Annotated in this window: 43 protein-coding genes (2 of these 43 only partly in view); 15 read left to right on the top strand and 28 right to left on the bottom strand. The window is 55.2% G+C overall.

Going from position 1 to position 57,671, the window contains the following annotated elements:
• Together CA264_RS11210 and treZ are read right to left on the bottom strand one after the other, a co-directional pair.
• Positions 1-2,338, bottom strand: partial view of a DUF3536 domain-containing protein gene (locus CA264_RS11210; RefSeq protein ID WP_025607190.1) — the 5' portion only. The gene continues 86 nt to the left of window position 1, outside the view; 2,338 of the gene's 2,424 nt are visible here — the first part of the coding sequence; its start codon is at positions 2,336-2,338; the stop codon falls past the left edge of the window.
• 5 nt (positions 2,339-2,343) lie between these two features.
• Entirely contained in the window at positions 2,344-4,194 is a 1,851-nt protein-coding gene (treZ, locus tag CA264_RS11205; protein ID WP_036776490.1) for a malto-oligosyltrehalose trehalohydrolase, read from the bottom strand.
• Positions 4,195-4,409: 215 nt separating this feature from the next.
• Between treZ and CA264_RS11200 the strand changes: the two genes are divergently transcribed.
• The 3 genes from CA264_RS11200 to glgB are packed head-to-tail and all read left to right on the top strand — an operon-like array spanning position 4,410 to position 12,111.
• Positions 4,410-6,431, top strand: a complete 2,022-nt coding sequence (locus CA264_RS11200) for an alpha-1,4-glucan--maltose-1-phosphate maltosyltransferase (RefSeq protein WP_025607186.1) — start codon at positions 4,410-4,412, stop codon at positions 6,429-6,431.
• Between the two features lie 24 nt (positions 6,432-6,455).
• On the top strand, positions 6,456-9,791 hold the full coding sequence (gene treS, locus CA264_RS11195; protein WP_025607184.1) for a maltose alpha-D-glucosyltransferase: 3,336 nt from the start codon (positions 6,456-6,458) through the stop codon (positions 9,789-9,791).
• Positions 9,784-12,111, top strand: coding sequence for a 1,4-alpha-glucan branching protein GlgB (glgB, locus tag CA264_RS11190; protein ID WP_071784588.1), 2,328 nt, complete (start codon positions 9,784-9,786; stop codon positions 12,109-12,111). Before treS ends, glgB begins: the two co-directional genes overlap by 8 nt.
• A 266-nt stretch (positions 12,112-12,377) precedes the next feature.
• Here the strand turns inward: glgB and CA264_RS11185 are convergent, their stop codons facing one another.
• Both CA264_RS11185 and CA264_RS11180 read right to left on the bottom strand, forming a co-directional pair.
• A complete protein-coding gene (locus tag CA264_RS11185; protein ID WP_025607181.1) occupies positions 12,378-12,977 on the bottom strand; it encodes a DUF2179 domain-containing protein in 600 nt (199 codons plus the stop codon).
• A 31-nt stretch (positions 12,978-13,008) separates the two neighbouring features.
• Positions 13,009-14,097 (bottom strand): mechanosensitive ion channel family protein, encoded by a 1,089-nt coding sequence (locus tag CA264_RS11180; protein WP_025607180.1) that lies wholly within the window; start codon positions 14,095-14,097, stop codon positions 13,009-13,011.
• A 257-nt stretch (positions 14,098-14,354) separates the two neighbouring features.
• Here CA264_RS11180 and CA264_RS11175 point away from each other — a divergent pair, with 257 nt between their 5' ends.
• Together CA264_RS11175 and CA264_RS11170 are read left to right on the top strand one after the other, a co-directional pair.
• The gene (locus tag CA264_RS11175) at positions 14,355-16,571 is read left to right on the top strand and encodes a bifunctional alpha,alpha-trehalose-phosphate synthase (UDP-forming)/trehalose-phosphatase (RefSeq protein WP_025607178.1); all 2,217 of its coding nucleotides are present in this window, start codon (positions 14,355-14,357) and stop codon (positions 16,569-16,571) included.
• A gap of 266 nt (positions 16,572-16,837) precedes the next feature.
• Positions 16,838-17,692 carry a universal stress protein gene (locus CA264_RS11170; protein WP_025607176.1) on the top strand — a complete coding sequence of 285 codons (855 nt, stop codon included), beginning with the start codon at positions 16,838-16,840 and terminating at the stop codon, positions 17,690-17,692.
• A 48-nt stretch (positions 17,693-17,740) separates the two neighbouring features.
• On the opposite strand, the gene CA264_RS11165 is transcribed toward CA264_RS11170, so the two are convergent.
• The 8 genes from CA264_RS11165 to CA264_RS11130 form a co-directional block, all read right to left on the bottom strand.
• The gene (locus tag CA264_RS11165) at positions 17,741-18,166 is read right to left on the bottom strand and encodes a hypothetical protein (RefSeq protein WP_025607174.1); all 426 of its coding nucleotides are present in this window, start codon (positions 18,164-18,166) and stop codon (positions 17,741-17,743) included.
• Between the two features lie 45 nt (positions 18,167-18,211).
• Complete coding sequence (locus CA264_RS11160; protein ID WP_025607172.1) at positions 18,212-19,048, bottom strand: thermonuclease family protein; 837 nt, start codon at positions 19,046-19,048, stop codon at positions 18,212-18,214.
• Between the two features lie 350 nt (positions 19,049-19,398).
• Positions 19,399-23,052 carry an SbcC/MukB-like Walker B domain-containing protein gene (locus CA264_RS11155; protein ID WP_025607170.1) on the bottom strand — a complete coding sequence of 1,218 codons (3,654 nt, stop codon included), beginning with the start codon at positions 23,050-23,052 and terminating at the stop codon, positions 19,399-19,401.
• 6 nt (positions 23,053-23,058) lie between these two features.
• Entirely contained in the window at positions 23,059-24,045 is a 987-nt protein-coding gene (locus CA264_RS11150) for a hypothetical protein (RefSeq protein ID WP_157593694.1), read from the bottom strand.
• Positions 24,046-24,100: 55 nt separating this feature from the next.
• Positions 24,101-25,330 (bottom strand): exonuclease SbcCD subunit D C-terminal domain-containing protein, encoded by a 1,230-nt coding sequence (locus tag CA264_RS11145; RefSeq protein WP_025607167.1) that lies wholly within the window; start codon positions 25,328-25,330, stop codon positions 24,101-24,103.
• Positions 25,331-25,478: 148 nt separating this feature from the next.
• The gene (locus CA264_RS11140) at positions 25,479-25,886 is read right to left on the bottom strand and encodes a rhodanese-like domain-containing protein (RefSeq protein WP_025607166.1); all 408 of its coding nucleotides are present in this window, start codon (positions 25,884-25,886) and stop codon (positions 25,479-25,481) included.
• A 111-nt stretch (positions 25,887-25,997) separates the two neighbouring features.
• Entirely contained in the window at positions 25,998-26,303 is a 306-nt protein-coding gene (locus tag CA264_RS11135) for an ArsR/SmtB family transcription factor (protein ID WP_025607164.1), read from the bottom strand.
• Positions 26,304-26,559: 256 nt separating this feature from the next.
• Positions 26,560-28,068, bottom strand: a complete 1,509-nt coding sequence (locus CA264_RS11130; protein ID WP_025607163.1) for a catalase — start codon at positions 28,066-28,068, stop codon at positions 26,560-26,562.
• 357 nt (positions 28,069-28,425) lie between these two features.
• Here CA264_RS11130 and CA264_RS11125 point away from each other — a divergent pair, with 357 nt between their 5' ends.
• On the top strand, positions 28,426-29,709 hold the full coding sequence (locus tag CA264_RS11125; protein ID WP_157593693.1) for a T9SS type A sorting domain-containing protein: 1,284 nt from the start codon (positions 28,426-28,428) through the stop codon (positions 29,707-29,709).
• Between the two features lie 171 nt (positions 29,710-29,880).
• Here CA264_RS11125 and CA264_RS11120 read toward each other — a convergent pair whose 3' ends face one another.
• The 4 genes from CA264_RS11120 to CA264_RS11105 form a co-directional block, all read right to left on the bottom strand.
• Entirely contained in the window at positions 29,881-30,207 is a 327-nt protein-coding gene (locus tag CA264_RS11120) for a HesB/IscA family protein (RefSeq protein WP_025607160.1), read from the bottom strand.
• Positions 30,208-30,218: 11 nt separating this feature from the next.
• Positions 30,219-30,626: a hypothetical protein gene (locus CA264_RS11115; protein ID WP_025607158.1), complete on the bottom strand. Its 408-nt coding sequence runs from the start codon at positions 30,624-30,626 to the stop codon at positions 30,219-30,221.
• A 14-nt stretch (positions 30,627-30,640) separates the two neighbouring features.
• Complete coding sequence (gene iscU, locus CA264_RS11110; protein WP_025607156.1) at positions 30,641-31,054, bottom strand: Fe-S cluster assembly scaffold IscU; 414 nt, start codon at positions 31,052-31,054, stop codon at positions 30,641-30,643.
• A gap of 119 nt (positions 31,055-31,173) precedes the next feature.
• Entirely contained in the window at positions 31,174-32,388 is a 1,215-nt protein-coding gene (locus CA264_RS11105; protein ID WP_025607155.1) for an IscS subfamily cysteine desulfurase, read from the bottom strand.
• 116 nt (positions 32,389-32,504) lie between these two features.
• Here CA264_RS11105 and mce point away from each other — a divergent pair, with 116 nt between their 5' ends.
• The 3 genes from mce to CA264_RS11090 all read left to right on the top strand — a co-directional run bounded on the left by mce (position 32,505) and on the right by CA264_RS11090 (position 35,177).
• Complete coding sequence (gene mce, locus CA264_RS11100; protein WP_025607154.1) at positions 32,505-32,906, top strand: methylmalonyl-CoA epimerase; 402 nt, start codon at positions 32,505-32,507, stop codon at positions 32,904-32,906.
• 96 nt (positions 32,907-33,002) lie between these two features.
• Positions 33,003-33,575 (top strand): L-threonylcarbamoyladenylate synthase, encoded by a 573-nt coding sequence (locus CA264_RS11095; RefSeq protein WP_025607153.1) that lies wholly within the window; start codon positions 33,003-33,005, stop codon positions 33,573-33,575.
• 168 nt (positions 33,576-33,743) lie between these two features.
• On the top strand, positions 33,744-35,177 hold the full coding sequence (locus CA264_RS11090) for a CCA tRNA nucleotidyltransferase (RefSeq protein WP_084196207.1): 1,434 nt from the start codon (positions 33,744-33,746) through the stop codon (positions 35,175-35,177).
• Between the two features lie 185 nt (positions 35,178-35,362).
• On the opposite strand, the gene CA264_RS11085 is transcribed toward CA264_RS11090, so the two are convergent.
• From CA264_RS11085 to CA264_RS11070, 4 genes are all read right to left on the bottom strand, one after another.
• Positions 35,363-36,391, bottom strand: coding sequence for a serine hydrolase domain-containing protein (locus tag CA264_RS11085; protein ID WP_084196206.1), 1,029 nt, complete (start codon positions 36,389-36,391; stop codon positions 35,363-35,365).
• Between the two features lie 128 nt (positions 36,392-36,519).
• Positions 36,520-37,425: a DUF5694 domain-containing protein gene (locus CA264_RS11080; protein ID WP_025607148.1), complete on the bottom strand. Its 906-nt coding sequence runs from the start codon at positions 37,423-37,425 to the stop codon at positions 36,520-36,522.
• Positions 37,426-37,534: 109 nt separating this feature from the next.
• Entirely contained in the window at positions 37,535-40,075 is a 2,541-nt protein-coding gene (locus CA264_RS11075; protein ID WP_025607146.1) for a PspC domain-containing protein, read from the bottom strand.
• 2 nt (positions 40,076-40,077) lie between these two features.
• Positions 40,078-40,416: a PadR family transcriptional regulator gene (locus tag CA264_RS11070; protein WP_025607144.1), complete on the bottom strand. Its 339-nt coding sequence runs from the start codon at positions 40,414-40,416 to the stop codon at positions 40,078-40,080.
• A gap of 282 nt (positions 40,417-40,698) precedes the next feature.
• Here CA264_RS11070 and CA264_RS11065 point away from each other — a divergent pair, with 282 nt between their 5' ends.
• Positions 40,699-41,796 (top strand): putative type IX sorting system protein PorV2, encoded by a 1,098-nt coding sequence (locus tag CA264_RS11065; RefSeq protein ID WP_051364418.1) that lies wholly within the window; start codon positions 40,699-40,701, stop codon positions 41,794-41,796.
• A 44-nt stretch (positions 41,797-41,840) separates the two neighbouring features.
• Positions 41,841-46,829, top strand: a complete 4,989-nt coding sequence (gene porU2, locus CA264_RS11060) for a putative type IX secretion system sortase PorU2 (protein WP_162912078.1) — start codon at positions 41,841-41,843, stop codon at positions 46,827-46,829.
• 65 nt (positions 46,830-46,894) lie between these two features.
• On the opposite strand, the gene CA264_RS11055 is transcribed toward porU2, so the two are convergent.
• The 3 genes from CA264_RS11055 to CA264_RS11045 are packed head-to-tail and all read right to left on the bottom strand — an operon-like array spanning position 46,895 to position 49,529.
• Positions 46,895-47,380 (bottom strand): dihydrofolate reductase, encoded by a 486-nt coding sequence (locus tag CA264_RS11055; RefSeq protein WP_025607140.1) that lies wholly within the window; start codon positions 47,378-47,380, stop codon positions 46,895-46,897.
• A gap of 5 nt (positions 47,381-47,385) precedes the next feature.
• Positions 47,386-48,315 (bottom strand): methionyl-tRNA formyltransferase, encoded by a 930-nt coding sequence (gene fmt, locus CA264_RS11050; protein WP_025607138.1) that lies wholly within the window; start codon positions 48,313-48,315, stop codon positions 47,386-47,388.
• Positions 48,316-48,317: 2 nt separating this feature from the next.
• Positions 48,318-49,529, bottom strand: a complete 1,212-nt coding sequence (locus tag CA264_RS11045) for an exo-beta-N-acetylmuramidase NamZ family protein (protein WP_025607137.1) — start codon at positions 49,527-49,529, stop codon at positions 48,318-48,320.
• Between the two features lie 65 nt (positions 49,530-49,594).
• On the opposite strand from CA264_RS11045, the gene CA264_RS11040 reads away from it, so the two are divergent.
• Entirely contained in the window at positions 49,595-50,803 is a 1,209-nt protein-coding gene (locus CA264_RS11040) for an ABC transporter permease (RefSeq protein WP_025607136.1), read from the top strand.
• A gap of 74 nt (positions 50,804-50,877) precedes the next feature.
• Here the strand turns inward: CA264_RS11040 and CA264_RS11035 are convergent, their stop codons facing one another.
• From CA264_RS11035 to CA264_RS11025, 3 genes are all read right to left on the bottom strand, one after another.
• Positions 50,878-51,723 carry a mechanosensitive ion channel family protein gene (locus CA264_RS11035; protein WP_119570441.1) on the bottom strand — a complete coding sequence of 282 codons (846 nt, stop codon included), beginning with the start codon at positions 51,721-51,723 and terminating at the stop codon, positions 50,878-50,880.
• Positions 51,724-51,799: 76 nt separating this feature from the next.
• The gene (locus CA264_RS11030) at positions 51,800-52,516 is read right to left on the bottom strand and encodes a peptidoglycan DD-metalloendopeptidase family protein (RefSeq protein WP_025607132.1); all 717 of its coding nucleotides are present in this window, start codon (positions 52,514-52,516) and stop codon (positions 51,800-51,802) included.
• 54 nt (positions 52,517-52,570) lie between these two features.
• Positions 52,571-53,140: an HNH endonuclease gene (locus tag CA264_RS11025; RefSeq protein ID WP_025607130.1), complete on the bottom strand. Its 570-nt coding sequence runs from the start codon at positions 53,138-53,140 to the stop codon at positions 52,571-52,573.
• Positions 53,141-53,406: 266 nt separating this feature from the next.
• Between CA264_RS11025 and CA264_RS11020 the strand changes: the two genes are divergently transcribed.
• From CA264_RS11020 to CA264_RS11010, 3 genes are all read left to right on the top strand, one after another.
• Positions 53,407-54,495 carry a ferredoxin--NADP reductase gene (locus CA264_RS11020; protein ID WP_025607129.1) on the top strand — a complete coding sequence of 363 codons (1,089 nt, stop codon included), beginning with the start codon at positions 53,407-53,409 and terminating at the stop codon, positions 54,493-54,495.
• A 116-nt stretch (positions 54,496-54,611) separates the two neighbouring features.
• Complete coding sequence (locus CA264_RS11015) at positions 54,612-56,345, top strand: M3 family oligoendopeptidase (protein WP_025607127.1); 1,734 nt, start codon at positions 54,612-54,614, stop codon at positions 56,343-56,345.
• Positions 56,346-56,513: 168 nt separating this feature from the next.
• On the top strand, positions 56,514-56,945 hold the full coding sequence (locus CA264_RS11010; RefSeq protein ID WP_025607126.1) for a copper resistance protein NlpE: 432 nt from the start codon (positions 56,514-56,516) through the stop codon (positions 56,943-56,945).
• A 116-nt stretch (positions 56,946-57,061) separates the two neighbouring features.
• On the opposite strand, the gene paaD is transcribed toward CA264_RS11010, so the two are convergent.
• Together paaD and paaC are read right to left on the bottom strand one after the other, a co-directional pair.
• Entirely contained in the window at positions 57,062-57,547 is a 486-nt protein-coding gene (paaD, locus tag CA264_RS11005; RefSeq protein WP_025607124.1) for a 1,2-phenylacetyl-CoA epoxidase subunit PaaD, read from the bottom strand.
• Between the two features lie 103 nt (positions 57,548-57,650).
• Positions 57,651-57,671, bottom strand: partial view of a 1,2-phenylacetyl-CoA epoxidase subunit PaaC gene (paaC, locus tag CA264_RS11000; RefSeq protein ID WP_025607122.1) — the 3' portion only. 735 nt of this gene lie beyond the right edge of the window; 21 of the gene's 756 nt are visible here — the last part of the coding sequence; the start codon falls outside the window, past its right edge; the stop codon is at positions 57,651-57,653.

Raw genomic sequence — 57,671 nt, 5'->3', positions numbered from 1 at the left:
TTTTCATGTCTGCGTAGCCATCCTGCTGCATCCGGAAGGCAATGTTCTGGGCCTGCCAGAAATCCGTCTCCAGTTGGGAGCCGTCAATTACGTTGAGCAGTTTTACGAGGCGGTCCATGGTGGCGGTGTCCTGCGGGTGCTCCTGTATCCGGCGCATCATCTGGTCTACGCGCTGTGTGAGGGCAAACTCCAGCTGGTCAAGGCTTAGCTTTACCTTCATCCGGTTTACTTCCTCCAGCAGCCTTCTTACTTCCTGCGGGTCGGGCTCCTCCGCCTCAAACTCGCGCAGCAGCCGGGTGTTCACCACGTAGTCGACGGTGGTTTGCAGGGGGCGCGGCATCTCCATGCCAATGGTTTTGATGGCGGCGATGAGGGAGTAGTTGTTGTCATACAGCTGCTGGAAATCGTTTTCCACGCCCTCCATGGTGTGCCCCAGCACCTGGTCCAGTATCTTTTTCTGATCGTCCTTAAACAAGTGCCAGAAAGAGTAGCTGTGCGACTCAAAGTGCTTGTCCAGCAGCATGATCACCTCGCTGACATAGCCCCGCTCAAAGGCTGTCTTCAGCTCTTCGCGCAGCTGCTCGTAGTCTTCGTAGCTCATGAACTCGCGCACCCCGCCAAACAGCTGGTGGTCGCCCAGGTGCAGCACGCCGTAGGTAACGGTAAGCTGCTCCCAGGTTACTTTGCTTTTAATGATGGCGCGGCCCACCGCCAGCCGTTGCCGCCCCGCCTGGGTGCAGTCGTACTCCTCCGAAACGGCGGTGAAGCTGTAGAGGTCAAGCTCCTCAGAAAAATCCTGGAACATGGACGACACGGCGTAGTGGGCCCCCACGCGCAGCAGGTCGATCATGGTGGGCTTCACCGACTGCTCATAAATCATGCTGGCGTCGCCGCGCTCCCTGAGGTTGCTCTTTGCCGCGCTAAGCAGTTTCAAGAACGCCGGCTCCAGGTCTTTGCCCCCAATATCGTGGGCCAGCTGCAGAGCGCGCGAAGCATAGAAAATATCCTGCACCGTCTCAATGCCGGACACCTCGTCGAAGAACCAGCCGCAGCTTGTGTAAATGAGCAGCGTGTGGTATTCCATCTCCATCAGTTTCAGGAAACGCACTTTTTCCGGCATACTCAGTTCCCGGGAGGTATGATCGCTGATAAAACGCTCCACGTTCTCCTCTGAGCGGTCCATCACCACCTGTATGTAGTCGTTGCGCGTTTGCCAGGGGTCTGCACCCAACTGCTGCATCTCCGCTTCGTAGAGCGGGGCCAGTTCGTCGCGCAGCCAGTCAAAGGCGTTCCGGATGGGCGTGCGCCAGGCCTGGTTCCAGTTGGGGTGGCCACCGGTGTTGCAGCCGCAGTCGCTGCGCCAGCGTTCCACGCCGTGAGCGCAGCTCCAGGAGCTCTCTTCGATGATGCGGGCCTCGTACTGAGGCGGGAATTTCTCTATAAACTCACCGTACACCGTGATCTGCGCCAGGTTCTCCTCCTCCAGGTGGTTGATGGCATACGACAGGGCCATTTCGCCGAAGCGGTGGTGGTGCCCATAGGTTTCGCCGTCGGTGGCGATGTTCATTACCTGCGGCTCCTTGCTGTGCTCGTCAAACACGCTGACCAGCCGGTGGGCGAAGTCCTCGCCGCGGTTTAGCAGCCGCTCAAAGGCGATGCCCTGCGACACCGGCCCATCGTAAAAGAAGAGTACGATCTGCCTGCCCGAGGGGAGCTGGCACAGGTACGGGCGGCGCGGGTTTATACGGGCGCCCTCGGCACTGGTCCACTCTTTGTCGCCTATCTTGCGGAAAGACCGGGCCTGATAAGGCGAGAGGATCGTGAACTTGATTCCGTGCTCCGCCAGCACCTCCAGTGTCGGCGTGTCGGCAGCGGTCTCGGCCAGCCACATGCCTTCCGGGGCACGGCCAAAGCGCTTGGTGAAATCGTAAATGCCCCAGATCACCTGCGTCTGCTTGTCGCGCTCGTTGGCCAGCGGCATAATAATATGGTTGTATACCTGGGCAATGGCCGATCCGTGGCCGGAAAAGCGCTTCTGGCTCTCCTTATCAGCCTCTAGAATTGCCTTGTACGTATCCGGGTCCTTGCGCTGCATCCACTCCAGCAGGGTAGGGCCAAAGTTAAAGCTGATATAGCCGTAGTTGTTGATAATGTCGACGATGTTGCCCTTTGCGTTCAGGATGCGGGAGGCGGAGTTGCGGGCGTAGCACTCCTCGGAAATGCGCTCGTTCCAGTCGTGGTAGGGCGATGCCGACTCCTGCAGCTCCACCTCGTTTAGCCAGGGGTTCTCACGCGGGGGCTGGTAAAAGTGACCGTGGATGCATACGTATTTGTTCATAGCTACTAGTGTGTCTGTTGTGCAAGTACGAGTACCGATTTTGGCGGAAGCGTTACATCAGCGCTCTGCTCCAGCGCCTCCGGTTGGTCAGTGCCAGGCCCTCCCCAGTCCGCTGCTGCGGAGTGCAGGAGGGGTTTCCAGTTGCCGGCAGCCTCGTCGGGCCGCAGCAGCCGGACGGTCTGGGCGGTGTCGCTGAGGTTAAACAGGCTGTAGCAGTACGGCTCCCGCGTGTGGTGCACCAGGTGCAGCACGGCACCGTTCTCGTCCATACGGGCCAACACTTTGTCCTTGTCCGGTTTGGCGAGGCAGGCGGTGCTTTTGCGTAGTTGCAGGAGGCGCTTGTAGTACTCGCGCAGCTTGTTCTGCTGTGACTCGGACGTGTAGCTGCGGGTAAGTTTGGAGCGCTCAAAGGTCTCTTCGCTCTGCGGGTCCGGGGCCTCGCCCTGCCAGGCGAAGGCACTGAACTCCTCGCGGCGGCCTTTGCGCACGGCTTCTATCAGGTCTTTGTCTCCGTGGCTTACGAAGTATAAAAACGGGTTCCGCTCCCCGTACTCTTCCCCCATAAACAGCATGGGCTGGTACGGCGAAAGTATAACCAAGGCAGCAATAACTTTCAGCGTCTCATAGTCCACCAGCTCCGAAAGGCGCTCGCCCAGCATGCGGTTGCCCACCTGGTCATGGTTTTGGGAGCAGACGACAAACTGCGCTGCCTGGTTGTGCGCTGTGCTGCTGCCAAAGGTGCGGTGGCGGTGCTCCGAGTACAGCCCATCGTAAACGAACGCCTTCTCCATAACCTTCGTCAGCTGGTCGGTTTTACCGAAGCCCACGTAGTAGCCGCTCTGCTCCCCCGTAAACAGGGCGTGGATAACATGGTGGAAGTCGTCGCTCCACTGCGCGTCCAGGCCGTAGCCGCCGCGGTCCATCGGGTTAATGAGGCGCACATCGTTCAGGTCACTCTCGGCGATCAGGATAAAGTCGCGGCCCAGCTGCTCCTCCAGCTCCTGCACATGCTCCTGCAGCTCCTGCAAAAAGTGCTTGGCGCTCATGTCGTAAATGGCGTGCACGGCATCCAGGCGCAGGGCGTCGATGTGGTACTCGCGCAGCCACATCAGTGCGTTTTGGAAAAAGAAGTTGCGCACCGCGTCGGCGTGGTTGTCGTCGAAGTTGAGGGCCGTGCCCCAGGGCGTTTTATACTTGTCGGTAAAGTAGGGGCCGAAGTCGTTGAGGTAGTTCCCCTCCGGGCCCATGTGGTTGTACACCACGTCCAGCACCACGGCCAGCCCCTGCGCATGGCAGGCGTTCACCAGCTTCTTCAGCCCTTCGGGGCCACCGTAGGAGTTTTGCGCGGCAAAAGGGAAAACGCCGTCGTAGCCCCAGTTGCGGCTGCCCGGGAACTGCGCCACCGGCATGATCTCGATAGCCGTGACCCCCAGCTCCTTCAGCTCCGGCAGGCGCTCAATCATACTTTCAAACGTGCCCTCTGGGGTGAAGGTGCCCACATGCAGCTCATAGATGATGTACTCGTGCAGGGGCAGGTTCTTCCACTTTTTGTCTGTCCAGGCAAAGGCGTGATGGTCTACTACGGCCGAGGGCTCGTGCACCCCGTCCGGCTGGAAGTGCGAGGCAGGGTCGGGGCGCTGCGTCTCGCCGTCCAGCACAAAGGTGTAGCGGGTGCCGGGCGTGGCAAATTCGCTCAGGGCAGTCCAGTAGCCCATGGCCTCGCGCTGGAGGGGTACCTGTATGGGTTCGGGTTTATGCAGCAGCACTTCCACCTTTTCGGCCTTGGGTGCCCAAACCGTGAAAACGGTGCCTTTGTCGGGGGTAAAATGCGCTCCTATTTCTCTAAGTATAGCCATAAAATGCGGTTTTTCACAGCACGTATTAACTGGTGTTTTGGCCATTAGGTTGTGCCTTTTTAAGGAGGTGAATGTTATTTGTGGCTGATTTTTTTGGATGCCTTAACGGCTGCAGGGGCGGTGCTGGCTACTTTTATTCCTGTCTACAGAATATAGAGCGAAACATATTTATCTCAGATAAGTACGTACAACGGTTAAAGTAGAACTAAATCTCAATGGAACAACTCGAAGGAACAAAGCGAATTGTTATAGAAAGTGTGCAGCCCGAAATCGACTGCGGCAGGTTCCCGGCCAAGCGCGTGGTGGGGGAGGAGCTGGTGGTGACCGCTGACGTGTTTGCCGACGGCCACGACGAAGTAAAGGCCCGGCTGCTGTACCGCCACTCCCGCAGGAGGAACTGGACGGCGGTGCCGATGGAGTTTGTGGGCAACGACCGCTGGCGGGGCACTTTTACCCCGGACGCCATGGGGCGCTACGAATACACCATTGAAGGCTGGGTAGACCATTTCTACACCTGGCAGAAGGGGCTGAAAAAGAAGTTCGAGGCGAACCAGGACGTAACGGTGGAACTGCAGATCGGGGCACAGCTCATGGAGGCAGCCGCCGAGAACGCCAAGCCCGGCCAGCAGAAACGCCTGCGCAAGTGGGCCGAACAGCTGCGCACCAGCCAGTCGCATGCCGAGGACGTGGGCTTTGCCACCGGCCAGGACGTCAGCGAGCTGATGGACGCCTGCTGCGAAAAGGAGAACGTTACCACCTACGATAAGGTGCTGCAGCTGGACGTGGAGCGCCAGAAGGCCCTGTTCAGCGCCTGGTACGAGTTCTTTCCGAGGTCTGCCGCGCAGGAGGCCGGCCGTCACGGCACGTTCCGGGACTGCGCACGCCTGCTGCCCCGCATCGCTGAGATGGGCTTCGACACGATCTACCTGCCGCCAATCCACCCGATTGGCCGCGCCTTCAGAAAAGGGAAAAACAATGCTGTAACCTCCGAGCCGGGTGAGCCGGGGTCCCCCTGGGCCATCGGTGCCGAAGAGGGGGGGCACGATGCCATCCTGCCGGAGCTGGGTACGCTTGAGGAGTTCCGTGATTTTGTGCACCAGGCGCGGGAGCATGGCCTGGAGATAGCGCTGGACTTCGCCATCCAATGCTCACCGGACCACCCTTACGTAAAGGAGCACCCGGAGTGGTTTAAATGGCGACCGGACGGCACCGTGCAGTATGCCGAGAACCCGCCTAAAAAGTACCAGGATGTGCTGCCCGTTAATTTCGAGACGGAAGACTGGCCGAACCTGTGGCGTGAGCTGAGGCGCGTGCTCCTGCACTGGATAGACCAGGGCGTGTTTGTCTTCCGCGTGGATAACCCGCATACCAAGGCGTTCAGCTTTTGGGAGTGGGTGATTGCCGATATCCGCAAAGACCACCCGCAGGTGATCTTCCTGGCCGAGGCCTTTACACGCCCGCGCGTGATGGAGCGCCTGGCCAAGCTTGGCTTCACGCAATCGTATACCTACTACACCTGGCGCAACTCAGCCCAGGAGGTTCGCGAGTACATGCACGAGCTCACCCAGACAGAGCTGCGCGACTATTTCCGCCCGAACTTCTGGCCTAACACTCCGGACATTCTGCCTTACGCGCTGCAGGAGGGCGGAGAGCCCGCACACATTACCCGCGTGGTCATGGCGGCCACCCTCTCATCCAACTATGGCCTCTACGGCCCGGTGTATGAGTTCGGCATCAACAATGCGGTGCCGGGCAAGGAAGAGTATTATGACTCCGAGAAGTACGAGGTGAAGCACTGGGACTGGGGCAAGCTTACCAAAATCCGGGAGGTGATTACGCTTATCAACAAAATCCGCAAGGTAAACCCCGCCCTGCAGACTACCTGGAACATTGAGTTCGGGGAGTGCGACAACCAGGCCATCCTCAGCTATGTGAAGTGGAGCAGTGATTTCAGCAATAAGATTCTCGTAGTTGTAAACCTGGACCCGCACCACACGCAGAGCGGCTGGGTGAAGGTGCCGCTTTGGAAGCTGAAAATGGCTTCGGACCAGCAGTACCTGGTGCACGACCTGCTCACCGAGCGTAAGTACACCTGGACCGGCGAGTTTAACTACGTAGAGCTGCGCCCGCACGAAATGCCGGTGCACGTGTTCCGCCTGGAGGAGGCCAACCCCGGCATGGGGCATGATCACCTCGACGATAACTGGCTACCGAACGAACACCGCACCAACGAATAAAAAAGAACCCTTTTGACCACAACTATGGCAGACGAAAAATTCGAGTTTGACGACAATATCCATTGGTATAAAGATGCCATTATCTATGAACTGCATATAAAAGCCTTTAAAGACGGTAACGGCGACGGCATTGGCGATTTTAAGGGCCTGATGCAGAAACTGGACTATCTCGAAGACTTAGGTGTAACGGCCATCTGGCTGCTGCCCTTTTACCCATCGCCCCTCCGCGACGACGGCTACGACATTGCCGACTACCTAAGCATTAACCCGAGCTACGGCAACATGCAGGACTTCAAGCTGTTTGTGCGGGAGGCGCATAAACGTGGTCTGAAGGTGATTACGGAGCTGGTGATAAACCATACTTCCGATCAGCACCCCTGGTTCCAGCGGGCACGCCGGGCCAAGAAGGGCTCTAAGTACAGAGACTGGTATGTTTGGAGCGATGACCCGGCCAAGTACAAAGACGTGCGCATCATTTTCACCGACTATGAGCCGAGCAACTGGAGCTGGGACCCGGTGGCCGGGCAGTACTACTGGCACCGCTTTTTCTCGCACCAGCCCGACCTGAACTACGACAACCCTGCCGTGCAGAAAGAGGTGTTTAAGGTGCTCGATTACTGGTTCGACCTGGGCGTGGACGGGTTCCGCCTGGATGCCGTGCCGTACCTGTTTGAGCGGGAGGGAACCAACAGCGAGAACCTGCCCGAGACACACGACTTCCTGAAGAAGCTGCGCGCGCACGTAGATGAAAAGTATACCGGCAAGCTCTTGCTGGCAGAGGCCAACATGTGGCCCGAAGACTCTGCCTCCTATTTCGGAAACGGCGATGAGTGCCACATGAACTATCACTTCCCCATCATGCCCCGCCTGTTTATGTCGGTGAAGATGGAGGACCGCTACCCGATCATCGACATCTTTAACCAGACGCCAGCCATACCGGAGAGCTGCCAGTGGGCCATGTTCCTGCGCAACCACGACGAGCTGACGCTGGAGATGGTGACCGATGAGGAGCGCGACTACATGTATAAAGTGTATACCAAGGACCCGCAGGCCCGCATTAACCTGGGTATACGCCACCGCCTGGCCCCGCTGCTGGGCAACGACCGCGCCAAGATCGAGCTGATGAACGTGCTGCTCTTCTCCATGCGCGGCACGCCGGTGGTGTACTATGGCGATGAGATTGGCATGGGCGATAACTACTACCTCGGCGACCGCGATGGCGTGCGCACCCCCATGCAGTGGAACGATAACCGCAACGCCGGTTTCTCCGACGCTAATCCGCAAAAGTTATACTTGCCGGTGATCATCGACCCGGAGTACAAGTATGAGTCCATTAACGTGGACACGCAGAACCACAACGGCAACTCGCTGCTCTGGTGGATGCGCCGCATCATTAACATGCGCAAGCGCTACAAAGCCTTCGGCCGCGGAAGTATAAAGTTCCTGAACCCGAGCAACAGCAAGGTGCTGGCCTTTATCCGCGAGTACGAAGACGAAACCATACTGGTGATCGCCAACCTGTCGCGCTTTCCGGAGGCCGTGGAGCTGGACCTGCAGGAATACAAAGGCCATGTGCCGATGGAGGTGTTCAGCAAGAACAAGTTCCCAAGTATAAAAGACGGAGAGTACCTCTTCACGATCGGTGGCCACGGCTACTATTGGATGGAGCTGCGCCCGCAGGAGGTGTCGCAGGAGTCGGAGAGCCAGCAGGCAAAGCCGGCCTTGAGAATGGGCAACATGAAGCAGCCGCTCGAGGCGCGCACGCTCCGAGAGCTGGAGAGCAAAGTGCTGCCGCAGTACATCTGGCAGCGGCGCTGGTTTGGGGGCAAAGCCCGCACCATGCAGCGGATGCAGGTGATCCAGAGTATGCCGATGCCGCTGAGCAAGACGGGCGCTGCCATGCTGTTTGTGGAGGTAAGCTACAACGAGGGCCTGCCCGAGCTGTACCAGTTGCCGGTTGCCTTTGCCACCGGCGAGCAGGAGCAGGAGCTGCGCGACCAGCAGCCGAACGCTGTCATTGCCCGTGTCTCCGTCGACGGTAAAGACGGTATCCTGTATGATGCGCTCTACAGCGAGGAGTTCCGCCAGATGCTGCTGCAGCTTATGGTGAAGCGCAAGCGGCTGCGCAGCGACGGGGCCGAGCTGGTTGGCTACAGCAACCGTGGCGTAGGAGCCCAGTTGAGGGAGGCAGAAGGACCGGTAACCTCTAAAATCCTCTCTGCTGAGCAGAGCAATACCTCCATCGTTTACAACAACGCCTTTTTTATGAAGGTGTACCGCAAGCTGGACCGTACCCTGAACCCGGATGTGGAGGTGGTGCAGATGCTGACTGAGCACATTGGCTATGACCACGTGCCGCGCTTTTTGGGCGCCATTGAGCAGCAGGAGGGCAGCAAGCAGCCTATGGTGCTCATGATGCTGCAGGAGCTGGTGCCCAACCAGGGCGACGCCTGGAGCTACATCGGCGACTCGCTTAAGCGGCAGTACGAACGCATCCTCACGCAGAACGAGCACATGAAGCCGAAGGCGCCAGCAGGTTCGCTGTCGCGCCCGCTGCCGTTCTCGGACATACCCGAGGAGCTGCAGCTGCAGATCGGCGGCGCCCACGTGGAACGTGTCGAACTGCTGGGGCAGCGCACCGCCGAAATGCACCTGGCCCTCGGTTCCGTGACCGATAAAAAGGACTTTACACCAGAGGAGTTCTCGCTGCACTACCAGCGGTCGCTGTACTCTTCGCTTACCTCGCTGGTGCGCAGTAACTTCGATAGCCTGGCAAAGCACCTGCCTAACCTGCCCGAGCACGTGCGCGGCGAGGCCGAGGAGGTGTTGCAGATGCGGGGCGAGATACTGGAGCGCCTGAAAATGATTTTCGCCCATAAAATCGATACGCTGAAAATCCGCACGCACGGCGACTACCACCTGGGGCAGGTGCTGTTCACGGGCAAGGACTTCTACATCATCGACTTTGAAGGCGAACCGGCGCGTTCGTTCAGCGAGCGGCGCCTGAAGCGCTCTGCTCTCCGCGATGTGGCAGGCATGATCCGCTCGTTCCACTACGCCGCTTATAGTGCGCTGTTCCAGCAGGAAGGGCTGCGCAAGGAGGACGTGGACTACCTGGAGTCGTGGGCGGAGCAGTGGTACCACTACGCCAGCGGCTTTTACATGCACGCCTACCTGGGCAAGACCATGGGCACGGGCATTGTGCCGGCCAAGGAGGAAGACTTCGAAACCCTTATCCATACTTTCCTGTTAGAAAAAGCTATTTATGAGCTTGGGTATGAATTGAATAACCGTCCGGATTGGGTGCTCATCCCTATCAGAGGCATCAAATACATCATGAAAAAGTATAAGAATGGCTAAGAAAAAAGAAAGCACAACCACCGAGACCACCGATAAGAGCAAGGCAACCAGCGCTAAGACCACGAAGACCGGCACTTCCCGCAAAAAGGGGGAGGAGCCAATGGCGGCAGAAGAGGCAGAGGCGAAGAGAAAGACCGCTTCCAAAGGTGCCGGCAAAAAGGCTTCCGCTACGCCGGCGGCTGAGGCAGGTGCCCCCGCAACCGGGGCCTCGGGAGATACGGCAAAGGCCAAACCAGCTAAGCGCGGCAGGCCGCCTAAGAAAAAAGAAGCGGAGGTGGCAGTGCCTGTGGCCTCCAAAGACGGGGTAGAGGAACTGGTGAAGGTGAAGCCCCGCGGCCGTGGCAAAGGCGCCACATCCACCACCACGGTGGACGAGGCGCAGGCGGCACCCAGCCAGCAGGCACAGGATAGGGCTGTGTGGTATGCCAGCCGCTTTACTGATTATGATGTTTACCTGTTTCGGGAAGGCAGGCACTACACCCTGTACGAAAAGCTGGGCTCCCACCCGATGGAGATAGCCGGCCAGCAGGGGACGTACTTTGCCGTGTGGGCCCCCAACGCCGAGCAGGTGTCGGTAATGGGCGAGTTTAACGGCTGGAGCCGCGATAGCCACGAACTGCATGTGCGCCACGACGGCTCCGGCATCTGGGAGGGCTTTGTGCCGGGCGTGCAGACGGGGGTGATGTACAAGTACCACATCAAGTCGAAGTACAACCTGTACCATGTGGAGAAGAGCGACCCCTTTGCCTTCTGCCGCGAGGTGCCGCCGCAAACAGCCTCCATCGTAAACGATCTGCAGTATGAGTGGCAGGACCAGGCGTGGATAGACCACCGTAAGAACATGCAGGATAAGCCGCAGCCGTACAGCGTGTATGAAGTGCACCTGGGGTCTTGGCGCCGCAAGCCGGAAGACAACAACCGCCCGCTGACCTACCGCGAGCTGGCCGAGGAGCTGCCGTCGTACCTGAAGGAGATGGGCTTTACGCATGTAGAGTTTATGCCGGTTATGCACCATCCGTTCAACGGGTCGTGGGGGTACCAGATTACGGGCTACTTTGCAGCGCACAGCATGCTGGGCTCCCCTCAGGACCTGATGCACCTGATCGATGTGCTGCACCAGAACGGGATCGGCGTTATCATGGACTGGGTGCCGTCGCACTTCCCTTCGGATGAGCACGGCCTGGCGTACTTTGACGGGACGCACCTGTTCGAGCACGCAGACCCGCGCAAGGGCTTCCACCCGGACTGGAACAGCTACATCTTTAACTACGGCCGCAACGAGGTGCGCTCCTTCCTGATCAGCAACGCGCTCTTCTGGCTGGACAGGTACCATGTGGACGGGCTGCGTGTTGATGCCGTGGCCTCCATGCTGTACCTGGACTACAGCCGCAAGGAAGGGGAGTGGATACCGAATGAGCATGGCGGACGGGAGAACCTGGAGGCCATTTCCCTGATCAAGGAGTTTAACGAGGCGGTGCACTTCAACTTCCCTGAGGTGCTGACCATTGCCGAAGAGTCGACTGCGTGGCCTGCCGTAACGGGGCCGGTGGAGAACGGTGGCCTGGGCTTTAATATGAAGTGGATGATGGGCTGGATGCACGACACGCTGGACTACTTCTCCAAAGATTCTTTATACCGCCGCTACCACCAGGGCGAGATCACGTTTAGTATTATCTACGCTTTCTCCGAAAGGTTTATGCTGCCACTGTCTCACGACGAGGTGGTGCATGGCAAAGGCTCCTTGCTGCGGAAGATGCCCGGCGACGAGTGGCAGCAGTTTGCCAACCTACGCGCGCTGTACGCTTACATGTACGCGCACCCGGGAGCCAAACTCCTGTTTATGGGCGGCGATGTGGCCCAAACCAGTGAGTGGAACCACGACATGAGCGTGGACTGGCACCTGCTGCAGTACGGGTACCACCAGGGCATACAGCAGTTGCTGCGCGAGTTAAATGCCGTTTACAAGGCAGAGCCGGCGCTGTACACACACAACTTTGACCCGGCAGGCTTCCAGTGGGTAGACTACAACGATGCCCACAACTCCGTTATGAGCTTCCTGCGCAAGGGCAACAGCCCGCAGGAAGAGCTGCTGGTGGTGTGCAACTTTACGCCGGCCATGCACGAGCATTACCGGTTAGGGGTGCCGCATGCAGGGGAGTGGGTGCAGGTGTTCAACTCCGACGATAGCCGCTACGGAGGCAGCAACAAGCACAATACTGAGCCAATCCAGACCGTTCCGGAGCCGTTCCACGGGCAGGAGCACTCGCTCACGCTAGTACTGCCGCCATTGGCCGTGGCCTACTTCAAACTGAAAAGCTAAGGCAGCCGTAGCCTGGGCAGCAGGCATGGCTGCACCGCTGCAAAAAAGCCGCCGGTAGAGTAGTTTATACTTTACCGGCGGCTTTTATACTTTACAGACCAGGGTCTTGGTCATGCTGATGTTACACTGCCTGTTTCTTCTGGCGAATTCCGCACAGGCATTCTGAGATGCCCTGAAGTATAGCTAGCCCCATGCCGTGTTTTAAAGGCTGAGCAAGTAGAAAGCAGAGGCTTGCACGCAGTAAAACAGAGAGGCCAGCGGAAGCCTTACTTGCTCTTCCTTAACGGAAAGGCTCTTCTGAAGAGGGTATGGCGCGTTGGCTCGCTCTCCGGCACCTCCAATTCAGATACGGAGCGAACATCCTCCACGGAGTAGAAAGCCTGCGGGTTGTAGTCCCGGACGATGTCGAGCACATGCTGCAGCTTTTTCCGCTTCACGATGAGGAAGAGCAGGTTAACCTTGCCGCGTGTGCCGCGCGCATCGATGCAGGTGAGGCGGTAGCCGTGGCCACTCAGGCGGTGGATCAGCTTATCGGCGGGCTCCACGGTAATAATGCGCACCACCATCTGGCCCAGCGCCAGCTTCTGCTCCACGCGCAGCCCTAAAAAGTTGCCCATGGCAAAACCTCCCGCCCAGGCCAGGTAAGAGGCCACGTTGCTCAGGTTTTCCATGACCTGTGTCATGGCGATCAGCCAGATCAGCACCTCCAGGAAGCCTAGAATGGGCGCTACGGTTTTATTCCCCTTCGATACGAACACAATGCGCAGGGTGCCGAGGGTAACGTCGCAGATGCGGGCAAGAAAGATCAAGGCAGGGATCAGCACCCAGTTCACAAGCACCGGGTCAATGCCTTCGAAGTAGTTCATAAAGTATACTTTTAATGGGCAGTGCTACAAGTTACGAAAGCTCAGCCAGCGGCGGCAACTTCTGGCCTGCAAACTCGCTGCGCGTTTTAGGTAAGGCCTCTGGGTAGTTCAGCTGGATAAAGCTAACGAGTTTTTCCCGTACATGGCAGCGCAGGTCCCAGGCGATGCCGGAGTTGTGGGCGCTCATGAGGGCGCGCAGCTCAAGGGTTCGCTCTTTGGAGTCGGTTACCTGCAGCACCGACACCCGCTTGTCCCACAGGTCGGTTTTAGACAGGATGCGGTCCAGCTCCTTGCGGAGCGGCTCTATCGGAACGGTGTAGTCTGTGTACAGGTACACAGTGGCCAGTAAGTCGGAGCCGGTGCGGGTCCAGTTCTGGAAGGGGTTCTGGATAAAGTAGTTGAGCGGCAGGATGAGGCGGCGGTTGTCCCACAGCTTCAGGACCACATACGTCAGCGTGATTTCCTCCACCCGCCCAAACTCGTTCTCCACCACCAGCACATCGTCCAGGCGGATGGGCTGCGTGAAGGCGATCTGGAGCCCCGCCAGCAGGTTGGCAAGCGACGTCTGCGCGGCAAAGCCTACTACCACGCCTGCCACGCCTGCCGACGTCAGCAGGCCGGTCCCCAGCTTGCGCACCGGGTCAAAGCTCAGCAGGATGAGCGAAACGGCGATAAAGATGATGATAACAACCGTAAGCTTGCGAAGAAACTGCAGCTGCGTAATCAGCCGCCGCTCCCGTATGTTGTCGGCCTTATCAACGGCGTACTTATGGCGCACCAGATCCCGGCCCACGTCCGTGAGTTTAACCAGCACCCAGGCGAAGGCAATAATATCCAGGGTCTCGGTGAGGCGGCGCAGGCCCAGCAGCAGGCTCTCGCTGTAAGGCAGCAGCGGCAGGGCGATAGAGACAAAGAGCAGGGGGATAAAGAGCGTCAGCGGCCCGCTGAGGTGTTGTGTCAGCGATTTGAAGAGGAAGGGGTTCTCGCGGCGGTTGTACAGGTTCAGCCCTTTGAACAGCAGTTTCTTAGCTATGATGCCTAGTATGAGCGCGGCGGCCACAATGGCAAGGCCGGTGAAAACATTATCAAACCGCTCATACAGTTTTACAAGGTACTCCATGGGTGAAAATAGGGTAATCATATGGGGGAAAGTACTCCGTATATCCCGCAAGGGTTTTGCCTGGGGGCGCTCAAGGGCGATTTTTAAGTTAATATATATTTCACTATATTATAAAACGTGAGGCGCGAAGTCTACGTATGTGGAGTAGGTTGATGTGTGTCAGCCTATGAAGTAAAATAAACTCGGCACCAAGATGCAGTTCCTATCTGCGCCCAACACACTTGCTGCACTGGCTGCTGAGAAAACTACCGCAAAGCATGGCAAAACTGATTATTGTTTCTAACAGATTACCTGTAAAACTGCAAGAGAAGGATGAGGAACTGAGCTATAAGCCTAGTGAGGGAGGACTAGCGACTGGTTTAGGTTCAATCTATAAAGAAGGAGACAATCTATGGATTGGCTGGCCGGGCTTGGTGGTAACAGAAGATAAAAAGCAGGAGCAGATCACTACCGACCTGAATCAGGAGAACATGCACCCCGTTTTTCTGACGGAAACAGAGATAAAGGAGTTCTACGAGGGTTTCAGCAATGAAACCCTCTGGCCAACCTTCCACTACTTCAGCCAGTACGCCGTTTACGACCAGCAGCTGTGGGAAACCTATGTTGCGGTGAACCAGAAGTACTGTGATGCCGTGGTGGCGCAGGCCGGGCCGGAAGACACCATCTGGGTGCACGACTACCAACTGCTGTTGCTGCCGAGCATGCTGCGCGAGAAGCTCCCCGACAGCACCATCGGCTTTTTCCAGCACATCCCGTTCCCGAGCTACGAGGTATTCCGCCTCCTGCCCTGGCGCAAAGAGCTGCTGGAGGGCATGCTGGGCTCTGACCTGGTAGGCTTCCACACGTATGACGACATGCGCCACTTCCTGAGTTCGGTTAACCGCCTGGTGGGCTACGGCAGCATGCACGGCTGGATCCATACCCCTAGCCGCTCCCTGCTCGTGGACTCCTTCCCGATGGGGATCGACTATGAGAAGTATTCCGGCACCGCTGCCCTGGAAGAGGTGAAGAAGCGCGAGCGCATTTACCGCAGCAACCTCAACGCCGAGAAAATCATACTTTCCATCGACCGCCTGGACTACTCCAAAGGCATTGCCCAGCGCCTGGAGGCCTTTGAGCTCTTCCTGGAGCGCTACCCGGAGTTTCACCGGAAGGTAACCCTGCTGATGCTGGTGGTGCCGAGCCGCGATGCGGTGGAGAAGTACAAAGAACTCAAAGAAGAGGTGGACGAAATGGTGGGGCGCATCAACGGTAAGTACAGCCACATCAGCTGGAACCCGATCCAGTACTTCTACCGCTCTTACCCGCTCGAGACCCTCTCTGCCTTCTACCGCATGGCCGACGTAGGCCTGGTGACACCGATGCGCGACGGCATGAACCTGGTGTGCAAAGAGTTTGTGGCCAGTAAACTGGACCAGAAAGGCGTGCTCATACTTAGCGAAATGGCCGGTGCCTCCAAGGAGCTTTCCGATGCCATCCTGATCAACCCGAACGACATAAACCAGATGGTGGACTCTATTTACCATGCCCTGGTGATGCCTGAGGAGGAGCAGATGCAGCACATGCGCAACATGCAGGAGTCGCTGCAGCGCTACAACATACACCACTGGGTAAGCATGTTCATGGACCGCCTGTCTTATGTAAAGATCAAGCAGCTGTCGCTGGCAACCTCTTACCTCGACGAGTCTACCTTCCTGGAGATGAGCGATGCCTACGAGTCTGCCAGTTCCCGCCTGTTCTTCCTGGAGTACGACGGAGGTTTGGTGGACTACCGCAACCGGCCGCTGATGGCACGCCCAGACGATGAGCTGATGGCCTTGCTGGAGCGCCTGAGCAGCAGCCCTAAAAACAGGGTGGTGGTGATGAGCAGCCGCGAGAAAGCCACCATGCAGGATTGGCTGGGCCACCTCAACATCGATATAATAGCCGAGCATGGCGTTTGGATAAAACAGCGCGGCACCGGCTGGCAAACAATGCTGAGCCTGATGGACGACTGGAAAAAGGACATCCGCCTGATTCTGGACCTGTACGTGGACCGCACGCCGGGCTCCTTTATAGAGGAGAAAGAGTACTCGCTGGTGTGGCACTACCGCCGCGTGGAAACCGGTTTGGGCGACCTGCGTGCGCGTGAGCTGGTAAGCCACCTGAACTTCCTGGCCTCTAACAGTAACCTGCAGGTGCTAGACGGGCAAATGGCGGTTGAGGTAAAGGCACAGGAAATCAACAAGGGCAAAGCCTCCAGCTACTGGCTCAGCAAGTTCCCGCATAAGTTCGTGATGGCCGTGGGCGATGACTGGGGCGATGAGGACATCTTTAAAGCCATGCCTCGAGAAGCCTATACCGTAAAAGTTGGAAACGCGTCTTCGGTAGCCAAGTACCATGTAGACACCTGCCAGGAAGCCCGCGACATGCTGGACCGCCTGGTGCAGGCGAACACCCAGGAGCAGTCGCCCGGAGCACTGATGACCGGCTGATACGGACAGCTATAGGCTGTTGAAACCCCACCTGCTGCAGCGAGCGGGTGGGGTTTTATTTATTGTAATTAACAGTGCTGAAGGCTTCGCAGGGGTAGGTTTTTATTGAACTATACTTATTCTGTATTGGATGTTAGTTTCTGAAATGAATGATATTTATCACTTATCTGAAATAAAACCCCTATCTCTTTTGTAAGCTCACGTATACATAGTAAAATGGTGATATAAACACAATCTAAACCAAACAAAACAACAAAAACGCTAACATGAGAAAAATTCTATGTCCCACGGACTTCTCTGGTACGTCGGCAAAGGCTGTGGAGTATGCGGTGTATGTGGCACAGCATGCGGGGGCGCACCTGACGTTGATCCACGTGGTGCACCTGCCAATTGTGGACACATCGGAGACGGCGCTGGTGGCAAGCGAACTGCTGGGGGAGCAGACGCGCGATGCCGCTGAGAAGCTGAAGGCGATGGTTATGCACCTGGAACAAAAGTACGGCGCCAACCGCGACGGGGGCTTTACGTGCGACTACCTTTTAAAGGAGGCGCTGCTGACGGATGTAACCGAGCAACTGACGGCGCAGGAGGGGTACGACCTGGTGGTGATGGGCACCACCGGCTGCGACAACACCGTGGAGGAGCTTTTGATCGGGAGTAACACGGAGGCCGTTATCGAAGAGGTGAAGTGCCCGGTACTCTCGATCCCGAGAACTGCCCCGGAGCCAAAGCTGGAGCGCATTGTGTATGCCTCTGACTATAGCCGCGAAGACCGTAACGCCCTGAAGGAGGTGGTCGAGTTGGGGAGCTTCTTCAGCGCTAAGATCGATGTCGTGCATGTGGTGAAAGACGGCCGCGAGGCGGACGGAGAGGACGCTGAAAACTTCTGGAACGAGCTGCGCGAGCTTTTCCCGAACGTGCCGCTTTCTGTGCAGGAGGTATCGAACAAGCACCGCGACGAGGGCCTAAGGCAGTTTTACAAAGAAGTAGGCGGTGATGTGCTTGCCATTGTGCGCAAGGAGAAAGGCTTTCTGCGCAGCCTGTTTACACAAAGCCTGGCGGAGCGCATGACTTACCAGGCGCAGGTACCGCTGCTGGTGCTGCACGGGTACAAGAAGTAATGCGCCAGCATGCAAAAAGGCTCCACATCTGTGGAGCCTTTGCTTGTGTTAATTAGTTAGGGTACGGGCCACATCCTCGTCGAAGATATGGTCTAGTTCCTGGCTGCACTCCTGGCAGTTGTAACGGCCGTACTGCTCAATAGCCTTCGGCAGCAGCAGGTTTCTGAACGATCCTTTACCTTTGCACTGTATCAGGATCGGGCAGTCATGCTTGAGGTGAAAGATATCCGATATGCCATCCTCGCAGATCCAGACGCGCTTGTTCTCCAGTTCACTCGGGATAAAGAAGAACTCCGGGGCGGGCCTTTTTTCTCCTACTACAGCGGTGGCCTGGGCCGCAGCTTCCTCAGTGGCCTCAATGGCTGTTTCTTCCTGTGCTTCCTGTTGCTGGCACGCAAGGCCTGTGCAAAGCGTGAAGGCTATCAGCGCTGAATAAAGAACTTGTACAGGACGTAAGTAAAAACTTCGTTTCATATAAGTATGGCTTTTGGGCAAACCCAAAGGTATAAATTCTGTGAACTACTTGCTGCAGGTTTTGTCGGCACGGCGGCCGTACTCGCGTATGGCGGCAGCTTCTGTGGTTTTAACGATCTCTTCTTTGCAGCGCTTCAGCACATAGCAGTCATCTTTTAAATGGTACACACTGGAGCCGGTGCTGTTGCAAAGGTAGACGGTGTGTTTGGTAGCCCCTGCAGGTATTGGTGCTGTGGCTGTGCTGCTTCCGGTGGTTGTGCCTCCGCTTCTTTTCTCTTTCCGGTAGTCCCAGGGAGCCACAGGGTTTGGGTCCTGCCACAGGCCGCGTTTAAAGCGGCGGGCATCGGCCTCGGCATTGGCCAGGTTCTTATCGTTGGAGTAGGCCTTGTAATGCCAGGCGTAGCCGTTCTTTACCAGTTCCTCGTTCAGGCTGCGTCCGTCCTGAAGTATGACCGTGCCAACCGTGCGGCCGTAGCGGTCGGTGTTATGGGAGATCAGGCGGACACTTTTGCCAAATACCAAGTCTGAGGTGTACTGCTTGGCCTTTTGCCCGTAAGCCTGTGCTTTCTCCGGCGTATCCACACCGTATAGGCGTACCGTTACCTCCTCGCCATTGCGGAGCAACACCACGGTATCGCCGTCCTTTACACCTACTACCTTATCCCCTGCGGTGGCGGCTGGTTTAGTGGGAGAGTCGGCGGTATTTTCCGGGAAATCGGCTTCTGTCGTTTCCTGCTGCCCCTCTGAGGCGGCAGGAGTTGTGTCAGTATGTTCAACTATTGCCTTTCGGCGATCTCTGAACTGCTGCTGCGCATCCTTCTGGTCAGCCTGGCAGGAGAAGAAGGTGAGCAGGGCCAAAGGCAGGTACAGGTATTTTTTCATGAATGGAAGTCGGGAGTATATTTTGTGTGGTTATCGAGGCATCAGTGCAAAGGCACATCAGCCTGGTCCAAAAGTATAGCTATACTTTGCCAAGAGCAACAGCATACAAAAAAGTCCTCGTGCCGGGGCAGAAACTGCCTGTTGCCTCAGCCGGCCCCGGAGCTATGATTTAACGCCAGCAGCCAAAGCGGTCACAGGCATTTCGCGCAAAGATACCGCGCTGCAGCGGGACTACGAATAGGGCACTCCTCGGCTGTCGAAGCCTCACCGCGCTACTGGCGGGGCTTCGACAGCAGCGGGTTTTTCTGCGGACGTATGCCCGCGCCTGCTTTGCCTGCTTGTAAGTGCGGCTACCAGCCTACCACCTCTACCTTGCTTACGCCCCCGGCCTGCCGCTGTACTTTAATCTGCGTGCTGATGCGCTCTTTCAGTGCCTCCACGTGCGAAATGATACCGATCATCTTGCCGCTGGCCTGCAGGTTTTCCAGCGTGGAGATGGCGGCATCCAGTGTTTCGGCGTCCAGTGTGCCGAAGCCCTCATCAATAAAGAGGGAGTTGATCTGTGTGCGTCGGCCGGCGAGGTCGGAGAGCCCCAGCGCCAGGGCCAGGCTCACCAGAAAGCTCTCGCCACCGGACAGTGTGTTCATAGGCCGCACAGCCTCTGCCTGGTAAGTATCCACAATCAGCAGTTCCAGTTCATCCGCAGAAGATTTTAGGATGCGGTACCTATCGTTTAGCTTTTGCAGGTGGCGGTTTGCCAGTTCCACCAGCCTTGCCAGCGTGAGCCCCTGGGCAAAGCGGCTGAACTTGTTGCCGTCGGCCGAGCCGATCAGGTCCGCCAGCTGAGACCAGCGGTGGTGTACCTGCTGCTGTGTTTTAAGCTGCTCGGCCAGCTCCCTGTTTTTCTCCCGCTGGGCTGTGTCCTGCTCCAGTAGCTGCTGGTGGCGGGCCCGTTGCGAGATAAGCGCCCGCTGCTGTTCGGTTTTCTGCTGCTGCTGTAGCGATAGTGTCTCAAGTTGATCCTGCGTCAGGTTTAGGGCCGTTGTCTGGGCCAGTTCCTGCTTTACATCGCTGAGAGACTTCCGCAGTTCCGTCAGGTGCTTCTCGGTTTGTGCTTTCAGGTTGGCGAGGCGGTCAGCCTCATCGCGCTCCAGCAGCATCAGGCTTAAAGCCTCAATCGTTTCAATGCCCTTTTGCTGCAGCACGCGCAGCAGGCCATCGCGCAGCTCGTCCAGAACAGACTTGTTCTGCTGGTGTTTGCTTTGGCACTCCGTCTGGCGGGTGCGGGTTTCCTGCAGCTCCTGCTGCTTTTGCAGCTGCCTGGCACGCGCTTCTTCTGCGCGTGCGGCACGTGCCTTTAACTCCTGCTGGGCCAGTTGGCGCTCCTGTTCTGTCTCTTTTTCACCGAAGAGGGCGTGGCGCTCTGCCTTGAGCCGGTTAAGTTGCTCATGCTCCTCCTTCAGTGTAAGCTGCCGCTCCTGCAGCTCCTTTGATTTTTCCTGCACGCGCTCGCTCAGGTGCTTTACCTGCTCCCGTAAGGCTGCGTACTGCTCGCGCATGCCCTCCAGTGCCTGTTGCTTTGTAACATAGTCCTGTGCCAGTTGCTCCAGCTTTTGTTGCAGCGCCTGCCGCTCCTCTGGCTGGTAGGATAGCCCAAAGGTAGCAGCAAAGGATGCAGCGGTTTCGGCATGCCCCTGCTGTTGCTGTTGCTCATCGGCAAGTACAGCCAATAGCTTCTGCAGCTGTGTGTGCACAAGCTTATCTGACTGCTCCAACTGGTTATACTTCACCTGGGCCTGTACCTGAACCTCCCGGAGTTGCTGTAACTGCTGGTTTATACTTTCCAGCTCGCGGCTTAGCGCCCGCGCCTGTGCCAGTTGCTTCTGCAGCACTGTTGCCGTCTCCTGCTGCGAGGCAAGAAGGGCTGCCAGTTTCTCGGTTTCTGTAATGGCTATACGTTGCGGAAGCGCTGCAGCTAACCCTGTGTAGGTCTGGTTGAGGCGGTTTAGCTCGGCTTCAACCTCTGCTTTGGAGGCATTCGCCAACTGCTGCTTTTGCGCAAGGGTGCTTACCGCTAGCTGTAGCTGGTTAGACTGCTGCTCCAGCTCCTTCACCAGTGCCTGCTGCCTGTCGCGTTTCTGTACCTCCTCGGGTAGGTCAAGCGTGTAGCCTTCTGCTGTAAAGGGGTGCTCTGTGGAGCCGCACAGGGGGCAGGGAGCGCCGTCGTGCAGGGTGTGGCGCGCCTCCTCGTACTGTTGCATCTGCTGCTGTAGCTGCACGACTTTCTCAAGTGCCTCCAGGTGGGCGGCCGCCTGTTTGTGGCTGGCCTGCGTGTTCTGTAGCTTGTTTGTTGCCTCCTCTGCCTGTTGTGCGTGCTGCGTCAGCTGCTGGGTTAAGTGCTGCAGCTTTTGCTGGTGCCCAGCATGCTGACGGGCCAGCTCCTGCAGGCGCTCATACGTTGCCACTACGGCTGGTTGCGCCTGCGCCGCTTCCTCCAGCTCCTCCATACTTTTATCTGTAAGTATGGCTTTGAGCTGATTGAGCCGGGCGTCTTTTTGGGTTTGGAGCTGTTGCTGCTGTGCCTGCTGTTCCTGCTGGCTTTGCTGCAGTGCTGCCAGCTGCCTGGCCTCCTGCTGGCGCTGCTGCTGTAGCTCCTGCTGCTCCTGCTGGTTGCGCCTGATGCGCTGCTCCACTTCCTGCAGGTCGCGGAGGGTGGCCTTAAAATCCGGCAGGTGTTCTTTCAGGTCCTGCAGGTGCGCGTTTTGCGCCAGCCAGCCTTTGATGCCGGTTGCCTCCTGCGTGAGCTTGTCTAGTTCCTGCTGCTTTGTTTGCAACTGGTGCCGGTCCTGCTTTAGCTGCTCTTCAAAAGAGAGGTAAGCCGTTTTGTTTTTGGCGTAGGCATCGCGAATGCTGTGCAGCTGGTGGTCCAGCTTGCTGACTTGTGCGAGCAGCGGCTCCAGCTTCTGAAGCGTAGCTTCCTGCTGCTGGTGCGCCCTGCTGGCTTCTGTGGCAACTTTTCCGGCGGCCTCCAGCTCCGTTTCTAACACCGGCACCCGCTTCTGCAGTGTTTGCAGCTGCTCCTGCACCTCCGCCACCCTGCCGCGGGCGTTACGGATTTCGGCCAGCTCGCCCACGAACTGATGCGCCTGCTCGTGCTGCTGAAGCTTCTGGAACTCCGGCTTCAGGCTTTCCAGCTTCTGCTCCTGCACCTGCAGGGCGGCCTGGTGCTGCTGTTGCTTGGCTTGTAGCTGCGCTACTGTCTGTAGCCACTGTGTCTTTTCCTGCAGTTGCCTGATCTCGCCTTCAAGTACAGCTTCCTGTGCGGCCAGCTCTTGTATACTTGCTTCGTAAGCCTGCCGCTGCTCCTCAGGCAGGAGCTGGGTGTCCTGCAGTTTTCGCTCCAGCTCTTCCCGCTTCTGCCGTTCCGCCTTGGCCTTTTCGTAGGCAAACTTCGAAATGTCGGAGTAGATGCCGGTATCGGTGATCTTCTCCAGCAGGTTGCTGCGCTCGTTTGGGTTTGCCTTCAGGAAACGGGCAAAGTCACCCTGTGAGAGCATCACCGAGCGCAAAAACTGGTTATAATCCAGGCCGCACAGCTCCGCAACCTTGCCCGGAACCTCGCTCGGCTTTAGGTCATACAGTGCGTCCTCCTCAAAGCTGTACAGCTCCATGTGCACCGGCTGGATGTTGCCCTCCGCTTTGCCCCGGCTGCGGCGGATGTGCCACTTGGAGCGGTAGTGTTTGCCTGCGGCCTCAAACGCTACTTCTGAGTAGCTTTCGGCTGTGTGGCGCGTCATCAGCTCCAGCGGCTTATCGGTGCTGTGGCGGTGCACCAGCCCATACAAACCCACTGTAATCGCATCCAGGATAGTGGTCTTGCCTGCACCCGTAGGGCCGGTTATGGCAAACAGGCCCGCCTCTGCCAGCGGGCTCTGGTCAAATCGGATCTCATGCTCGCCCTTCAGCGAGTTCAGGTTTTGGAAGCGGACGGAGAGGATTTTCATGATGTGTTATGATGCGGTTTCGATGCTACTTTGCGCGGTGGGTACACTTGCATGTAGCCGCTTCAGTTTAATGTCTCTTTCTAAGCTATCAAAGCTGTTGTGGCTTAGCAAGCCAGACTGAAACCTGTACAGCTTAAAGTCTGAGGTGATGAGTTTCAAAGAGGTTTCCTGCCTAAGGGAAGTCTGTACCTCAGCAGAAAGGATGTCCTGTAGTTGAAACTTCTTTCTGTTCCATGGCAAGAATAAGCTTTTAACCACCAAAAAGTTATCCGACAGCAAAAAGTAATGGCTTTGAAAGGCGGCCAGTAGGTATAAAAAGCCGCATATGCCCAAGGCCAGGAGCTGTACTGGCAAAGGTAAGCTTATCAGGAACAGGGGCAAGAGGCAAACCAGCATGGCCGTAGTGTACAGGTAAAATATAAAGGAGCCGAAGGGGGAGCCTGTGTACTTGGTATAGTTGTCTGACATATACGCCGAAGCCGGAGTAGTTTTCGTTGCTGTGGCAAGGGTAAACTGGTGCAGCTCCTGTCGCAGGTACTTTTCCAGGTTGCTCAGGTTCTTCCTGAGCAGGTGGCCGTTCTGGTAGTGCTCTACAAACAGGTCGAATCTGCGGCCGTCGTGCAACAGCATGGTGCTAACCTCCGGCTGACGGTTCATGGTCCGTTTGTAGGCATTTTCGGAGTTGCCGAAGATCGTGATGGCAGCAATGGCGTCTACCTTAAAAACGTCTTTCCCAATTCTCACCTGCTCTGGGGTAATAACCACTTTGGGGGTAGATTTGGCGTAGAAACGGATAAAGAAATAGCAGGCGTAAAGCAACAAACAGATAGTCAGGAGAGACACCAGCAGGGGGGCATCCACGCCCTGCTGGTACTCTAGGCACTGCACCTGTGTATAGCTAAACATGCCTACAGCACAAAAGGCTATAAGCAGCACCATACTTATAAAGAAGAGCAGGGGATAGCTAAACTGACTTCTAAATTCTGTTCTCATAGGTTTCTCGTTACGAACTAACGTGGCGGATAGGGGAGAGCTAAAGTCGTGGAGGCTAGCTCTCTTCGCTTTGCCCCATCAGCTCCAGCAGCTCCGAAAAAGTGGCTACCAGCTCTGTGTGGTCTGAGTCGGGAAAGGCGCTTTCGCAGCGTTTCAGGAACACGTCTTTTTCCTGCAGCGTGTGCAGGTCGACCTCTTCCTGTACCTGCTGCTCCAACGCCTGGGCAGCCTTGCGGATGATGGGTGGCCGGTGGATCAGTAGCTGCAGCTCGTCCTTCTTCAGGCTTAGCACCTCTTCCAGTTGCTGGTTCAGGTCGGGGAGGGGCGCATCAAGCTCCAATTGCAGCTCAGCCCAGGCGGTTAAAGTATAGGCGCTGTTATCGTAAACGGTAAGTTGCTGCTTTACCTTCTCCAGCGAACCCTTGAAGCGGATCAGCTTACGGCAGCAGGGAATCTCCAGCTCGCGCAGGTCCTGAAGCTTGCCGTCTGCGAAGTCAAGTATAAATATGACCTTGGTGTCGGTTACCTCACTGAAGCTAAGCGAAATAGGGGAGCCTGAGTAGCGGATGTGGTGGGTTTTGTTCACCTGCTGGGGGCGGTGCAGGTGGCCGAGCGCCACATAGTCAAACTCCTTCGGAAACTGGTCTGCCCCAATCTGGCCGAGGTTGCCTACGTGTATCTCCTTTTCGCTTTCAGAGGCAGCGCCGCCGGCGGCAAACAGGTGGCCCATTGCCACAACAGGTACGCGCTGGTCCTTATACTTTTGAACGTGCGGCACAAAGGCCTCGTAGTGCGCGGCTATCCCTTGCTTAATGCGCTGCTCCCGCTCCTCAAACGTTTCGCCTGCCACCGACAGCCGCACATCCCTGTCCCGCAGGAAGGGCACGGCGCACACCGCTAGCTGCAGCTCGCCATTCTCGCCACGCAGCTCGATGAGCTCATCCAGCGGGTCGTGGGAGGCGCCCCCTACCACATAGATGTTAAAGCACTCGAGCAGCTCTTTGGGCGCGTTGAGTGTGGAGATGGAGTCGTGGTTGCCGCCCGTAATGATGATGTGGCGGCAGCAGGTGGCACAGACGCGGCGGAGAAAGTCATAGTACAGTTTGAGTGCCGTGTTGGAAGGAGCGCCGTTGTCAAAAACATCGCCGGACATGAGCAACACCTCCACCTGCTCCTGCTCAATGGTCTGCAGTAGCCAGTTCAGGAAGTGCTGGTGTTCTTCGGTACGTTCGAGGTTTACGAGGCGCTGGCCCAAATGCCAGTCTGAGGTGTGTAGTACGCGCATAGTTCTTCTTCTCCAAATCCCGATTAAAGATACATCATGATATAGGGATATTGCAAGAAATTTAGGATTATTTCATCCCGCAGGCGAGAAGCTCATGCTTCTCGCCTGGCACGTATCCTTGTTAGGAGCGCTAGCTGCCTGTATAGCTTTACTGCTGGTCTGCCTCCGTTGTAGTGGGCAAGCCGGACTCCTTTAGCGTCTGAAAGCCGCCGATATTATAGATGTGCTTGAACCCCGCTTCCTTTAGCAGCTCTGCGGCCTTGCTGCTCCGGTTACCGGTGGCGCAGTAGAGGTAGTACACCTTGTCCTTGTCCCAGCGCTGCAGGTCGCCGGCAAAGTCACCGCCCCGGTAGTCTGAGTTCACAGCACCATCCAGGTGGCCCGTGGCATACTCTTCGGGTGTGCGCACATCAATCAGAACTGCTCTGGAGTTCATTTTCTGCTCCTTAAACTCGTCCGGCGTCAGGTTTTTAACCTCAGCAGGGCCTTGTTGCTGCGCGGTGGCGCATCCGAAAAGCATGATTCCTGCGGCTATACTTAATGCTATCTTTTTCATGGCGGTGTTGCTCCTGGTAAAGGTGAATAACCACGGAAGGTACAAAAAATTTGGGTATTTACTTTTGCTTCGCGCTTACAGAGGCGTTTATGCAGGCCCATAGGGCTGCCTCTAAAACAGCTTGCAGCCATTGATGCACCCGATAATGTCTGTAATAGTGTTGTCTGTCAGAAAATAGTATACGTTTTTGCCTTCCCGCTGTGTGTATACAATGCCTTTATCGCGCATGTTGGTGAGGTGGTGCGAGAGCAGCGACTGCTCTACCTGCAGCACCTCCTGTAGCTGGCTCACCGTAAGGCGCTCCCGCTGGTCCAGCAGGTCGATGATGCTGATGCGTACCGGGTGAGCCACACACTTGAGCACATAGGCCGCTCTATCCAACTTCTTCTGATCAACCCGTACTTTCAACGTACTCATTGTGATGGAATATTAAGCTGCAAAGATATATGAACATGTATTCATGTATTAGTAATAAGTACAATTTGCCGCCCTTAATAGTTCCTGCTGCCCGGCTCTTCGGAAGGGGGCATGGTAAAGGAGCTCTGGCAGGGGAGGCAGGTTTGTAGAGGTGATGCGCAGCAGGCGGAGCTATAAACAGGCTTAAACAAAAACAGAAGTGCCGGCATAGCCGGCACTTCTGTTCCCAATATACTACACGTTACAATTTTACTTCTTAGTTGGTATGTATGGTGCCTGTGGCGTGCTGTGTTATATCTACGCCTAAACCCTGCGCTACGCCAAGGCCAAGGCTGATGTCGGCACGGAAGAAGTGGCACAGCTGGCGGTTAATGATCAGGTCTCGTTTCTCACCGGAGATGCCCTGCATCGCACCTACAATATTGCTGATGGTGTTTTGCTTTTCCTCTGGCGTCATTAACCTGAACAGGTCACCGGGCTGGGTATAGTGGTCATTCTCGCCTTCGCTGTTGCGGTCGTACCAGTCTGCCACCACATTTTGGCCCAGGTTCTCGGCCGGCTGCTTATACTTCTCGTCAGCGTAGATGTTATCGAAGCTGTTCGGGTAGTAGTTTGGTTTGCTGCCGCCGTTTCCGTCCACGCGCATGCCGCCGTCGCGCTGGTAGTTGTTTGTGGCAAACGGGCACCTGTTAACAGGGATTTGCTCGTAGTTGGCCCCTAAACGGTAACGCTGCGCATCCGGGTAGCCCAGAATTCGTCCTTGTAGCATTCTGTCCGGTGAGAACGAGATGCCATCCACGATATGTGCAGGGGCAAAGGCAACCTGTTCCACGTGTGCAAAGTAGTTGTCCGGGTTTTCATTCAGCTCCAGTACCCCCACATCCAGCAGCGGAAAGTCTTTTTGCGACCACACCTTTGTTACGTCAAATGGGTTCCACTTGTAGGTAGCGGCCTCCGCTTCCGTCATGATCTGCACTTTTACCGCCCAACGAGGGAAGTCACCCTTGTCGATAGACTCCACCAGGTCGCGCTGCGCCTGGTCAGGGTCCAGCCCTTTCATGCGCGTCGCTTCTTCGTCAGTAAAGTTCTTGATGCCCTGCAGCGTCTTGAAGTGGAACTTTACGTAATGGCGCTCATTCTCTGCGTTGATGAACGAGAACGTGTGGCTACCGAACCCGTGCATGTGGCGGTACGAAATCGGGGTGCCGCGGTCACTCATCAGGATAAGCACCTGGTGAAGGCTTTCCGGGTTAAGGCTCCAGAAGTCCCACATCATGGTAGCGCTCTTACAGTTGGTGTAAGGGTCGCGCTTTTGGGTATGGATAAAGTCCGGGAACTTCTTTGGGTCTTTTATGAAGAACACCGGCGTATTGTTGCCTACCAGGTCCCAGTTTCCGTCCTCTGTATAGAACTTAAGGGCGAAGCCGCGCGGGTCACGCTCGCTGTCTGCACTGCCTTTTTCGCCACCAACTGTAGAAAAGCGAAGGAACACACGTGTCTCTTTCCCTACTTCGCTGAACACCTTTGCGCGGGTGTAGCGGGTAATGTCGTGGGTAACGGTAAACGTGCCATACGCCCCGGAGCCTTTGGCATGCACTACACGTTCAGGTATGCGCTCACGGTTAAAGTGAGCCAGCTTTTCGTGTAGTATAAAGTCCTGCAGCAATATAGGGCCACGCGGGCCGGCTGTCTGGCTGTCCTCGTGCTCGTAATATGGTGTTCCGGAAGCTGTGGTAAGTCGGGTGTTCTTTTCTTGATCGCTCATGGTCAGGTTAGTTTTGCTTTTAATGATGCCTCAAAAGTACCGAGGCGGTGGTTATAAATCAAATCAATTGATTTTATGAATTCATAGTTTTATACTATGATGTGAAAATATGCTAGGTGTTGATAGAAGTTGCGGACAGGATGTACGTGAAGTTTACCAGTGTTCTTGTGGATTCTGTTTAGGCCGATGTGCAGTTAGCCTCGAAAGGAGAGAGGTCTGTATTTATACCTATTTTATAGACTAAAGGTGAATTTCCATTTTATAGTTGAACTATAAGGTGATTGGTGCGGTTCGGACCTTATTCTGCAACATATGTTATAGGTTAGTTTATAGAGACTTACACATCAACCCAGTTCAATGAAAACAACATCTACTTTCATTCACCTTACTCTAACGCTGTGCAGTATGCTCCTGATGGCAGGGGCTGCGGAAGCGCAGGTGAGCATGGAGCCCCGTCAAAACCTTTATTCCCAGAATTTTGAAGCGCTGCCTGCCGCCGGCACCAGTTTCTGGAAGAGCGGCAGTTACTATCTGCCAGGCTGGGCAGTATTCCGTACCAAAGCCGACTCTACCTTTACGGCAAACACTGGCCAGGCCAACACCGGGGGCCTTTACAGTTACGGTGCGACCAACTCCCCTGACAGGGCCTTAGGTTCCATCGCTTCTTCTCCGGCAGGCCAGTTCACGTACAACCTGCTTCTTCAGAACAACACAGGGAGCACAATCAAGTCTGTGGAGGTGGGGTACACAGGCGAGCAGTGGCGCATTTCGAATATTACAGCTGGCCAGCACGTGCTTTCCTTCTGGTACGCCGTCAGCAGCGACGTGTCTGGCTTTAATACTTCTCCCTCTTCTGATAAAGGATGGACAGAGGTACCGGAGCTGAAGTTCTATGGGCCGAAGTATCAATTATCCGGTGGCCCCATCAATGGGAATGCGGCGGAGAACCGGCGTATGCTGGAGGCCTTCCTGCAGGTGGAGGTGCCGGCCGGGCACTTTCTGATGCTTCGCTGGAAGGATGCGGACGAAGTGGAGGCTGACCACGGGCTTGCCGTAGATGACGTGACGGTGCTGTGGCATGAAGAAAGTGTGGAAAGCCCTGTTCCGTTGCCTGTGGAGCTGGCGAGTTTCAAAGCCAGAGCAAAAGGAAACCAGGTGGAGCTGCAGTGGCTAACCGCCAGCGAAGACCGCAACAGTCATTTTATTGTGGAGCGCAGCCCCGACGGGAAGTCTTTCGAAGGTGTTGGGCAACTCACGGGCCAGGGTACAACCATGCAGGTAACCAGCTATACTTTCCTGGACGAGGTGCCCTTGCCCGGTACTTCATACTACAGGCTAAAGCAGGTAGACGAAGATGAGAGCTATACTTACTCCGCTGTGGTTTCCGTGTTGCGGGCGGTGGCGCAGGGGCTAAAAGTATTCCCGACCATAACGGCAGGAGACCTGGTGGTTTCCGCTGACGCAAGGCTTCGGCAGGCGCTGGTGATTGATGTGATGGGGAAACAGCTGTATGCGCAGCAGCTACAGAGTAATTTGCCTCAGCACAGCCTCAACGTCAGTAGCCTGAGCAGCGGCACCTATGTACTGGTCCTGCTGGACGAGCAGGGAAAACGCTATACGAGCCGCTTTAGAAAACGGTAGCGTAGCGGCAGTAGAACCTACGTGGCCCCGCTTTGTGTATACGGAGCGGGGGCACGTAGGGCCTTAACAGGAATAACTTGAGAAATGAGCTCTGCTGCTTCACCGGCAGGCACAAAAAAGGCTCTGCTGTTGATAGCAGAGCCTTTTTTGCTTTTTGATATTTCTTCTGAATTAAACAGAGAAGCTGTCGCCGCAGCCGCAGGTGCGGGAGGCATTGGGGTTGTTAAAGAAGAAGCCCTTTCCGTTCAGGCCATCAGAGAAATCCAGTTCTGTGCCTGCCAGGTACAGGAAGCTCTTCATGTCTACGACCACCTTTACGCCTTTGTCCTCAAACTCCTGGTCCATCGGTTTTACCTCGTCGTCAAAGTCGAGGTTGTAGGAAAGACCGGAGCAGCCACCACCCGCAACAGATGCACGCAAGCGGTATGAGTCATCGAGCTGGGCATCCTGCTTCAGCTTTATTACCTTCTCTTTTGCTTTGTCTGAAACTGTGATCATAATCGTTTATTTTAGGAGACAGGATTCATTACAACACTGAAAACAGTTATAGTGTTCATGTCTCGGCCATAGTATAATTTATCCAGCGCCTCATACATGCTACGTGCCCGGAAGTAAGAGGTGTTCAGCTCCTTATCGTTTCTGGACATCCACTGTACCGTGTAGGAGCTTTCCATGTCGCGGTAGCTCTTCACGTATTCCAGCATTTTGCGCAGCACATCCACGCGGTCGTAGCCTACTTCGGAGTGAAACAGGAAGGACTGCTGGTGGCGTGGGTTCACTGTAATCAGGTCGAGGCGCAGCTTGTTGTCAAGCTGCCTGAATTCAAAAAGCAGACTGGTCCCACTTATACCTAAGTGGTGCTCAATCTGCTTTTGAATACGTGCACTCTCTACGTGCACATCCGTATTTGACTCCATAGAGTCTGGGTTTCTTAGTGGTGAGACTTAGGCATCTCCAGCTCTGGGAGGCCGTTCTTTACTCTGTAGTCGTTGATGGCTGTTTTAATAGCATCTTCGGCAAGTACAGAGCAGTGGATTTTAACCGGCGGCAGGGCCAGCTCTTCCACAATCGCCATGTTGTCGATGGCAAGCGCCTCGTCTACCGTTTTTCCCTTCAGCCACTCTGTCGCCAGAGAAGAAGAGGCAATGGCAGAACCACAACCGAAAGTTTTGAACTTGGCGTCAGTGATAACCTGGTTTTCGTCTACTTCAATTTGCAGGCGCATTACGTCGCCGCACTCAGGGGCACCAACAAGGCCGGTACCAACATTGTTTTTTGCTTTATCTAGTGTACCCACGTTACGCGGGTTAGTGTAATGGTCGATTACTTTATCTGAATAAGCCATGGCTATATAGAATTACGAATGATGAATTATTAATTATGAATTGAATTAGGAGTTATAAATCATGATGTTTCAGTTCAGAAGCCATTCATAATTCATAATTCCTAATTCATCATTAAGTCTTAGTGTTCTGCCCACTCAATAGAGTTAAGGTCGATGCCTTCCTTGAACATTTCCCACAGCGGAGAAAGGTCGCGAAGTTTGGCCACAGCCTCTTTCACGTGGCCGATAGCGAAGTCAATCTCCTCGTCCGTCGTGAAGCGGCTCAGGCCGAAACGCAGGGAGGAGTGTGCCAGGTCATCGCTTAGGCCCAGGGCCTTCAGTACATAAGACGGCTCCAGGGAAGCCGACGTACAGGCAGAGCCAGACGATACCGCCAGGTCTTTCACGCCCATCATCAGACCTTCGCCTTCTACATACTTAAAGGAGATGTTAGAAACGTGTGGCAGGCGGTGCTCCGTAGATCCGTTGATGTATGACTCCTCAATTGTTGTCAGTTCACGCTCCAGTCTGTCGCGCATGGCGGCGATACGCTTGGTATCAGACTCCATGTCTTGTTTCGCAATCTCGGCCGCTTTGCCTAAGCCAACAATACCCGGTACGTTCAGTGTGCCCGAACGCATGCCGCGCTCGTGTCCGCCGCCGTCCATCTGGGCCGTTACCTTTACACGTGGGTTCTTGCGGCGCACGTACAGGGCTCCAACACCTTTCGGGCCGTACATTTTGTGGGCAGAGAAAGCCATCAGGTCGATGCCGTCTGCTTCAACGTCCACAGGAATCTTGCCTACTGCCTGCGTTGCATCCGTAAAGAACAGGATACCGTGCTTTTTAGCGATCGCAGAGATTTCACGAACCGGTTGGATAACGCCGATCTCGTTGTTGGCAAACATAATAGAGATGAGGATGGTCTTATCCGTGATAGCCTCTTCCAGCTCTTTCAGGTCAATAAGACCTTTGTCGTTTACCTGCAGGTAGGTTACCTTGCCGCCGATCTTTTCGATGTGCTTGCAGGTATCCAGTACAGCTTTGTGCTCGGTTGTAGCCGTGATAATGTGGTTACCTTTGGAAGCATACATCTCGAACACACCTTTGATAGCCAGGTTGTCGGATTCTGTAGCGCCTGAGGTGAAAATGATTTCCTTTGGAGAACAATTGATCAGCGATGCGATCTGGTCGCGGGCATAATCAACGGCCTCTTCGGCCTGCCAGCCAAAAGCGTGGTTACGGGAGGCAGCGTTACCGAACATGTTTGTCATGTAAGGCATCATGGCCTCCAACACACGTGGGTCAAGTGGCGTAGTAGCGTTGTTATCCAGGTATATCGGTAATGTTAGCATATAACTTTAGTTTCTGTATTTTATCCTGTTCACTAAACAGTTTGAAGAAATTATTAGTTTTGAATCCGATGCAAAAATAGCAAAAAAAGCTTACTTAGACTAATTACAAATTTGAAATGAAAAACGTAGAACATATTGGGATTGCTGTGAAGAACTTCAGCGAAGCAAACGCGCTTTACCATAAACTACTGGGCGTGGAGCCCTACAAAACAGAGCATGTGGCCTCAGAGGGGGTGAACACTTCTTTTTTTAAAGTAGGGGGGACGAAGATTGAGCTGCTGGAGGGGGTAAACCCTGAGAGCGCCATCAGCAAGTTTATTGAGAAGCGCGGCGAGGGCATTCATCATATTGCCTTTGAGGTAGAAGACATACTGGCCGAGATGGAGCGCCTGAAAGGGGAGGGCTTTACGCTGCTGAACGAGCAGCCCAAGAAGGGCGCAGACAACAAGCTTGTTTGCTTTGTGCACCCCAAGAGCGCGAACGGTGTGCTGATTGAGCTAACCCAGGAAATACGCTAGCTGCCGCCAAAAGCGGGCGTTGCACCGCGCGGCGCTTTGTGCCACTGATGGCCAGCGGCTTGCAACCAACAGAGAAGCAGTTTAACAACAAGAAATATGAGCCAGTTAGTAAAGGAAATACAGGCAGCTGAAGAGGAACTGCTGCTCGGAAACGTTATCCTGTATCCCACAGATACAGTTTGGGGCATCGGCTGTGATGCGGAGAACATGCAGGCCGTTCGTAAGATCTTTAAGATAAAGGAGCGGGAGGAGTCGAAAGCCATGATTTTGCTGGTAGCCGACCAGGAGATGCTGCAGCGCTACGTGCAGCAGCTGCCAGAGGGCTTTGGCCAGCTGCTGGAGCGGCAGGAAAGGCCCACCACCTATGTTTTCCCGAACCCACAGAACCTGCCTCAAGAGGTGCTGGCGGAGGACGGCACCGTAGCCATTCGCCTAACCAACGATGAGTTCTGCCATCGCCTTATCCGGCAGGTTAACAGGCCCATTGTTTCCACCTCTGCCAACGTTAGCGGGCAAGCGTCGCCGAAAACCTTCTCGGACGTAAGCGATACGATAAAAAAGCGGGTAGACTTTGTGGTAAACTGGCGCCAGGACGATGACATGGCCACCACGCCGTCGCGTATTGTGCGCATCAGGCCGGACGGAAGCCAGGAGGTCCTGCGCGACTAAGCCCGGCCAACGGGCGCTGCCTGCGCTGTACCAGCTGTGACAGGGGGCGGCGGCAGAAAAAGAAAGTATAACACAGTTAACCTCTAACCGCTTTCGTTATTGAGCTGGTTATACTTATTTTTGCACCTCAGGCCGCGCTACTGTGGCCTGAGGTTTTATTTTTTGATGATGGACAACGTGACTTTACCCGAACACCCGATATTTAATGTTGTAGCCGAGGCAGCTGCTGAGCTAGGCGTGGATGCCTACGTCATTGGCGGCTTTGTGCGAGACCTAGTGCTGAAGCGGCCTTCGAAGGACATTGATGTGGTGTGTGTGGGCGACGGTATTGCGTTGGCGTCGCAGGTGGCCCTGAAGCTGCCGCACCGGCCAAAGGTGTCCATCTTCAAAAATTTCGGCACCGCCATGCTGCGGGCAGGCGAGTGGGAGGTAGAGTTTGTGGGGGCCCGCAAGGAGTCGTACCGGGAACACTCGCGCAAGCCGGAAGTAGAGCAGGGCACGCTGGACGATGACCTGCACCGGCGCGACTTTACCATCAACGCCCTGGGCATTAGCCTCAATAAAGAGAACTACGGCACACTGATAGATGCCTTTGACGGTGTGAAGGACATGCGCCGCCAGATTATCCGCACTCCCCTGGAGCCGGGTATCACCTTTTCCGATGATCCGCTGCGCATGATGCGCGCCATCCGCTTCGCCTCCCAACTAGGGTTCGATATTGACCCGGACACGTTTGATGCCATCATCGACAACAAGGAGCGCATCAAGATCGTGTCGCAGGAGCGGATCACTGACGAGCTGAACAAGATTATTCTTTCGCCCACCCCGAGCTACGGCTTCAAACTTCTGTTTGCCTCCGGGCTGCTGCACCTGATCTTCCCGAAAATGGTGGAGCTGCAGGGCGTGGAGACGATCAACGGCAACTCGCATAAGGATAACTTCTACCACACGCTGCAGGTGCTCGACAATGTGGCGCAGGTATCGGATGACCTGTGGCTGCGCTGGGCGGCCATTATGCACGACATTGCCAAACCCGACACCAAGCGCTTCTCCCCTAAAGTAGGCTGGACTTTCCACGGGCACGAAGACCGCGGCGCCCGTATGGTGCCCAAGCTGTTCCGCGACCTGAAGCTGCCCCTGAACGAGCACATGAAGTTCGTGCAGAAACTCGTGCGCCTGCACTTGCGGCCCATTGCGCTGGTAAAAGAGACAGTAACGGACTCTGCCATCAGAAGGCTGCTGTTTGAGGCCGGGGACGACATTGATGCCCTTATGAAGCTCTGCCGCGCCGACATCACCTCCAAAAACGACAACAAGGTAAAACGCTACTTGCAAAACTTCGACAAGGTGGAGAAGCGCCTGGTGGAGGTGGAGGAGAGCGACAAACTGCGCAACTTCCAGCCTGTGATCACGGGCGAGGTGATTATGGAAACTTTCGGGCTGAAGCCTTCTAAAACGGTGGGTGACCTGAAAGAAGTACTGACGGAGGCGATACTTGAGGGCAAGGTGAAGAATGAGTATGACGAAGCCTTCACCTTCCTCTTGGCCAGAGGAGAGGAGATGGGGCTTCGCCAAGGTCACTCATCAAACAACAACGAATAAACAAAAACTGCTACAAGTACTTAGCTAGCGGCGCACTGTTATGCCGTACTAAGTGCGTTTAAACTAGGCCGGCTGCGCTATACTTACTTGCGGTACTTTACGCTGCCAGGGGCAGCGGTATCTGTGGTAGTGTAGGGTGGGATGCCGCGGTGTACGGTGCGCCTTGTCTGGCAGCTGCCTTGTACTTACTTTGCTCCCTTTCTTTGTGCTAACGCATAGATGTTATCAGCGATATCATGGAGGTTCTCATGCTCCTGATTCGTTAGCAGGACAACTACAAGCCCATCCTTCTTGTAATGACGTACCAAGGACTCGTAATTTTTAGAGTTGCCGTGGTGCAAATGTAGTTTGATGTCACCGTCCTCCCAGTCGCACCGTCCCAGAGGCGCCTGAATGTTATCGCCTTCCATGGCTTCCTCGGAGAGTTGCCTCATCGACTCTTTTGTGATGATCTTGTAGTCGTCGAGCCTGCTAAACCAAGTATACATGCCTCTGGCCGAGGAACAAACGGTCATCAACTCCACCTGGTAGTCATCCACTTTGAAGTCCTCATCAAATGGAATCGCCATTAACTCTGTGTTTTTGTAGGGATACTCCTCCTTGATCACGATCCCGTCAAGTTCAAAAGGAAGGAGTATGTTCTGCTCCACATAAGCTTTGAAAGGCATTCCCGACAGGCTTTCTACAATACTCTGTAACAACAGAGGGTTGTAGTTGGAGTACAGATAGTCGGTTCCGGGCTCAAACTCTAGCTCCTCTAGCTTTGACAGATCCTGTAAAATCTCTGTTTGCCTGGCTACTCCCTTTTCAAAACGGGCCTCCCAGTCCACGTGGGGCAGCCCGCTGGAGTACTGCAGCAGGTTTCTGACGCTGATTTTATCTGCCCACCAAGGGAGGTGAGGCAAGAAGTGAGACAGGCTGTCTTCGAGCGAAAGAAGCCCTCTTTCGTTGAGCTGCATAATCGCGACGCCTGGAAACTCCTTTTGGATAGAGCCTAAAGCAAAGCGGTGCGCGGGCGTTAGCAGGTGCTTTCTTCCGCCATCTGCATAGCCAAAAGAGCTCTCGTAAAGCACCGTGTCGTTCTGCATGACCAAAACGTTCCCGTTCAGCTTTCCGCCTTCGTGTAGCTCTGTCAGGTAAGCGCCAATATCCTGTGGCTGACTACAGCCCAGCAAGAGGGTGGCCAATAGAATTAAGGTAGTTACCATTTTCATAGTTTTATGTGGTTTCAGGCCTACACCTTTTCGGAGCAGAACTGCAGCTTTAACACTGCCAGCTTGGCTGCCGGTGCTCCTATAAAGCAAGTATAGCCGTTCGCTGCGCGTGGTCGAGGCAGGGCATTTTAGGGGATGTTGCTGCCCAGATACTGGTTTGCGTTCACGATGGCATAGTCGGGGTTGTTTTCAGCGATGTCCTGCAGCACGCCAATGTGCGTCTGGCCCATGATAAGCAGCAGCCTTTTGCCTTTGTGCTTTAGCTGCGCGTTCAGCAGGTTGGAGTAGATCTTTAAGTTGCGCTCGTAAAACAGCGAAATGAACTCCGCCCCGATCTGGGTGGTGTCGATCTCGCTTCTGTTGAGCCCCTCATAGCTTCTGAAAGAGCCGTTTTGTACATAGGCGGGCAGGTTGAAGAACTGGCGGTGCGAGAGTGTGATGGTTTCGGGTGTGTTCAGGAAGCTGAGGAATTCCCTGAACGTCATATCCCCTTCCATGAAAGCTGCCGTAACGCCTCTGGCGGTTTGCTGGAAGTTATGCAGCCCGTTCTCAAAAACCGCTATGTTCGTGCCGGAGCTCATGAGGCTTTGGGAGGTGCTCTCGTAGTAGTCCACACAGTACACCCTTTCGTGGCCGAGCTCTTTGGCAAGCTTAAAGCCGAACTGGTATACTTCGCCAGTGCCGCCCTCCAGCTCCTCGAGGTTTAACCTGCCTTGTTTGAACTGCTGAAAGAGGCTGTCATACTTTGTCTGCTCGCCCGGCGTCCGTTCAATCAGGATCATGTCGGGCTTGTACACCTTTAGCAGTGCAACCACATCCCCGATTTCCTGCTGCCTCTCCGGGCTCAGAAAATTGCCGTGCGCACTGCCCGCGTCATGGAACTGGTTGAAGTGCAGGGTGCCCAGCAGCAGTAGCTGGGTTTTGTCCGGGCTGTCGGCTTGTGCCGCTAGAGGAGCGCTGTGGCTGTTTATACTTTGCGGGGCACACGCCAGCAGGAAAAACAGCGGAAGCAGCAGGAGTATAGTTTTTTTCATAGAGAGGGGGGAGGTGAGGCAGTGTAGTTTTATTTTGTACTAAAGGCGGATGGGGGTAGAGGAGGCTGACCGAGCCAAAGACTCAGCCAGCCTATACTTTGTTCCGGGCTTAGCGGCGCTTTACCGTACTTGGGCCGGAGCTGTCGATGATGGTGTCTTCGGGGTTGCCGCGGTAAACGATGCGGCTCGTGCCGGAGGCATCGGCGCGCAGCGTGTTGGTGGCAAAAACCTCGGCCACGCCTGCGCCCGTCACGTCCACATCTACATACTTTGCCTGCAGTTTATCAGCGTCTATGCCGCAGGCGCCGGTGGCGTCCAGTTCGAAGCGGTCGGCTTTGCCCACAAACTTACTGATGGTGGCCCCGGAGGCGTCCACACGCAGGTCGCGCACATCCAGGTTTGCCATGGTTTGGGTGGCGCCGGAAAAGCTCATGCGCAGCTTGTCTGAGTTGATGGTGCCCATGTCAGCTTTGATGGCCCCGTTCAGCTCAATGTTGCTGATGTTCGGCGTCGTGATCTGGATGAGCACCGGCTCGCGCTCATCAAACAGGCTAAAGTACTTTTCCTGTGTCTTGATCTCCAGTTCTTCCCCGTTCTGGTCCACTTCTATGCGGCGCATCTCATCTTCGGCGGCACGGATAACCACGCTGTGGGTGTTGCCCTGGCGCAGCTGTAGGTGGTAAGGGCCGCTAACGGTCACACGGCTGAAGTTGCGGAAGTCGAAGGTGCGCGCGTTGGAGCTGTACTCACTGTCATTCAGCAACACACTGCCGCGCATCTCAACCGAACCCATTTCTTCATCTATGTCGATGTCTGCGTCAAAACCGCCGCGGGCGCTGTCAAAGTCCTCGTCTGTGTCCACATCCAGCGTATCGGAGGCGCAGGTAAGGCACACCAAGCGGTCGCCGCTCACCTGCCAGGTGTTGCGCACGATTTTATCGCGGCTGTAATCCCCTTCCAGGGCGGCGCTTGGCAGCAAGTAGGAAAACTCGCGGGTCAGGCGCAGCGGCTTGTTCTTTGGCAGTTTCAGCACCAGGCTCAGCTCCTGGTCGCGGAAGGAGGCGTTCTCTTTAAACTCATAGCTGTCGTCGAAGCGCAGGGTGGAGTCGTTCAGCACGGTGCGGTAGGTGATCATCCGCGCGTTCTGCTTGGCCTCTTCCTCCGTTCGTCCTTTGGCCTCGGCGCGCTGCAGCACTTCTACGTCCTGGCTGTTGCTTTCCTGCACATCAATGTAGATGTTGTCGTAGTTCAGGCCCGTATCATAGGCATCCAGGGTCAGGGTAGTGATGTTGCCCACCGGGAACGATTTGGAGGTGATTACCTCGCCGCTGCGGCGGAAGTTGCTGCTGTAAAGGGCGATAGTCGCAATCATGGTGAACAGCGCCACCAGCCACACACCAAACATCGACCAGCCTACGATTGGCCTCATGAAGGTTCTCTTGATGAGCAGGCTTACCCCCAGCACCATCAGCAGCAAGATGGGGATCAGCCCTACAAAGAAACCAGCCACCAGTCCGAGCCTGGGAAAGCCCCCGAGAAGCACGGAGGCCGGAAAATCACCTAAAACCATATACTCTGACTGATCTACAAGGCCAAGGGAAACAAAAAGCGTGGAGAAGAGGGCAACGGTAAGGCCAATCGACACGATCAGCAGGATAACGCCCGCTGCGATGCGCACAAGGGTTACCAGAAAGGCCAGGACCGGGCCAAGCGCTCTGCCGAGCCAGCTGACTACCTGGGCAACCAGGCGGATGGGCAGCAGGATGATCTTCGCCAGCTGGCTTTCCTCGCCGTTGCTGTCGCGCATGTTCAGGTTGTCTTTCAGGGTGCGCTCAATGCCGGCCAGCGTCACCGGGTCGCCCTGCATCTGCATGCGCTCGGTAAGCGTAACGGCCTCGGGCATGGCGATCCACAGCACGATGTACGTGAATATGCCGAAGCCGCCCAGGAAGATCGAGATAAGGAAGAGCAGCCGCACAACGGCCACATCCACCCCGAAGTACTTGGCGATGCCGCTAGCCACACCGGCCAGTTTCTTGTCCTCCGGGTCGCGGAACAGCTTGCGCACCTTTGTTTCGGGCAGGTGATCGTTTTCCGGCATGGCGATCCAGAGCACGATGTAGAGTATAATGCCTGTGGCGGCCGATACACCGGCCGATACCACGCCCAGCAGCACCAGCAGTACAAAGAACAGCCTGATCCAGAGCGGGTCTACGCGCAGGTAGTTGGCCAGGCCGGAAGACACGCCGGCGATCACTTTCTGGTTCACGTCGCGGTACAGCTTCTTAGGGCCTGCCTCGGCGTAGGCTTCGCCGGCGCCGGCCCCTTCGCCTGCTGCGCCTGTGGCGGCTCCGGCGCTTGTGTAGGCCTCGGCCTCCAGCGGCTCCTCCACCTCAAAGTCCGTCACGTTGCCCATGCGCACGATCAGGTACTGCACATCCTCCTGCGTGATCACCTGCTTAGCCGGCGATACCCTGTCAGAGAAGATCTCAGCGATCCGAGCCTCAATGTCGGCTACAATTTCCTCGTGGCCCTCATAGTTAGAAAAGTACGTTCTGATGGAGGCGAGGTAGCGGCTAAGCTGCTCATACCCATCTTCCTCGATCTGGAAGATGATGCCTTGCAAGTTTATACTTATGTTCTTTTTCATAATTACTGGGCTTTCTTGTTTCGGATAATGTATTCTGTGGAGTCAACTAGTTCGGACCAGGTGTTGCGGAGCTGTTCCAGAAACTCGCGGCCTGTTTCGGTGAGCTTATAGTACTTTCGTGGCGGGCCAGAGGTGGACTCTACCCAGTTATACTCTAGAAGCGCTGCGTTTTTGAGGCGGGTGAGCAGGGGGTAGAGGGTACCCTCCACAACGATCATCTTGGCCGCTGTAAGCTCCTCCAGCATATCGGACGCATAAACTTCACCACGAGAGATAATCTCCAGGATGCAGAACTCAAGAATTCCCTTCCTCATCTGCACTTGTGTGTTTTCTACTTTCATGATGATCCCGTTATAATGTTGAGGCAAAGATATAATAAGGTACTATGTAACGCAAGGTACTGTTTGCTTTTCTTTACGCCCTTTTTTTATAATGGTTAACCGGATGCCGTTTTATTATTATAAATGAGTAATTTTGGATTAAAATAAATTAGCACGGGAGTCAACTAAAAGTGCCTGTAGTATGTTTAGGGGGCACAAAAGTGGGAAGTGCCGCAGGAGGCGGCCTTTGTGGAAGTGCAATAAAAATTTTTTTTTGCGGGTGATATAACGATACTATCAAGGATGAACAATTTTTTACTTCGTTGCCTGCTGGCGGCGCTGTTACTGCTTTCGTGGTCGGGGGCAAAGGCTCAGGTGTCCACGCCAAAGTATAGCAATGAGTTCCTGAACATCGGGGTAGGGGGCCGCGCGCTGGGGATGGGCAATGTGCAGTCGGCCCTGGCCACCGACGCCACCGCCGGCTACTGGAACCCCGCCGGGCTGCTGCGCCTGCCGCACAAGTATAACGTGAGCCTGATGCACTCGGAGCTGTTTGCGGGTATTGCCAAAAACGACTACGCCAGCTTCGCCATGCCGCTCGACTCGAGCAGCGCCCTGGCCGTTTCTTTGATCCGGGTGGGTGTGGATGATATTGCCGACACCCGCCGTCTGCAGAATGAGTACGGCTACATCCAGTACGACAGTATTCGCTTCTTCTCCGTTGCCGACTATGCCCTGCTGCTTTCCTACGCCCGCAAGAGCAACCTGATCGAGGGGCTCCAACTGGGGGCCAATGCCAAAGTCATCTACCGCAACGTGGGCGACTTTGCCGATGCCTATGGCTTCGGCATCGATGTGGGGGCCCAGCTACAGCGGGGCAACTGGCAGTTCGGGCTGATGGCCAAAGATATTACCACCACTTTCACCGCCTGGACCCACAACATTGAGGAGCTGGAGGAGGCCTATCTCCAAACCGGCAACGACCTGCCGGAGAACACCACCGAACTGACACTGCCAAGGCTTATACTTGGCGTGGGCAGGTCCTTTCAGTTCACCGATAAACTGTCGGCCGTGCTGGCCACAGACATCGACTTCACCTTTGACGGCAAGCGTAACGTGCTGCTCAAATCCGACGTGGTGTCGGTGGACCCGCATGTGGGGCTGGAGCTGGCTTATGCCAACTCGGTTTTCGTGCGCGGTGGCCTCAACAACTACCAGGAAACGACCAACTTTGACGGGGGAACCACCAAGCGCATCCAGCCGAACTTCGGCATCGGTGTTAAAACCGATGGGCTGAGCCTGGACCTGGCCTTGTCGCGCATCAGCAACAGCGAGAGCAACGCTGTCGGCAGCACGAACACCTCCTCGGTTATTGTGTCCCTTGGATATGCATTTGATTAACGTTTAAAGTTGTAGCCAAACACCCCATGTATAAATTTTCTGACATGAAACGCTTCCTAACTGTACTTCTGCTTCTGGTGGCAGGCCTTGCACCAGGCGCCGCCCAGGCGCAGGAAGTGTATGGCAACGAGTGGATTGATTATTCTAAAACCTACTACAAGCTGCAGGTGGTGGAAAACGGCTTGTATAAGCTGGACTACGCCTACCTGAGCGGCCTGGGGCTGGAGAACGTGAACCCGCAGCACCTGCAGCTGTTCCGTCGGGGCAAAGAGGTGGCTGTTTACGTAGCCGGTGAGGAAGACGGAAGGCTGGATCAGCAGGACTACCTGGAGTTTTATGGCGAGCGCAACGATGGCGTGCTGGACCAGGGGCTCTACAAGAACCCTGAGCACCAGGTGCACCAGCTCTATAGCATGTATACCGACACGGCCGCCTACTTTCTGACGGTAAACCCTGCCGGAGCCAACAAGCGCATGCGTGTGGAGAACCCCGCTGTGGATGGCCGTACCCCGCAGGGTTACCTGCTGCAAAAAGCCCTGTTGGTGAAAACAGACAAGTACAGTGAGGGCAAGGTGCACACAGAAAGTCATCTGCCGTGGATGGATGCCGCCGAAGGTTTCTTCTCATCCTGGTCTGCAAAGGCTGTAAACTTTGCGCTGCCGGCCTTTTCGAATGTAGAGCCGGCGGGGCCTGTTCCTTACCTCAGTTACGCCGTCGTTGGTGTCGGAAGCGCCTCACATAATTTTAACGTCAATGTGGTGGAGCCCTCGAAAGCCGTGCGGCAACTTGCCAGCCATGCCATGGGCAGCTACAGTTTTATAAAAGGCAAAAGTAATTTTAAGCTGACCGATATTGATACTAGGGCCCAGCTAACGGTGCAGCTGGCGCCACAGTCAGGTAGTAATGCGGTCAGCCTGGCCTACGTGGAGGCCACCTATCCGCAGAAGTCTGTTTTGCCCCAGAGCGGTCGCCTTGTCTTTTACACAGATTCGACGAGCTCTGCCAGCCCCTATTTCTATTTCGCAAATGCACCGGCAAGTGCCGTCGCCTACGATGTGACTGCCTCCGGGGACGTTACCAGAATACCGGGCCAGGCTGTAAACAATGGAAAAGGATTTGTGGTGCGTGCAGAGAACCAAGCCACCCATAAAGTGCTGTTGGCGGACTTGCAAAGGGCGTTGCTGCCAGCAAAGTCCAGCACCGTAAAGTTCAGCAATTACCTTGCAAACAGTGCGAACTACATCATTTTAACCAGTAAGGCCATGATGCAGGTGCCGGAGGGCAGCAATCAGCCGGTGCCTGAGGCTTATGCCGCATACAGGGCCTCCGAGGCAGGCGGGAAGCATGCGCCTATGATCGTGTACGTGGATGACCTGGTGAACCAGTTTCACTATGGCGAGTTCTCTCCTATGGGCGTGAAGCACTTTACTCGCTTTATGGGAAGCGCTGCGCCAGCAAAGCACATGCTGATACTGGGGAAAGGCATTGAGGTTAACCGCATCAGCTATCGGTCCGCTGCGTCACGTGCGCTGGATATCGTGCCTGTTTTTGGCTACCCTGGCTCCGACCTCAGTTACGCCATAGACTTCAGAAATGGCAACTACATACCAACAGTGGCGGTAGGCAGAGTGGCTGTAACCACTCCTCTGGAGGCTAAAAACTACCTGGATAAAGTAAAGGAGTACGAAGCGCTAGCAGAAAACCTGCCGTGGAGGAAAAAGATCATGCAGCTGGGTGGGGGAGCCTCTGTGGAGCACATGACCCAGATCGCGAACTACCTGGAGAGCTATGCGGCTATTGCTGAAGGCCCTCTACTAGGTGCTACAGTGGAAGAAAAGTACAGAAAGAACTTAAGCGAGTTTGTGGAAACTCTCAACATCTCGAAAGAGATCAACAGTGGGGTGTCTCTCCTGACGTTCTTCGGCCACAGTTCAACCAGTACAACGGATTTAAATATTGGCTATGTCTCCACTGCTGTCAATGGGTATCAAAACAAAGGCAAGTACCCGGTGATGCTCATCAACGGGTGTAACCTCGGGAATATGTTTGTTCCGAACAGTGTCTCCTTTGGGGAGGACTGGCTGAAGACGAAGGACAAAGGGGCGGTAGCGCTTATCGCCCACGTGGGCACGGGCTTGCTGCAGTATCTGCACATCTATAGCTACAACTTCTATCAAACTGCTTTCCAGAACGAGGAGTACTATGGAAAATCGCTGGGGAGAATTCAGCAGAAAGTGATAAGCGACGTGTTGCAGATGTCTTACAGCAACAACGGTATTATTGCCATGGTGCTGGAGATGGCTCTTCAGGGAGATCCTGCCTTAGCCCTGTACAGCCCGATCAAGCCTGACTACTATGTGAAGGGGAATAGCTTTAGCGTCACCGACCTGGAAGGAAATCCGGCAACTGCTTCTTCGGACTCTGTGCTGATAAACTTTACGGCAGATAACCTGGGGAAAGCGATTCCGGAAGAGCTGACGGTTAGCGTTAAAAGAACACTGCCTGATAATTCTCTGGTCAGCCTGGAACCGTTTACCGTTGAGCCGATCATAAAAGAGCGTACCCTTTCGCTGAAGCTACCCAACAGCGGGTTGAATGCGCTCGGGATGAACGCGTTTGAGGTGATGCTGGACGGATCAGGTGAAATTGACGAGCTGGACGAAACGAATAACACCGCAACGTTCCAATACTATTTCCCTGTCAGCGGGTTAAGGGCTGTGTCGCCAGGCAACTATGCTATTGTTGGAGAAAGGACCGTACAGCTAGTGGCGCAGACTACGGTAAAAGACGTTAACAAAGGGTACTATTTTGAGGTTGACACCACGTCACAATTCAACAGCCCGCTGCTAACGAAGCAGGCGGTATCAAGAAACAGCATACTGGCCGTTCTGGACTATGGCCTGCCGGCCTCAGCAAAAGACAGCACCGTTTTTTACTGGAGGGCCAGGTTTGACGAGTACAGCACTGATGAAGACACGGTTTGGGCGGAGAGCTCGTTCAGGTATATTGACAAGGTGAAGAATGGCTGGTCTCAAAGCCAGTACGCTCAGTTTCAGGAGGTAAAGCTGAACGGCTTCGAAGAGCTAAAGGACAACAAGTTGCTTTGGGACTTTAAACCCACCAGGAAGTTTATCAATATCAAAACAGTTGGGGGAGCAAAGCGATTTGATGAAGACCCGCACGGCCTGTTCGTCGATGGTTTCCAGTACATGAGCTATTTCTGCGGCAACCCGAACGGCTCCTCCAGAAGCAGATTCTTCTTTATTGTGTTTAACAACAGCACCCTGGAGCCTATATCGTCGCTTGGTGACTTTGCTTTCTGTCCCTATATTGCGGAGTTTGACACCGGCGACCTGTCTGTAGCAGCCAATGTGAAGAAGACGGCAGACTTCTTAAATGCGGTGCCGGAGGGGTACTATGTGGCGGCTATCAGTATCAACAACGTGCCTTTCTCTTCTTTTTCAGAAGAGGTGAAAGCAGCTTTCAGAAGTATAGGCTCCTCGCTTATCGATGAACTGAAGACGGGAGACCCTTTCGCGATTGTGGGGCAGAAGGGGCAGGCGGCCGGCACGGCGCAGGAGACCAGCTACTCAAAAGAGGAAGCTGACCGCGTGGGTGGCACACCGGCAAACAGCCAGGAGATCAACCTTGATGTTACGCTTGAGTCTAACCGCCCATCGGGTACGATTACCTCTACCGTCATCGGGCCAGCGCTTGAATGGGCTTCGCTTCACCACAACATTGAGCGTTACCAGGGAGGAGACGATAAGTATACGCTGAGCCTGATTGGCATAAATGCAGCCGGCGAGGAAACCGTGCTGCAGGAAGATGTCACTACCAAGCAGTTCGACCTGTCCGGCATTGACGCAACACAGTTCCCGAACCTACGCCTGAAAGCCTACATGGAGGACGAGGTAGCCCGTACCTCTCCACAGCTGAAGGAGTGGTTCGTGATCTACAAAGGAGTGCCCGAAGGCGTGATTCGCCCTGATTTGGTGAATGCCAGCCGGGAGGAGCTGACGCAACAGGCCAACGCAGGAAGTGTAACGGTGCCAATGGCTTTTCAGAACGTAACCAGCACGGCTTTTTCAGACTCGGTAACAGTGGAGGTCACGCTCTCCGGGGACGGCAACCAGCCAACTACCACGCGCTTTAAAATAAAGCCCGTGGGTGCGAATGAGACGGTGAAGTTCAGCTATAGTTTCCAGACCCAGGATTTTGAAGGCGACTACAGCCTGAGCCTATACGTGAACCCGCGCCTGCTACCGGAGCAGGAGTATTTTAACAACGTGTACGAAGTAGGCTTCAGCGTGAAGTCTAAGCTGCACCCGATCATGGATGTGGCGTTCGACGGCATCCATATTCTGGATGGGGACATTGTGTCGCCGAGCCCGCTGATCAGCGTGACAGTGAAAGACGAGAACCAGCACGTGCTGTTGCAGGACCCTTCCAAGATGACGATGATCCTGATTTCGCCTGAAGGGCAGGAGCAGGAAATTGACCTGATGGGCAACCCGGAGGTAACCTATGCGCCCGCTACGGAAGCCGCGGACTTTAAGCTGGAGTACAAACCGGCCAAACTGATGGACGGCATCTACAAAATGGAGGTTCGTGCCAGGGATGCGGCAGGCAAGGAGTCAGGCGTGTCGCCGTACCGCATCGGGTTTGAGGTGATCAGTGAGGCAAGCGTGTCGAACTTCTACCCGTTCCCGAACCCGTTCTCCACGAAGACAAACTTTATTTTTACCATCACGGGCAGCACGATTCCCGAGCACATGAAGATCCAGATCCTGACCATAACCGGTAAAGTGGTGAAGGAAATCATGAAAGAGGAGCTGGGGCCGCTGCGTATCGGTAATAACAAGACAGAGTATGCCTGGGACGGAACCGATACCTATGGCGATAAACTGGCTAACGGTGTTTACCTCTACCGCGTGATCATGAGCAAGGGAGAGGAGCAGATGAAGCACCGCAACACCTTTGGCGACGGTGCCTTTAAAAACGGCTATGGTAAGCTCTACATCCTGCGCTAAACCAGTGCCGCAAGTATAAAAAGAAAGGGCCGCTTCATCAGCGGCACTTTCTTTTTATACTTGTATTACTTCCTTTCCAGCGTCAGGAAAGTATAGCTGTACTTGTTCTTGTCGTCCGGCCCGTGATGCTCCTGCTCCACTACCTGCCATTCGTCTTCCGGCAGCTCCGGAAAATACACGTCGCCGTCGAAGCTGGCGTGCACCCGTGTCAGGAACACCTTATCGGTAAAGGGGAGTGCCTGACTGTATATCCTGGCTCCGCCGATAACGCTCATGTCCGTGTCGAGCTCCAGGCCTCTCTTTATAGCCTCCTCCAGCGAGTGCACCACAATGCACCCCGCTGCCTCGTAATCTTTTTGGGAGGTGATGACGATGGATGTGCGGCCCGGCAGCGGCTTCCCGATAGACTCGTAGGTCTTACGGCCCATGAGCATCGGGTGCCCCATCGTGAGGCTTTTGAAATGCTTCAGGTCGGCGGGCAGGTACCAGATCAGGTCATTGTCCTTGCCGATCACATTGTTTTCGGCGGCGGCTACTACGATAGAGATCATACGCGTTATACGTCAAAGCTGTAACCCCGCAGCAGGTCCTGAACCGGCATGCGCTTTTTACCTTCCATCTGCAGGTCAAGTAGAGCGATGGCGCCTGCTGCCGTCTGGATGTGCAGGAACGTCTTGTTATCGGTGTGGATGGAGCCTGGTGCTGAAGTATAAGCCGCATCCTCCAGAGTCTCTACTTTAAAAACTTTGAAGGTCTTGCCGTTTAGCCTGGTCCAGGCGGCTGGGTATGGGCTAAGGCCACGGATAAAGTTGTGTACCTGCCCGGCTGGCTGGTCCCAGTAAATCTCGCAGGTGTCTTTGAAAATCTTGGGGGCGTGTTTTGTCTCGGCACTCACAACCTGCGGCTGTGGCTGCACCTCGTTCCGCTCGATGGCCTGCACCGTGCGCAGCGCAAGCTCTGCGCCTTTGTTCTTCAGTTTCTCATACAGCGAGCCGAAATCGTCTTCCTCCAGGATAGGTACGCGCTCCTGATAGATCAAATCGCCGGTGTCAATCTCGTGTTTCAGGAAGAAGGAGGTGACGCCCGTTTCCCGCTCCCCGTTGATGATGGCCCAGTTGATAGGTGCGGCACCGCGGTACTGCGGCAGCAGCGAGGCATGGATGTTGAAAGAGCCAAGCGCAGGCATTGCCCACACCACCTCCGGCAGCATCCGGAAAGCCACGATGATCTGTAGGTTAGCCCTGTAGCTGCGCAGCTCCTCCAGGAAAGCCTCTGACTTGAGGTTGGTCGGCTGCAGCACAGGTATCCCCTGTGCCACAGCATACTCCTTCACCGGCGATTGGTTGAGTTTTTGGCCGCGCCCCGCCGGTTTATCGGGTGCGGTAATCACGGCTACTACATTATACTTATGTTCCACGAGTGTCTGCAGGGTAGGCACGGCAAAATCCGGCGTACCCATAAACACGATGCGTAAATCCTGGGTCATACTTAGCTAAAGTCTGGGTAAAGCAGGTACTGCTTACGGGTTTTCTTATAGTTGGATAGGGCTGGCTCCCAGCTTGCCCTGATTTCGGCTTCGGTCTTGCCAGCCTTGATCTGCTCGCGAAGCTTGGTGGTGCCGGCCAGGCGATCGAAGAAGTTGTTAAAGAACTTGTCCTTGTTGGAGGAGTTGTTGTACATCTCCAGCAGGTAGGCCAGGTCTACTTTGTCTGCCACGGCCACATCTGTTAAATCTTTTCCGTAGCAAACCACATCCTTGTGCGGCGGGTTTGTGGCACCCGGTGTGCTAACCGGTGTAAAGCTGAAATCCTTCTTCTGGTAATACGGGCTGCCGATAAGCTGGAACGGCGTGGGAGTGCCGCGGCCAACACTAACATCGGTGCCCTCAAACCAGCAGATGGAAGGGTACAGGGCGATAGCCTGTGCGTTTGGTAAGTTGGGTGATGGCTTAACAGGCAGCTCATACGGCATGTCGTGGTCATAGTTGGCCATCGGTATCACCGTTAGCTTTGCCTGGCGCTGCCCCTCCAGCCACTTCTCGCCGTTGATCATTTTCGCGAGCTCGCCAACGGTCAGGCCGTGCACGATCGGGATCGGGTGCATGCCCACAAAGGACTGCTGATCCATGTCCAGTACCGGTCCGTCTACGTAATGGCCGTTCGGGTTAGGGCGATCCAGAATCACGACCTCTTTGCCGTGCTCTGCGGCGGCTTCCATCACATAGTGCATGGTGCTGATATAGGTGTAGAAGCGGGTGCCGACATCCTGTATATCAAACAGCAGCACATCCAGGTCCTTTACCTGCTCGGGCAGCGGCTTCTTGTTTTTTCCGTAGAGCGAGATGATCGGCAGCCCTGTCTTAGAGTCTTTGGCGTCTTTGATGTGGGCGCCGGCATCGGCCTCGCCGCGGAAGCCGTGCTCCGGGGCAAAGATTGTTTTGATCTCAACGCCGCGGCTAAGGAGGGTGTCTACCAGGTGCGTGTCGTCTATGGTGGAGGTCTGGTTCACGATCAGGCCAACGCGCTTGCCCTGCAGCTGTGGCAGGTACAACTCCAGTTGCTCAGCCCCCGTTTTAAGGGCTTTCGCCTCCTGTGCGGGGGCTTGCTGTTGTACGGCCGCTGTGGTAGCTACCTGTTTAGAAGTGCAGCTGCCGAAAGTAAGCAGCATTGATGCGGACAGAAGTAGGTAAGGGTGTGTCATAGTTTGTGAGGTAGAAGTCAAAATTCATACCTATCTTTAAGGCTGTTAAATATGATTTAAGGCGAGTGAACATCTCCAGGTACATATCCGATAAAATATCAGAAGTGCAGGCCGGCTCTTTTACACAGTCGGTTACAAAAATAGCAATTATAAGCATAGCTGCAGGCATTGCTATCATGATTGTGTCTTTTGCCATCTTGGAAGGCTTCCGAAACGAGATCCGCGAGAAGATTTTCAGCTTTGGGGCGCACCTGCAAATCAGCAAGTATGATACCAACAACTCGTATGAGGGAGCTCCCATCAGCCGCAACATTGGCATCACAGACTCTATCCAGGGAATAAAGAAAGTGCAGGCCTTTGCCCGGAAAACGGCTATCATCAAGACAGAGGACGAAGTGCTGGGCGTGGTGATGAAAGGCGTGGAAGAGGAGTACGACATGGAGGCAATGGAGCACAACCTGGAGGCAGGGGAGCTTATCTCCTTCAACGACTCCACCTCCTCAAAAGAGGTGCTACTGAGCCAGAAAATAGCTAACAAGCTGCACCTGAAGGTCGGGGATGACGCCATCTTTTACTTTATCCAGAATCCGCCGCGGGCCCGCAAGCTAACCGTGAAGGGGATTTACAATACCGGTCTGGAGGAGTTTGACGAGGTGTTTGTAATAGGAGACCTGCAGCTGATACGCGAGCTCAACAACTGGCCCGACACGCTGGTGGGCGGCGTAGAGGTGGTGCTGAAGGACTTTGACCAGATAGACCGGGCGGCCGACCAGGTGTTTGAGCAGATGAACTACGACCTGCAGCTGGAGAAGATAACGGACCGCCACGCCCAGCTCTTTGACTGGCTGAAGCTTTTGCGCAAGAACGTGGTGATTTTCCTGGTGCTGATCATCTTTGTGGCCACCTTCAACATGGTGTCTACAGTGTTTATCATGATCATTGAGCGGATAAACATGATCGGCGTACTGAAGGCGGTAGGGGCCACGGATGCCCAGATCCGGAAGGTGTTCTACTTCCGTGGGCTGAAACTGACGGTGAAGGGGATGCTGTGGGGCAACCTGATAGGCCTTGGCTTCTGTGCACTGCAGTACTACTTTGAGCTCATCCCCCTGGACCCCGAGAACTATTACATGGACCGCGTGCCGATCAGCTGGAACCTCGGGATTATACTTGGGCTAAACGTGATCACGCTTGTGCTGACGATGCTCGCCATCCTGGTGCCTGCCGCCATGATCGCCCGTATTAAGCCGGTGAAGGCGATTAAGTTTGATTAGAGCCCGTGCCCATCTAAACAAGAAGGCCCTGCTGTAAACCAGCAGGGCCTTCTTGTTTAGGGAAACAATGTACTTTATGCGCCCACAGCAGGCTGTGACGGGCCGCTTTCGAAGGAAAAGACCTCCCGCTTCGGAACCGGCATGGCAATGTTGTTTTGCTCGAAGGCTGCTTTTGCTTTCTCGTTCATGTCCCAGTAAAGGGCCCAGTAGTCCGCGCGGTTGCACCAGATGCGGGTGCTGATGGTAATGGCATGCTCCGCAAAGTTGGTTACCACGATAACCGGTGCCGGCTCCTGTAGCACGCGCTCATCCTGGGCGATCAGCTCCTGTATAAGGCTTCGTACTTTGCCGATGTCGTTATGGACTGACACGGTAAAAAGCAGCTCCACGCGGCGGGTGGCCTCTACTGAGTAGTTGACCACCACCGTAGAGGCAAGTGGGCCGTTGGGCAGGTAAATCGTTTTATTGTCGGCCGTTTTCAGCACGGTGTTAAAGATGTTGATCAGGTGCACCGTTCCGCCCTGTCCCTGGGCTTCAATGTAGTCCCCGACGCGGAAGGGCTTGATTGTGAGGATGAGCACGCCCCCTGCGAAGTTGGAGAGGCTGCCCTGCAGGGCCAGGCCGATTGCCAGACCGGCCGAGCCGAGCACCGCTATAAAGGAGGTCATCTCCACGCCCAGCTGCGCGATGACCAACACGATCAGCAGCACCCACAGCGTAACGTTTAGAATGCTTCCCAGGAACGGCCGCAGCGACTCGTCCACGCCTTTGCGCACCATTAGGTTCTGTATCAGCTTGTTTAAACGCCTGATGATCCACGTGCCAACCACCAGGATGACCAGGGCCACCAGCAGTTTCATGCCGTAGAGCACAGCAAAGTTTACAACCATTTCGCGGATAGAATCAATATCCAGCATCATGTTAAGGTAGTGTTAAAGGTGAAAAAATAAAGCGCCGCCTGCTACGGCGGCGCGTGCAAATACGATCAAAGGCAGCTTATGCGGTTTCGGCAAAAGGAGGCAGGTGGCGGCACTGCAGGATAAGGTTCGGGTTGGGGCAGAGCTGCTCATACTTGCTGCGCTCTGCTGTCGTGGCCACGCCGGGGAAGTCGCCGTGCTTGCCCTCCATATCCGCTATAACCTGGAAGTGGAGGTGCGGAGGCCAGTTTCCGTTTTCAGGGTACGGGCCGACCTCGGCTATCTTCTGGCCTTTGCGAACAGGCTGGCCCTGCTGCAGGCCCTCCAGTGAGGTGCGGCTGAGGTGGCCATAGAGGGTATAGAACGTGAGGCCCTCCAGCTCATGCTGCAGGATAATGGTGGGTCCATAGTCGCCGAAGTTGTCGTTGTCGCGGAAGCTGTGCACAGTGGCATCCAGGGGGGCGAACACGGCGGTACCGGCCTCCAGCCAGACATCCACACCCAGGTGCAGGTTGCGGCTTTCGGCCTCTACAGCAAAGTGCCTGCTGCGGCGGTAAATAAAACGGTCCTCCATGTACCCGCCCACGCCGATACGCGCCTGCTGTTGCTGCAGAAGTTGGTTAACCGCCGCGTTAAAGGCATCGGTATCCTGCAGGTCTGTCTGCTGCAGAAGGGAGTTATCGGCCGTGAAATCCAGCCGGCAAACAGCGGCCGAGTTCAGGTCGGCGTCCAGCACGGGGGCAAAGGCATGGCGGTGCCTGCTCAGCAGGGCGCTAAGGTCTTCTTTATGTTTCATAAGCTTGCAAAGTGGGCGCAGATAGGGGTGCCCACTTTGCAAGTTAAGCAGAAATTAGCTTAAAGCAGCTGCTTCTTCCTCTTCCAGTACCTTGGAGAAGGTTTTCAGGCTCTTTGTTTTCCCGAAAAGCTCTTCTGATTTCTTGCTGTAGGCGAGGGCGGCTTCCTGTAGCGTTTCGAAGGTGCCGAGGTTGATGCGCTGTTTGTTGTAGTGGATGATGGCGCGGTATTTCTGAGCTTCTTTGTGTACTCCCCGAACGCCGAGTTTATTCTCTGTTTTGGAGGTGTTGCGGACGATCTTGCAGAGTGGGGCCCATTCCAGGTTTTCGCGGCGGCAGTCGAGTTTGTTACCGTTCTTGAAGTGTACGTACAGCTTCAGGTCGCTTTCCGGCTTCTCGAGCATTTGCTCCCCGATCATTTTGTGCAGGTAAATGGTCTCGTTGCGGTATTTGCCGTTCTTGAGAGGCCAGTTTTTCTGGAAGAAAGCGTAGCCGTTGGAGTGGATGCGCAGGTGCTTGAGAAACTCAATTTGTTGCAGATACGCGTTGTTTTGGATGTAGTCGTAGGTAGTGTCATCTACAACCACTGTTTTTTCACAGTTTTTTAGTGTCAGTTTGTACAGCATTTTGTTTTCATGTTAAAAGGATCGCGTTTATAGTACGGAGACATAGGCAGCTAAGCGTTCTAAACCTAGAGCTATTGCAGCGTGCTGTAAAGTTGCAGCTTTTTTTTAATATATTTTACAACTAATATTCAAATAATTTTATTGTGCCTGTACGGAAAGAACCCTAAAAATTATACGATACATTCTCAGAACAGGCGGGATTATCGTAACTTTCATGCCTCAAACGAGTTTTAAAGCGAGATAAATTAGAGCAAAAGTATAAAAACATGAGTAGCCCTTACCTTAACCTGAAGGTGGTAGGCATCACCCGCGAAACGTCTGATGCCGCTACCATCCATTTTGAGCACCCTGAAAAACAAGCCATAAACTACAAGCCGGGCCAGTTCCTGACGCTAATCCTCCCGATCGAGGGCAAGGAAATCCGCCGCTCCTACTCCCTGAGCAGCACGCCGCACGAGGCGCCGCGCCTGTCGGTCACGGTAAAGCGCGTGGAAGGCGGCCTGATGTCCAACTACCTGCTCGACACACTGCAGGTAGGGCAGGAAGTAAAGGTGATGGAGCCAATCGGGAACTTCTGCCTGACCTGCGCACCGGCTAACCAGCGCCAGGTGCTGTTGTTCGGGGCCGGCAGCGGCATTACCCCGCTGATGTCCATTCTCAAAGCTGTGCTGCGGGAGGAGCCCAACAGCAGGGTGACTTTGCTGTACGGCAACCGCAACGAAGACTCGGTTATCTTCAAAGACAAACTGCAGGAGCTGGAGACCCAGTACCAGGGGCGCCTGCACGTGGAGTACATCTACAGCCAGCCCACCCACGACTGCGACCACCGCGGGCGCATGAACCAAAGTATGGTCATCAAGATTCTGGAGCGCCTGCAGCTGGCCAGGGTGCAGGACGGCGTGTACTACATGTGCGGCCCGGAGGGGATGATGGAGGAGGTGCGCCATGCGCTGGATGTGCTGCACGTGCCGGCAGACCGCATTTTCCGGGAGAGCTTTGTGAGCAACAAGCTGCTGGAGCAGCAACAGCAGGCGCAGCAGCACGGGGCAGTGGTATCCTCTGACGAGGACGGTGAAATAACCACCCAAACCGTTACCGTTATTTACGAGGGCTCGGAGTACAGTTTTGTCGTGGAGCCGGACCAGACCATTCTGGAGGCGGCCCTGGAGCAGGATATTGACCTGCCGTACTCCTGCCAGGCGGGCCTGTGTACAGCCTGCCGTGGCAAGTGCCTGAGCGGAAAGGTGCACCTGGATGAGCGTGAGGGACTTTCCGATGCTGAAATGGAAGAAGGCTACACCCTGAACTGCGTGGGCCACCCCCTAACGCCGAACGTGGTGATCGAGATCGGTTAGGCCTTACTTTACGTATAAATGAGCAGCGCCAGAGGAATTTTTCTTGTGGCGCTGCTCTTTTTTTGTACTTTCGTAAGAAGTGCCTATATTGTACTTCTAAAATATATATTGCCATAATGACAATACAACAACAAACAAACCTAACAATACCTACACGCAAGCCAAGGGCATATCTCTCGGAGGACTTTCGTGTAGAGAAGTGGGAAACCATCAAGCCCTACTTCGAGGAACTTCAGACGCGCGACATCAACAGTGTTGAAGAGCTGGAGAAGTGGATGCAGGACCGTAGCGAACTCGAAAGCGTGCTGTCTGAAGACCTGGGGTGGCGTTATATCCGCATGACCTGCGATACGCAGAATGAGGAAACCACACAGGCTTTCCAGTACTTTATCGCCGAGATCGAGCCGAATATCGCACCGCTGGACCACGAGCTGAACCTGAAGCTGATGCACTCGCCTTACGTGAATGCGATCGACAAGGAAAAGTATAAAATATATTTGCGCGGGGTGGAGCGTGCGTTGGAAATTTTCCGGGAAGAGAACATACCGCTTCAAACGGAGATCAGCACCAAGCAGCAGCAGTATGCCGCCACAACGGGCGCTATGACGGTAACCCTAGACGGGGAAGAGGTTACCTTGCAGCGTGCCGCTGACCGCTTGAAGCGCACAGACAGGGCCGTGCGTGAAGAGGCCTGGCGCGCCGTGCAGGAGCGCCGCTACCAGGACCGTGAGAAGCTGGACAGCCTGTTTGACGACCTGCTGAAGCTGCGCCACCAGGTGGCCGCTAATGCGGATTTCGAGAACTTCCGCGACTACATGTTCGCTGCCCTGGGGCGGTTCGACTATACGCCGCAGGACTGCTTTGATTTCCATACCTCCATTAAGAACACCATTGTTCCGCTGCTTACGAAAATAGACGCGGAGCGCAAGGAGGAGCTGGGCCTGGAGCAGCTGCGGCCATGGGACCTGGATGTGGACCCCACCGGTAAAAAGCCGCTGGAGCCGTTTAAGACAGGGGAGGAGCTGCTGGAGAAAACGGTGCAGGTGTTTTACAAGCTGGACACCTACCTGGGCGATTGCTTGGCGACTATGCGCGCTATGGGCCATCTGGACCTGGAGTCGCGCAAGGGCAAGGCACCGGGAGGCTATAACTACCCGCTGGATGAGATCGGCGTGCCGTTCATTTTCATGAATGCCACCTCCAGCCTGCGGGACGTGATCACGATGCTGCACGAGGGTGGCCATGCCGTTCATTCCTTCCTGACCAGGGAGCTGAGGTTAAACGCCTTTAAGCACCCGCCTTCCGAAGTGGCAGAGCTGGCCTCTATGTCTATGGAGCTGATATCGATGGACTATTGGGACACCTTCTTTGAGGATGAGGATGAGCTGAAGCGGGCCAAGAAAACGCACCTGGAAAGTGTATTGGAGACCTTCCCGTGGGTGGCCACGGTTGATAAGTTCCAGCACTGGATCTACGAGCATCCGGAGCAGTCGCAGGAGGAGCGCCACCAGGCGTGGCTGGACATCTTCAACACCTTCAACCATCAGTTGGTGAGCTGGGAAGGGCTGGAGAAGTACAAGCCGTACATGTGGCAGAAGCAGCTGCACATCTACGAGGTGCCTTTCTACTACATTGAGTATGCCATGGCGCAGCTCGGTGCGATTGCCGTTTGGCGTAACTACAAGCAGAACCCGGCCGAAGGCCTGGCTGCCTACAAGCGTGCCCTTAGCTTAGGCTACACCGTTTCTATCGGGGAGGTTTACGAAGCCGCTGGCATCAAATTCGATTTCAGCACGGAGTACATCAAAAGCCTGGTAGACTTTGTAAAAGACGAAATGGCGAAAATATAAGTACGGGCACTGCCCTTAGCTGTAGCGGCCACGCCTATCTCGGGTGTGGCCGCTGCTGTTTTATGGCCGCCGTGCCTGGGCTGCGGAGGCACCCGACAGCCAAGTAGCTCCCGTATTTGTAACAAAATGTGGCGGACCCGGTAGATAGTAGAACTTAAACGTCAGCCTATGAAGAACTTCCTGCTACTACCCGTGTTGCCCTTGCTGTTCTGCGCAGCCTCCTGTACCACCGAGCGCCCCTCTGAGCCTGTTGCTGCTGTGCAGGAGGCTACTGCAGAAGTAGTGGAGCAGACGGCGGCGGTCGTGGGCACCTGGCAGGGCAGTATCCCCTGTGCGGATTGCCCGGGCATTACCTATACGCTACAGCTTTTCCCGGACCATACCTACCAGGAAACCATGGTATACCAGGAGCGGGAGGTGGAGCCAGTTGAGCAGGCGGGCACCTGGAAGGTAGATGCCTCGGGTACACTTCGCCTGCAGAGCCCTGACAGCGAGGGGGCTTCCGCGTTTAAAGTGATGCCTGATGCGCTTGTGCTGCTGGGTGGGGAGGGAAACACGGTGGAGGAGAGGTACCGCCTGAAGAGAATCAACAAGAAATAAAAGCAAGGCTACGGTAGCTGCCGGGCGTTGCCCAGGTTCATCAAAACCTATAACTAAAGCCAAAGCGCCTGCTAGTGTGTAGCAGGCGCTTTGGCTTTAGTTGTTTAGCTTTATACTTACAGCGGCTTGAACTGCTCAAACATTTGGCGGCAGTCGTTGCAGTAGTGCATGGAGCGGCAAAGCGTGGGGCCAAAGGGTGTGCGCATGGTGGTGTTCTCGCTGTTGCAGTACGGGCAGGTGGCGTACTCCAGAATGTCGAGGTCTAAAACCATGTTGTACTTCGGCGGCGGGGCCAGGCCGAACTCCTTCAGGTGCTGCCGCCCTTTCTCCGATATCTTGTTGCTGTCCCAGGGCTTGTCGAAAGACATGATAACCGTGTGCTTGCTGATGCCGTGCTTCTCCAGTGTGCGCTCTACGTCCTTCCGCATGTAGTCCATGGCGGGGCATCCGGCAAAGGTGGGTGTCATGCGCACGGTTACGTGCTCATCCCCCGAAACCTCCACATCGGTAATCACCCCGAGGTCCACCAGCGAGAGCACCGGTATCTCAGGGTCTTTTACCTCCTCCAGCAGGGTCAGTATGTCTTCCTTGGTTAAGCTCATGTTATTATTTGTAGACTTAGAACTACGTGACGAAAGAAAAAGGATGCTTACTCACAATAGGTGTCGTCTTTTTCCTGTGTCGCGCAGTCTGCTGCCGGAAAAGCTACCACTCAGCGGTCGGGTC

The sequence above is a fragment of the Pontibacter actiniarum genome, assembly GCF_003585765.1.
GTDB classification, from domain to species: Bacteria; Bacteroidota; Bacteroidia; order Cytophagales; family Hymenobacteraceae; genus Pontibacter; species Pontibacter actiniarum.
Note: the sequence above shows the minus strand (reverse complement) of the source record. Positions and strands in the feature narration are given on the sequence as shown.

What these genes read in the sequence shown, in the direction of transcription:
- treZ (WP_036776490.1), bottom strand. Translation starts at nt 4,194, where the DNA reads ATGGCTATACTTAGAGAAATAGGAGCGCATTTTACCCCCGACAAAGGC.
- CA264_RS11200 (WP_025607186.1), top strand. Translation starts at nt 4,410, where the DNA reads ATGGAACAACTCGAAGGAACAAAGCGAATTGTTATAGAAAGTGTGCAG.
- treS (WP_025607184.1), top strand. Translation starts at nt 6,456, where the DNA reads ATGGCAGACGAAAAATTCGAGTTTGACGACAATATCCATTGGTATAAA.
- glgB (WP_071784588.1), top strand. Translation starts at nt 9,784, where the DNA reads ATGGCTAAGAAAAAAGAAAGCACAACCACCGAGACCACCGATAAGAGC.
- CA264_RS11185 (WP_025607181.1), bottom strand. Translation starts at nt 12,977, where the DNA reads ATGAACTACTTCGAAGGCATTGACCCGGTGCTTGTGAACTGGGTGCTG.
- CA264_RS11180 (WP_025607180.1), bottom strand. Translation starts at nt 14,097, where the DNA reads ATGGAGTACCTTGTAAAACTGTATGAGCGGTTTGATAATGTTTTCACC.
- CA264_RS11175 (WP_025607178.1), top strand. Translation starts at nt 14,355, where the DNA reads ATGGCAAAACTGATTATTGTTTCTAACAGATTACCTGTAAAACTGCAA.
- CA264_RS11170 (WP_025607176.1), top strand. Translation starts at nt 16,838, where the DNA reads ATGAGAAAAATTCTATGTCCCACGGACTTCTCTGGTACGTCGGCAAAG.
- CA264_RS11165 (WP_025607174.1), bottom strand. Translation starts at nt 18,166, where the DNA reads ATGAAACGAAGTTTTTACTTACGTCCTGTACAAGTTCTTTATTCAGCG.
- CA264_RS11160 (WP_025607172.1), bottom strand. Translation starts at nt 19,048, where the DNA reads ATGAAAAAATACCTGTACCTGCCTTTGGCCCTGCTCACCTTCTTCTCC.
- CA264_RS11155 (WP_025607170.1), bottom strand. Translation starts at nt 23,052, where the DNA reads ATGAAAATCCTCTCCGTCCGCTTCCAAAACCTGAACTCGCTGAAGGGC.
- CA264_RS11150 (WP_157593694.1), bottom strand. Translation starts at nt 24,045, where the DNA reads ATGAGAACAGAATTTAGAAGTCAGTTTAGCTATCCCCTGCTCTTCTTT.
- CA264_RS11145 (WP_025607167.1), bottom strand. Translation starts at nt 25,330, where the DNA reads ATGCGCGTACTACACACCTCAGACTGGCATTTGGGCCAGCGCCTCGTA.
- CA264_RS11140 (WP_025607166.1), bottom strand. Translation starts at nt 25,886, where the DNA reads ATGAAAAAGATAGCATTAAGTATAGCCGCAGGAATCATGCTTTTCGGA.
- CA264_RS11135 (WP_025607164.1), bottom strand. Translation starts at nt 26,303, where the DNA reads ATGAGTACGTTGAAAGTACGGGTTGATCAGAAGAAGTTGGATAGAGCG.
- CA264_RS11130 (WP_025607163.1), bottom strand. Translation starts at nt 28,068, where the DNA reads ATGAGCGATCAAGAAAAGAACACCCGACTTACCACAGCTTCCGGAACA.
- CA264_RS11125 (WP_157593693.1), top strand. Translation starts at nt 28,426, where the DNA reads ATGAAAACAACATCTACTTTCATTCACCTTACTCTAACGCTGTGCAGT.
- CA264_RS11120 (WP_025607160.1), bottom strand. Translation starts at nt 30,207, where the DNA reads ATGATCACAGTTTCAGACAAAGCAAAAGAGAAGGTAATAAAGCTGAAG.
- CA264_RS11115 (WP_025607158.1), bottom strand. Translation starts at nt 30,626, where the DNA reads ATGGAGTCAAATACGGATGTGCACGTAGAGAGTGCACGTATTCAAAAG.
- iscU (WP_025607156.1), bottom strand. Translation starts at nt 31,054, where the DNA reads ATGGCTTATTCAGATAAAGTAATCGACCATTACACTAACCCGCGTAAC.
- CA264_RS11105 (WP_025607155.1), bottom strand. Translation starts at nt 32,388, where the DNA reads ATGCTAACATTACCGATATACCTGGATAACAACGCTACTACGCCACTT.
- mce (WP_025607154.1), top strand. Translation starts at nt 32,505, where the DNA reads ATGAAAAACGTAGAACATATTGGGATTGCTGTGAAGAACTTCAGCGAA.
- CA264_RS11095 (WP_025607153.1), top strand. Translation starts at nt 33,003, where the DNA reads ATGAGCCAGTTAGTAAAGGAAATACAGGCAGCTGAAGAGGAACTGCTG.
- CA264_RS11090 (WP_084196207.1), top strand. Translation starts at nt 33,744, where the DNA reads ATGGACAACGTGACTTTACCCGAACACCCGATATTTAATGTTGTAGCC.
- CA264_RS11085 (WP_084196206.1), bottom strand. Translation starts at nt 36,391, where the DNA reads ATGAAAATGGTAACTACCTTAATTCTATTGGCCACCCTCTTGCTGGGC.
- CA264_RS11080 (WP_025607148.1), bottom strand. Translation starts at nt 37,425, where the DNA reads ATGAAAAAAACTATACTCCTGCTGCTTCCGCTGTTTTTCCTGCTGGCG.
- CA264_RS11075 (WP_025607146.1), bottom strand. Translation starts at nt 40,075, where the DNA reads ATGAAAAAGAACATAAGTATAAACTTGCAAGGCATCATCTTCCAGATC.
- CA264_RS11070 (WP_025607144.1), bottom strand. Translation starts at nt 40,416, where the DNA reads ATGAAAGTAGAAAACACACAAGTGCAGATGAGGAAGGGAATTCTTGAG.
- CA264_RS11065 (WP_051364418.1), top strand. Translation starts at nt 40,699, where the DNA reads ATGAACAATTTTTTACTTCGTTGCCTGCTGGCGGCGCTGTTACTGCTT.
- porU2 (WP_162912078.1), top strand. Translation starts at nt 41,841, where the DNA reads ATGAAACGCTTCCTAACTGTACTTCTGCTTCTGGTGGCAGGCCTTGCA.
- CA264_RS11055 (WP_025607140.1), bottom strand. Translation starts at nt 47,380, where the DNA reads ATGATCTCTATCGTAGTAGCCGCCGCCGAAAACAATGTGATCGGCAAG.
- fmt (WP_025607138.1), bottom strand. Translation starts at nt 48,315, where the DNA reads ATGACCCAGGATTTACGCATCGTGTTTATGGGTACGCCGGATTTTGCC.
- CA264_RS11045 (WP_025607137.1), bottom strand. Translation starts at nt 49,529, where the DNA reads ATGACACACCCTTACCTACTTCTGTCCGCATCAATGCTGCTTACTTTC.
- CA264_RS11035 (WP_119570441.1), bottom strand. Translation starts at nt 51,723, where the DNA reads ATGATGCTGGATATTGATTCTATCCGCGAAATGGTTGTAAACTTTGCT.
- CA264_RS11030 (WP_025607132.1), bottom strand. Translation starts at nt 52,516, where the DNA reads ATGAAACATAAAGAAGACCTTAGCGCCCTGCTGAGCAGGCACCGCCAT.
- CA264_RS11025 (WP_025607130.1), bottom strand. Translation starts at nt 53,140, where the DNA reads ATGCTGTACAAACTGACACTAAAAAACTGTGAAAAAACAGTGGTTGTA.
- CA264_RS11020 (WP_025607129.1), top strand. Translation starts at nt 53,407, where the DNA reads ATGAGTAGCCCTTACCTTAACCTGAAGGTGGTAGGCATCACCCGCGAA.
- CA264_RS11015 (WP_025607127.1), top strand. Translation starts at nt 54,612, where the DNA reads ATGACAATACAACAACAAACAAACCTAACAATACCTACACGCAAGCCA.
- CA264_RS11010 (WP_025607126.1), top strand. Translation starts at nt 56,514, where the DNA reads ATGAAGAACTTCCTGCTACTACCCGTGTTGCCCTTGCTGTTCTGCGCA.
- paaD (WP_025607124.1), bottom strand. Translation starts at nt 57,547, where the DNA reads ATGAGCTTAACCAAGGAAGACATACTGACCCTGCTGGAGGAGGTAAAA.